Origin of the sequence: Pseudomonas sp. BIGb0164, assembly GCF_024810135.1 — a bacterium.
Classification (GTDB): domain Bacteria; phylum Pseudomonadota; class Gammaproteobacteria; order Pseudomonadales; family Pseudomonadaceae; genus Aquipseudomonas.
Genome location: NZ_JANUEA010000014.1, coordinates 54,981 through 112,651 on the forward strand (window position 1 = coordinate 54,981; position 57,671 = coordinate 112,651).

The window sequence follows — 57,671 nt, forward strand, 5'->3', positions numbered from 1 at the left end:
TCCTACCCGGCCGGGCGCAAGGTGTGGGGCGCGCTGTTCTTCAAGCGCAACGCCCAGGTGATCGCCCGGGTGGAGGAGGTGGCGCGGGAGATCTTCCTCGGCGACTTGCTGCAACAGCAGGCCGACCTGTTGTCCCATGGGCAAAAGCAGTGGCTGGAGATCGGCATGCTGCTGATGCAAGACCCCGAGCTGCTGATGCTCGACGAGCCCGTGGCGGGCATGAGTGTCAACGAACGTGCGCAGACCGCCGAGCTGCTCAACCGCATCAGCCAGGGCCGTTCGGTGCTGGTGATCGAGCACGACATGGAGTTCGTCAAAAGCATCGCCCACAAGGTCACGGTGCTGCACCAGGGCAAGGTGCTGGCCGAGGGCAGCATGGAGTCGGTGCAAAGCAACCCTAAAGTCATCGAAGTGTATTTGGGCCACTGAGGAAGCAGGCATGTTCAAGATCGACCAGTTGTCCTGCGGCTACGGGCAGAGCCAGATCCTCCACGACCTGGACCTGAACGTGGCCAAGCGCGAGATTGTCGCGGTAATGGGCCGCAACGGCATGGGCAAGACCACCTTGTTCAAGAGCCTGATGGGCATCCTGCCGCAATGGAAAGGCCAGGTGAGTGTGGACGGGCACGATGTGTCGGCGCTGGAAACCCACGAGCGGGTGGAGCGGGGCATCGCCTATGTGCCCCAGGGCCGCATGATTTTCCCGAGCATGACCGTGCTGGAAAACATCCAGACCGGCCTGCCGGCCTCGGCACGGGGCAAGGTGCCGGAGGATCTGTATGCGTTGTTTCCGGTGCTGCACGACATGCAGTCGCGCAAGGGCGGCAACCTGTCCGGTGGGCAGCAACAGCAGCTGGCAATCGCCCGCGCGCTGGCGACCAACCCCAAGGTGTTGTTGCTCGATGAACCGACGGAGGGCATCCAGCCGTCGATCATCAAGGACATCGCCCGCACCTTGAAGGAGATCCGCAACTTGCGGGACCTGACTATCGTGGTGTCCGAGCAGGTGCTGTCCTTCACCCTGGAAATTGCCGACCGCTTCCTCGTCATCGAGAAGGGCCGCTTCGTGATCGAAGAGACCCGAGACCGCGTGGACGAGGCGACCATCAGCCGCTACCTGTCCGTCTGACCCACCACCCACCTTTATTGCTGGTGGGTTGGACCTGTAGGAGCCGGCTTGCCGGCTCCTACAGGGGGGATAGAAATTAGCCGTCAGGGTCAGGTGAATTGTGCTGCAACGTTCGACCACAGGCTTACCCGACGCCCCCTGGCTTCAAAAAACGCGATCTCGCGCTTGATCCCCCCACTCAATTCCCACCCCGGCAGGTCCAGCACGATCAGCTCGTCGAGCAATTCCATGAACACCGCATCCACCGGCGCCCATAGCTTGCCGATGGCTGCGTTGTCCTTGCCCACGAACGCCTGGTTGATCGGGTGGGACATCGACACCTGGCTGAACACGGCATGACCCGCCTCGATAATCCCGGCCGCGACCGTGTTGCAGGCGATAAACCGTTCCTCGACCACGGCCGCGTCGGCGTGGCTGTAAGGGCAGGCGAGAAAAATCTTGCGCATAAATACCTCTGTTTTTTTTGATGAATAAATAAAAAACTGTGGTTTATCTGTTGAATTGGTGACCGAATCCACTTAATTTTGCCGTCACCTCAACACCGACACGGAGATCGCCATGCGCCCCAACGAGCGCCGCCAGCACATCCTTGAACTGCTTCGCCAGCGCGAGCGCATCTCCGTCGACGAACTGGCCCGTACCCTCAGCGCCTCCCAGGAAACCATCCGCCGCGACCTGGCGGACCTCGCCGATAGCGGCCAGGTCACCAAGTTCCATGGCGGGGCCTCGTTGCCGCCCCGGGGCGAACACGAGAACGCGTTCCAGACCCGCATGAACGAGTTCTCCCAGGAAAAACGCGCAGTGGCGCGCTATGCCGCCGGCCTGTATTCGCCGGGGGACAGCCTGCTGATCGATACCGGCACCACCACCTTGTTTTTCGCCCGCGAACTGGCGCGGCTCAACCGCATCACGGTAATCACCAATTCCCTGCAGATCGCCGACAGCATCGGTGCCAGTGGCAACCGGGTGTTCATGATCGGTGGCGAGTACCGCCCCGAATCCAACCAGAACAGCGGGCCCCTGGCGTTGGAGCAGATCGCCCGTTTCAACGCCGAGCACGCGGTGGTCACCATCGGTGCCCTGAGCGTGGACGGTGCGTTCGACTTCTCCATCGAAGAGGCCGAGATCGCCCGTGCGATGATTGCCCGGGCGCGCTACCTCACGGTGATCGCCGACTCGTCCAAGCTCGGCCGCAGTGCGTTGTTCCAGGTGTTTCCCCTGGAACGCATCGACCGCTTGATCATCGATCGCAAGCCGGTGGGCGAGCTGGGCAGTGCGTTGGCGCGGGCCAATGTGGACGTGCATGAGGCGCAGGTCACTCCGAAAACCGATTGGTAAACCCCCGGCTGCCCAGGGGCAGCCGAGGAATCGCGCGCAGCCGGATGCCGCAAGGCTGGGGTGCAGCCTCTGCCGTACCAGGTGGGCGAAAGGGGGTGTGGCTTACAGGTAATGCTGGATCGGCGGCATCTGTTCCAGTTGCTTGCGACGGGTGACCCACACGCAGGCAAACACCACGGCGCCGACCGCGATCAGGCCCAGCACGTACATCTGCGCCACGCGAAAGTCCGCCGGGATCATGAACACGCACAGCTCCACGAACAGCCACAGGCACGCGCCAGCCACCACCGGCCACTCCCATTTGCCCAGGGTGAAATCGTCGGCGTGGTGCAGCTGTTTGTGGCGGGTGCCGATGTACAGCAGCACGGTGGCGCTGTAGAGCAGGGCCGGCAGCAGGGTGGCCGCACCGAGGATTTGCGTGAGGGCATCGGGGTCGCTGTAGAAGCTCAGCACAATGATCATCGGGATCAGCGCTGCCACAATGGTCGCCCACAGCGGGCCGCCGGTGGGGCGTGGTACGTAGCTCAAGGCTTCGGCGAATGGCAGGCGTCCGTCGCGGGCCATGGCGTGCACCAGACGGCTGTTGCTGGTCATGATCACCAGGCCGCAGGCAAAGATCGCCACGCACACCACCAACAGGATGAGCTTGCTCAGGGTTTCACCCAGGGTGATGCGGATCACGTCTGCGACCGGTGCCGAGCTCTTGCTCAACTCGGCCACCTGATCGCCCAGGCCCATGCCGATCACCATCAGGAACAACGTACCCATCACACCACTGGCCAGTACCGCATGGACCATCGCCCGAGGAACCACCTGCTTGGGGTTAAGGGTCTCTTCGGCCAGGTTGGCCGCCGCTTCCCAACCCACCAGGGTGAACGCGCCGAGCAGGCCCGAGAGCATGAACGGGCCGAGCCAGCCGTAGTAATGCTCGGTGGGGGCAATGCCGGTGGACAGCAGGTTGGACGCCTGGCCCTTGCCGAAGAACGTCACGGCGATGCCGATGCCGACGATCAGGCCGATCATCGCGATCACTTCCGCCCCCACGGCCATGTTGTTGATCTTGGTCAGGATCGGCGTCGACCAGATGATCAGCAGCATCTGGATAAACAGCACCACCACGGTGGTGATGGCGCCCGCCGCCGGGGAGTACTCAAGCCCCAGCAAGGGGAACAGCGCCACCTGGGCCAGCCCGTAGTCCACCGCCAGCAGCACTACGGCGATGAATGCGAAGCTCATCCAGCCAAACCACCAGCCCAGCACCGGGTTGACCAGGCGACTGGCCCACTGGTAGCTGAAACCGGACAGCGGGATCTTGCTCGCCAGCAGCCCGAACACCAGCGCCACCAGCAGGGTACCAAGGGTTGCGATGGGCCAGGTCCACATGCCGATGGGGCCGCTGGAGACCAGCACCGAACCGTAGGTGGAAAACAGCCCGGTGGTGATCGAGATAAACGAAAACGCCACGGCAAAGGATTCGAACTTGCCCAGGGAGCGTTCGAACTGTTCCTTGTAGCCGGTGCCGCTGTCGGCACCTTTATCGGGTAAAACGGTTTGCGGACTCGAAAGAGTGTCAGACATGGGAATGTCTCCTTCAAAAATGCACAGGACAAGGCTCGGCGCACGGGTTGACAGGGCAACCTGAGACGCCTGGGGCCCGACGGGGTGACGCACTTCATATGCCAGCGTGTTTTTTGTTGTGGTTTTGCCTTTTTCGGCGTTGTGAGCCGGTCAACTCCCTGGCGGTGTAGCGGGTGACAACCTGCCTGTTGTCACCGGTTGCCTGCGGCTAGCGCCAGGTGCGACAGCGGCTGACCGCGTCGCTGAAGGTGTCCCTCCACGCGCGGGCGGTGGCCGCGCTGACCCTGGGGTGAAACTCGGTGCAGGTGTTGCGCGGTGCCACCAGGGTTTTGCCCAGTCCACGGGCGGCCAGTGCTGCACAACCAAAGGCGGTGAGTTCGTCGAAACGCTGGGTCACGATGCACCGTTGCAAGGCGTCGGCGAGGAACTGCGCGAAATAGGGGCTGCGCGCCAGGCCGCCATCGATGGACAGGCGGTCGGTGACGCTGAGGAACTGGTCCATGGCGCTGATCACCTCGACACTGCGCAAGGCCACGCCTTCCAGCACGGCCTGGCACATGTCCTGGCGCGTGGTGCCGCCGTGCATACCCACCCACAAGGCGGCCGCGCTGCGGTCCCAGTGCGGGCAGGCCAGGCCCGACAATGCCGGCACGAACGCCAGCTGGCGGGCAATCGCCGGGGGCTGGTCGAAGCCGGCCAGTTCGGAAAAGTCACTGAACAGGCCCAACCGGCCGGCCCATTCCACGGCGGCGCTGGCGTCGTACACGCCGCCGTCCATGGCGTACACCGGCTTGCCGTCGATCTGCCAGGCAATGGTGGCGAGCAGGCCTTTGTCCGGGGCGCGGATGATCTCGTCGCCGGTCAGGGTCAGGGCAAACGCCCCTGTGCCAAAGGTGATCTTGGCATCGCCGGCCTTACGGCAACCGTGGCCGTACAACGAGGCTTGCTGGTCGACCACGGCGGCGGTGACCGGCGTGGCGCCGATCTCACCGAAATGGCCGACGGTGTCGAGAATCGGCGGCAGGGTCTCGATGGGCACCCCGAACAGTTCACAGAGTTCGGCGTCCCATTGCCCGGTGGCCAGGTTCATCAGCGAAGTGCGCGACGCGGTGGTGACATCGGTGGCGAACACCCCGGTGAGGCGGTCGAGAAACCACGCATCGCTGGTGCCCAGGCGCAGGCGTCCGGCCTTGAGCGCCTGCTGGGCCGCGGGCAGGTGGTTGATGATCCAGCTCAGCTTGCTCGCCGAAAAGTACGGGTCCAGCGGCAGCCCGGCACGGGCCAGGGTCAGGCCTTCGCCACCTTCGGCGCGCAGCCGTTCGATGGCCGGGCCGGTGCGGTTATCTTGCCAGACGATCACCGGCGACAGCGGCTTGCCGGTGATCGCGTCCCATGCCAGGCAGCTTTCACCCTGGTTGGCCAGGCCGATGGCATCCACGCGCCCGGTGGACTCCAGGCAGCGTTGCAGGTTGGCCAGCAGCTCCAGCGGGTCATGCTCGACCCAGCCCGACTGCGGGTGGTGTTGCTGGTGGCGCAAGGCGAGCTGGATATCGGCCGAGCCGTCATCGCTGACCACCAGCACGCGGGTGCTGGTGGTGCCTTGGTCCAGGGCAGCAATTCTCATGGCGTTTCTCCTTTGTTCGGCGCGGGGTGTTCATGGCCGACAAAGTCGACATCCAGTTGCGTGATACGGGCGTTGAGTTTGAGTGCGGCGATGGGGATAAGGATGCGTCGTTCCGGCAGGCAGGCCAGGGCCTTGCTCCAGATCGGCACACCGTCGGCATACACCGTTAGTTCGCCTTCGCAGGCGGTGCTGACGCGCAATTGCAGGTGTTCAAGGCCGGCCACGCCGGTCGGGGCAAAGCGTTGCGGCACGCAGAGTTTCAGCGGCGGGCGGCAGCGGATGGCCAGGGTGCGGTGGGCCGCGGGGATTTCACCGCGCAGGTCCTTGGCCAGCAGGCGTGCCACGCGGGCCCCTTCGCGCCACGACCAGCCGGCGGTTTCCACCGGGCGCAGCAGGTTGCCGGCAGCGAAGTAGGCCGGGTCGGAGCAGCGGCCGTATTGGTCGATCACCGGGCCACGGCTGCCCGGGTCCAGCATCAAGTGGCTCTGGCGCACCAGGCTGGCTTCCGGCAGGAACTGCCCGGTGAGCAACACGCCGTCGCAGGCCAGGCGCTGCACTTGCCCGTTGGCCAGGCGCACGCTAGCGGCCTCCACACGACCGGTGCCGTGGATCTCCAATAGCTGCGCGCCGTAATGCACCGGCACGCCGCACAGCCATGGGAACAGCGAAAACGGCCAACGCGCGGTGGCACGGAAGTTCGACTCGATCATCGCCACCGGCTTGATCCCGGCACGGCGGCAACTGAACACCGAGGACAAACTCACCAGTTCGGTGCCGACAATCAGCGGCCGTTCGAACGGCTTGAGGTGTTGCAGGTACAGGTAGGCTTGCAGGGCACCGGTGTTGATCACCCCCAGAGGCCGGTCACCGCCGATCAGGCGCGCCGAGCGCGGGTTCTCGCGCACGCCGGTGGCCAGCAGCACACGCTTGGCTTGCAGGGTAAAGGCGCCGTCGTCGTTCACCAGCTGCAGGCAACCGCCGTGGCCCAGTTGGGTCACGGTGTGGCCCAGGCGCAGGTGCACACCCGCGGCCAGGGCTTCGGCGACGTTGCGGCGCGCATAGTCGGGCCCGGTATAGAGGCCGCCGTATTCGCGAACACCGAACGGCGGGTGGCCGCAATGGCGCGGCACGCCACCGGCCACGCTGTCGCGTTCGATCACCACCACGTTGTCCACGCCCTGGCGGCGCAGTTCAACGGCGGCCGACAACCCGGCCGGGCCGCTGCCGATGATCGCCACGTCTACGTACTCAGTCTTCATGGGCGGCTCCCGTGGCCAGTGGCAGTGCGAGGTGCCCGGCGCTCAGTTCGGCCACGCGGGCGCCGCAGTAAAAACCTTGGCAGCGGCCCATGCATGCACGGGTGCGACGCTTGAGGCCACCGAGGTCGCCGGGGGGCAGGGGGCTGGCGAAGGTGGCCTGGATTTCCCGCGAGGTGACCCACTCGCAATGGCAGACGATTTCGCCAAAGCCCGGCTGTTGATAGTCCCGTGGCAAGTGCTCGGCGAGGTTGGGCAAGTACGGCCAGCTCAGGTGCGTGACGGGCGCGTGCTGGACGCGCTGCCTGTACAGCTCGAACACATGCCGGGCAATGCCCAGCGCGGCCGTCAGTCCGGTGGAGCGGATACCGCCGACGGTGATCCACTGCTGCCCGGCCACTTCATGGATGCGGTATTCCTTCTTCTCGCTGGCGGGGCGCAGGGCGGCGTAGGTGGCGGTCACCGGCATGCCCTCCAGCGCCGGAATACGGGCCACAGCGGCGTCGATCAATTGGTTGAGGATGGCGGGGGTCAGGCCGGCGTGAACGCGGTCGTCCTGTTCTTCGGCGGTGGGCCCTACCAGCAAGTTGCCAAAGACGGTGCGGGTGATGACGATGCCTTTGGTGCGCTCGTTGGGCACCGGCAGGATGATGTTGCCGAGCAGGGCGGACGCGGCCTTGTCGAACACCACGAACTGGCCTTTGCGCGGGTGGATGCTGAAGGTGCTGTCGCCCAGCAGGCGTTGTTCCAAGTGGTCGCCGAACAGCCCGGCGCAGTTGATCACGGTGTTGGCGGTAAAACTGCCGCGCGAGGTGCAGAGCTGCCACGCCTGGCCGTCAAAGTGCCCGGCCTCGACCTCGGTGGCGGTGTGCACGCGGGCGCCGTGGGCCATGGCCTGTTGCAGGTAACCCAGGGGCGCGGACCACGGGTCGATCAGGTATTCCCCCGGCACCGCCACGGCCCCCAGGGCACCGTGGGCCAGGTGGGGTTCGGCGTGCTGAAGCTGCTTTGGGCCGATCAGGTGAGCATCGGCCACGCCATTTTCATGGGCCTGTTGCAGGATGCCATCGAGCTTGGCCAGGTCGTCGTCACTCCACGCCACCACCATGGCGCCGGTCTTGAGCAGCGGCAGGTTCATGTGCCCATGGATCTCCAGGTATTCCTGGTAACCCGCTTTCATGCACGCCAGCTCGAGGCTGCCCGTCGGCGCATCGAAACCGGTGTGCAAGATGGCGCTGTTGCCCTTGCTCGCACCCGAGAGAATGTCGGTGCCTTTTTCCAGCAACAGCACCCGTGCCCCTTCGAGGGTGAAGCGCCGCGCCATGGCGCAACCCACGACGCCGGCGCCGATGATAGCGACATCATAAATGTCGGTGGGATGGGCAAATGATGGGCTCATTGTGCGGCGTAGTCCTTGTGTCGATAACGTGACTTGAATGCCGGTAACGGAGCAGTGACTGTGCCAGTCGAGGTATTGAGTGTGGGGTTGTTGTTTTTAAGGCGTTCTATACGGTCATAAATGGATAAAGCACGCCTTAAACCTATAGAGCATTGGTTTTATTGGTTTTCTGCGAGGGTTATTGAACGTTTTAACACTGCTACTTTGCGACACAGTGGGGCGAAGTAACGTTACAAGTGCACTCAAGTGAGGCGTTCGCTTAGTTGTGCACCCACTATGACTAAGTTGCAGGGCAACTAAGGTGCGTGGTGATATTTTGGAGCAAAAGTGATTCGGTCAAATAACCGTTGATAAATGACCGAAAGGGCGGTTAAAAAAACCAGTACCCACGTTTAAAACCAACACTGGCGCACTCCCTGCGAAGGTCACGGTGTAGCGGCACATCGATAAAAACCAGCCGCCATGCCGTTGAACACACCAGAGAGGATGTTCCATGCGTAACTTCGCAATCATTGAAGCCCCGTCCGTGCTCGGGCATATCCCCACTCACCTGGGCGTGGCCCGCATGCCGGATGCGCTGCTCAAGGCCGGCCTGGCCGAGCGGCTGGGCGCGCGCCATGCCGGCCGCGTGGAGTCGCCACCGTGGCGCGAGGAGCGCGACCCGGAAACCCAGATCATGAACCCCCACGCCATCAACGAATACTCCATCACCCTGGCGAACACCGTCGGGGAGGTGCTGGACAAGGGCGAGTTCCCGGTGGTGATCGGCGGCGACTGCTCGATCCTGCTGGGCACCTTGTTGGCGCTGCGCCGACGTGGGCGCTTCGGGCTGTTTTACCTGGACGGCCATGCAGACTTCTATGAAGCCGAAAAGAACCCGATCTCCGGCGCTGCCTCGGCCAGTGACCTGGGCTACGCCACCGGCCGTGGCCCGGCAGTGGTGGCCGATATCGAAGGTCGCCGCCCGCTGTTGCGTGACGACGATGTGGTGCTGTTCGGCTACCGCGACGGTGCGATCCAGGCCCGCAACCGTTGCCAGCCGATCCCCGAAGACCTGCTGGCGTTCAACCGCAACGAAGTGCGCATACTCGGCACGCAAACTGCTGCTGAAGAAGCGGTGGCCCATCTGACCCGTGTCGACGGCCCGGAAGGTTTCTGGATTCACGTCGACGTCGACGTGCTGGACCAGGGCATCATGTGGGCCTGTGACCACCCGCAGCCGGACGGTTTCTCCTGGGACGACCTGGCCACCACGCTGCGCACCGCCATGCAGTCGCCACAGGCCATTGGCATTCAATTCACCATCTACAACCCCGACATGGACCCGGGCCACCTCAGTGGTCGCGGCCTGGCCGGCACCATCGCCAGGGCGCTCGCACCGTTCGGCAAAGCCTGATCGGTGGTGGCGGTGCTCGGTATTTGCTCAGAGGAGGGCTGCCCGATGACCACCGCCGATTCCGTGAGGTACTGGCGTTCGCCGATCCTGCCGGACGCCGACCTGCTGAGTGCCACCTACCATCGACAGCGTTTCGCGGCGCACTGGCACGACACCTACACCGTGTCGGTGATCGAAGCCGGTGCCCAGCGTTACGACTACCGTGGCAGCCGTCACGTGGCCGATGCGGGCTGCGTGCCGGTGCTCAACCCGGGTGAGGTGCACACCGGCTCGCCGGCTATGGACGGTGGCTGGCAATACCGGGTGTTCTACCTGCCGATCGACTTCGTGCAACAGGTGATGAATGACCTGTGCGACCGCCCGTGCGACCTGCCGTGGTTTCGCGACGACATCCTGCGTGACCCCGACCTGACCCGCAAAATGCTGCGGGCCCACCGCGCCCTGCAGCAGCCGGACGACGCCCTTGGCGCCGAGCACGCGTTGCTCGATGCGGTGTCCACCCTGTTGATCCGCCATGCCGGGCAGCGTCCTCCGGTGGCACAGGTGCTGCGCGATGCGGCGCGTGTCGAGACCCTCAAGGCGCGCTTGATGAGCGACCTGGCCGAGCCCCTGACCTTGAGTGAACTGGCGGGTGAGGTGGGCTTGTCGACCTTTCACGCGGCGCGCCTGTTCAGCCGCGAAACCGGCCTGGCACCCCATGCCTGGCGCAATCAATACCGTTTGAACCTGGCCCTGCACCTACTGCGCGACGGCGTGCCCGCCACGGATGTAGCCAGTGCCAGCGGCTTTGCCGACCTCAGCCATTTCACCCGGCATTTCAAGAAAAGCTTTGGCGTGACGCCGGGTCGCTGGCGCTGAGTTTATTTTCGTAAAGCGCAAGAACGTTCAATCGCCGCCGCTGTGCCACTCCCTATGATTTTTCCATCATCTGGAAGTGGAACCCCTGTCATGCCTCGCCATATCCAAACCACCTTGCTCGACCCCACACCCCGCGCCCCGGTCGGTTTTCGCTCACTGGCCACGGCCACCCATCGCGGCTCCACCACCCTGTTTGCCAGTGCCCGCGAGGTGCGCGACGACTGGTGCCCCGAGCGCGTGCCCTATGCCTACGGCCTGCACGGTACGCCCACCAGCCTGGAGCTGGCCGCGCGCGTTGCGCAACTGGAGGGCGCCGAGCACTGCTTTATCACCCCCGGCGGCCAGGCGGCGATTGCCCTGGTGTACTTCGCGTTCTGCGGCGCGGGCGACCATGTACTGGTGCCACAAAGTGCCTACGGCCCCAACAACGACCTGGCGCGCGACCTGCTGGCCAGGCTGGGCATCGCGGTGCAGACCTACGACCCGATGATCGGCGCCGAGATCGCCACGCTGATCCGTCCCAACACCACCCTGATCTGGTGCGAGAGCCCAGGCTCGGCCACCATGGAAATCCAGGACGTGCCCGCCATCGCTGAAGTGGCGCGGGCGGCCGGCGTGGTGCTGGCGCTGGACAACACCTACGCCAGCGGGGTGTTTTTCGACGCCTATGCCCACGGTGTGGACGTGTCGATCCAAGCCCTCACCAAGTACATCGGCGGCCACAGCGACCTGCTGCTGGGCTCGGTGTCCACCTGCAGCGATGTGCATTACCAGGCCCTCGGCCAGGCGCGTTCGCTGCTGGGCATGGCGGTCTCGCCCGACGATTGCAGCCTGGCCCTGCGCGGCCTGCAGACCCTGTGGGTGCGCCTGGCGCAGTTGCAGGCCAGCACCCTGCAGGTGGCGCACTGGCTCAAGGCTCGCCCCGAAGTGGAAAGGGTATTGCACCCCGCGCTGCCTGATTGCCCGGGGCACGGGGTGTGGCTGCGCGACTTCACCGGCTCGACCAGTGTGTTTTCGGTGGTGTTCCGCCCGACGCTGTCGGGCGAAGCGCTGCTGGACTTCATCGACCGCCTCAACCTGTTCCACCTCGGCTACAGCTGGGGCGGCGTGACCAGCCTGGTGGCGCCGCATTTCAACCTCGACCGCGATGTGCGCCAGTACGGCGATCGGCTGGTGCGTTTCAACATCGGCCTGGAGCACGTCGACGACCTGATCGCCGACCTTGAACACGCATTTTTCCAAGCAGATAACCACGGAGATGGGCAATGAAAACCTTCACGCGTTTGATGATCGCGGGCGCCGTCCTGGGCGCCAGTGGCCTGGCACAGGCTGGCGCCACCCTGGATGCGATTCACAAGAAAGGCTTTATCCAATGCGGGGTGTCCGACGGCATCCCGGGGTTCTCGGTGCCGGACAAGAATGGCAAGCAACAGGGCATCGACGTGGACGTCTGCCACGCGGTGGCCGCTGCGGTGTTCGGCGATGCGGGCAAAGTGCGGTTTACCCCCACCAACGGCAAGGAACGCCTGGCCGCGTTGCAGTCCGGCGAGATCGATATCCTGTCGCGCAGCACCACCTGGACCAGCTCCCGCGACGCCGGCATGGGCCTGGTTTTCACCGGCGTCACCTACTACGACGGTGCCGGTTTCATGGTCAACAAGAAGCTGGGCGTGAGCAGTGCCACTGAACTGGATGGCGCGTCAATCTGCATCCAGGCCGGTACCACCACCGAACTGAACACCTCGGACTTCTTCCGCAGCCGTGGGCTCAAGTTCACGCCAATCACCTTCGATACCTCTGAAGAAACCGCCAAGGCCTTGCAGGCCGGGCGCTGTGACGTGATCACGGCGGACAAGTCGCAACTCAATGCCCAGCGCAGCCAGATGACCACGCCGTCCGACTTTGTGATCCTGCCGGAGACGATTTCCAAGGAGCCCATGGGGCCGTCGGTGCGTCGCGGCGATGATGAATGGTTCAGTATTGTGCGCTGGACCCTGTTTGCGATGCTCAACGCCGAAGAGGCCGGGGTGACCTCGGCCAATGTCGAGGCCCAAGCCAAGACCACCAGCAACCCGGACGTGGCGCGCTTGCTCGGCGCCGATGGCGAGTACGGCAAAGACCTGAAACTGCCCCGGGACTGGGTGGTGCAGGTGGTCAAGCAGGTGGGCAACTATGGCGAGGTGTTCAACCGCGCGTTCGGGCCCGGGACGCCGCTGGCCATCGACCGGGGCTTGAACAACCTGTGGAACAATGGCGGTATCCAGTACGCGCCACCGGTGCGGTAATGGGCTGCCGAGTGCCTATTCTTCCTGGCAGGAGGCAGGCACTCGGTCACCTCCACAGCTCACTCCCACACTGGCGTGGGACCTGCCTGATCTACCGGGCAGTCCCACCCCTACGGAGAACGCCCGATGTTTTTGAATACCCTGCACCGTTTCTGGGCCAGCCTGGCCCTGCTCACCGCCCTGGCGCTGGTCGCTCCGGCCGCCAACGCCGACGCCGGTACGGTCGATGACACCGCCTCGATCAAGAGCAGCATCCTCGGCCAGAACGTCAAATACACCCTTTACCTGCCGCCCGACTACGGCCGTTCCACGCGTGCCTATCCGGTGCTGTACATGATGCACGGCGGCGACGATGGCCGTTACAACGACTGGTTCGTGCAAGACAACCTCGGCGCCTTGCTCGACCGGCTGATCAACGCCGGCGAGATCCCGGCCATGATCGTCATCACCCCCGATGGCCTGCGCAACCCCGAGAACAAGTACGCCACCTATTTCATGAACGATGCCGACGGCAAGTTCCAGTGGGAGACCATGTTTATCCAGGAGTTCATCCCGGCCATGCAGAAGCGTTATCGCATCCTCGATGACAAGCGCTTTCGTGCCATGGGCGGCCTGTCCATGGGCGGGTTCGCCTCGCTGATGTACGCGTTCAAATACCCAGAGCTGTTCAGTGCAGCGGCGGTGATGAGCGCGGCGGTGCGCACCGATGAGCAGATCACCCAGATGGACCCCGCCGGCTACGAACGCCGCTACGGGCATGCGTGGGGCGAGGGCCTGACCGGCGAGCAGCGCCTGAACCTGCAATACCACGAGAAAAACGTGCTGGACCTGGTCAAGCACACGCCGGTGGCCGAATTGCGCAAGACCCGTTATTACCTGGATGTGGGCACCAACGACCCGTTCTTCCTCGGCAATGTGCTGCTGCACCTGGCGTTCAACAAACTGGGAGTCGCCCATCAGTTCCAGGCCCGGCCGGGGGCGCACAATTATGATTTCTGGGTGCCGGGCTCCGAACCCTTGCTGCGCTTTGTCGGCCTGACCTTCCAGGAGCGCAACGTGCAGTAACCCAGGGAATAACCGGGCGGGCTCGGGTGTTCACCCTATACCCTGACAACCACCGAGCCCGCCCGGATGACCGAACCTAATACCTGCCGCCTGCTTCGTCCCCGTGCTGCCGTGATCGGCAAGCAAGGCCTGCATAATGCCGTGGGCATCTCCACCGAAACGGTCGGAGCCACCGGCATCAACTTGCAGATCGTCACCATCCCCCCGGGTGGCCGTGCCAAAACTCACATGCATGAAGGCCATGAAACCGCGATCTATGCCCTGAGTGGCATCTCTCGCGTGTGGTACGGACAGCAACTGGAAAGTCACGAGACCCTCCATCCCGGCGACTTTTTCTACATTCCGGCGGGCATGCCCCATCAGCCCTACAACGACACCGATGAACCGGTGTCGGTGCTGGTGGCGCGCTCAGACCCCAATGAGCAGGAGAGCGTGGTGTTGATGCCCCATCTGGATGCGCTGCACCCCGCCGGTAGCAAGCCATGACCACCGACATCACCTACCGCAGCGCCACCGAGCTGCTCGCCGACATCGCGGCCGGCCGTCAAAGCAGCCGCGCCTTGCTCGACAGCTACCTGGCGCGCCTGGACAGCCTCAACCCGGCGCTCAACAGTGTGGTCACCCTGGACCTGGCACAAGCGCGCCTCAAGGCCGACCTGGCCGACACGGCGGTACGCAATGGCTTGCCGCTGGGGCCTCTGCACGGTTTGCCGATCACTATCAAGGACACCTTCGAAGTGCTCGGCATGCCGTGCACCGCAGGTGCCGCCGCGTTGCGCGAGCATCGGCCGGCGCAGTCGGCGGTGGCGGTCAAGCGCCTGGAAGATGCCGGTGCAATTGTGTTCGGCAAGACCAACGTGCCGACCATGGCCGGGGATATCCAGACTTACAACAGCCTGTTCGGCACCACCCACAACCCCTGGAACCTGGCGCTGACACCGGGCGGCTCTTCAGGGGGCGCGGCCGTTGCGTTGGCGGCGGGCTTCACCTCGCTGGAGCTGGGCAGCGACATTGGCGGCTCGATCCGCATCCCGTCGCACTTTACCGGGGTGTATGGGCACAAACCCACCCACGGCATCGTGTCCCAGCGCGGGCATATTCCCGGGGCGCCGGGCAACCTGGCGGAAGGGGCGTTGAACGTGGTCGGGCCCTTGGCGCGCAGTGCCGCCGACCTGCAGTTGATGCTGGACGTGATCGCCGCCGCACCACCGGCCGGGCAGCCCGGTTGGCAGTTGCAGCTGCCGGCGCCGCGCCCTGTGTCTCTGAAGACCTTTCGTGTGTTGCTGTGGACCGACGATGTTGATTGCCCGCTCGACCAGGGCATGACCGAGGCCTATCGCCAATTGCGCCTGAGCCTGGAAGCGGCGGGTGTGGAGGTGGTACAGGGCGCGCCCCGGGGCGCGTCGCTGGAGCGCTTGTTTGCCGCCTACCTGTTGCAACTGGGTGCCGAGCTGGGCGTGTCGTTGCCGGCGTCCAAGCGGTGTTTCATGGGGCTGATGGCTCCGGTGTTGCGGGCGCTGGGCCGGGTGATGGACACGCCGCAGCATGCCGACAAGTTCTACCAGGGCAGCGCCATGGGCCATGCCGATTGGTTGAAGGCCCATGAGGCGGGCTTGCGCCTGCGTGAAGCTTTTCTCAAGACCTTCGATGACGTCGACGTGATCCTGGCGCCGCCCACCTTCACCACGGCGTTTGCCCATGACCAATCCCGGGTCATCAGCCTGCGCACCCTGCAGGTCGACGGCCAGAAGCGTCATTACGCCGACCTGTACAAGTGGATTGCGCCGGCCACCCTGATGGGCTTGCCGGCCACCAGCGCGCCCATTGGCCTGACACGCCAGGGGTTGCCGGTGGGGGTGCAGATCATCGGTGCGCCGTTTGCCGATCGCACCACGATCAAGTTTGCCGAATACCTGGCGGAGGTGGTGGGTGGGTTCCAGGTGCCGGGGGCTATGGGGTAGGACGGATCATGGCGGCCGGCTGCACGCGTTGCGCGTATTCCTCGGCGGTCATGAAGCCCAGTTGCACCGCCGCTTCCTTGGGCGACAAGCCTTCGTCTGCGGCCTTGCGGGTGATCTGCGCCACCCGGTCATAACCCAGCACCGGGTTGAGCACGGTGGCCATCAACAGCGAGTGCTCCACATTGCGCGCCAGTTGCGGGCGGTTCACCTCCAGGCCGTTGAGCAGCTTGTGGGTGAACAGGCTGACGCAGTCGGTGAGCACCTCAATCGAGTGCAGCAGGTTGTGGATCAGCACCGGCTTGGCCACGTTCAATTCGAAGGTGCTGGACGCGCCCGCCAGGGTGATGGTGGTGTGGTTGCCCATCACCTGCATGGCCGCCTGCACCAGCACTTCGGCGATGGTCGGGTTGCGCTTGCCGGGCATGATCGAGGAGGTGAGGCCGTCGTCCGGCACGATCAATTCGCCCAGGCCGCAGCGCGGGCCTGAGCCCAGCAGGCGGATGTCGTTGGCGATCTTGGTCAGCGACACCGCCAGTACATTCAACGCGCCGGAGACCTCCACCAGTGCATCGTGAGTGCCCATGCCTTCGAATTTGCACGGGTTGGTCTGGAAGGTTTCACCGGTGAGTTGACTGATCTCCTCGCAGAACGCCACATCAAAACCCACGGGAGTATTAAGCCCCGTGCCCACCGCCGTGCCGCCCTGGGGCAGCAGGCGCAGGCGCGGCATGCAGGCCTCGATGCGCGCGATGCCGTGGTGGATCTGCTGGGCAAAACTGCCGAACGCCTGGCCCTGGCTCATTGGCACCGCGTCCATCAGGTGGGTGCGGCCGATTTTCAGCACGTCCTGCCAGGCGTCGGCCTTGGCGTTCAGCTCGTTGCGCAAGTGGCCGAGCGCAGGCAGCAGCCGCCCGCGCAATTCGAGCACGGTGGTCAGGTGCATCACCGTGGGAAAGCTGTCGTTGGACGACTGCGAACGGTTGACGTGGTCATTGGGGTGCACCGGCGACTTGCTCCCCAGCTCGCCGCCGAGCCGCAGGTTGGCGCTGTTGGCGATCACCTCGTTGGCGTTCATGTTGGTCTGGGTGCCGGAGCCGGTCTGCCAGATCGACAGCGGAAAGTGCGCGTCAAAGTGACCGTTGGCCAGGTCCTGGGCGGCCAGCTCAATGGCCTCGGCCAGGGCGGGCGCGAGTGCGCCAAGCCGTGCATTGGCGCGGGCGCAGGCGCGTTTTTGCTGGCCAAAGGCGCGGATCAGGCTGGGCGGGAACGGCTGCTTGGCGCCGAACACCTCCAGTGCGCGCTGGGTCTGTGCACCCCAGTAGCGCTCGGCCGGGATGGACACCGGGCCAAACGCATCGTGTTCGATTCGCAGAGTGGGCATCGTGCTGCTCCGTCAAAGTGCCGCGCCGGCCGCACGGCCGAGCACGCGTTGATATTCATTCTGGGCGGTCTGCTGGGAGAACTCGCCGGACCACTTGGACACCACCACGGTGGCCACGCTGTTGCCGATGGTGTTGCAGGTGGCAATCGCCATCGACATGAAGCGGTACACGCCAAACAGCAGGGCCAGGCCTTCGGCCGGCAGTACGCCGATGGCGGTGACGGTGGCGGCAAACACCACGAAACTGCCACCTGACACCGCCGCCGCGCCTTTGGACGTCACCAGCATGATCGCGATGATGCCCAGTTGTTGCTCCCAGCTCAGGGGCACGCCATAAGCGTTGGCAATGAACAGCACGCACAGCGACATGTAGATCGAGGTGCCGTCGAGGTTGAACGCGTAGCCGGTGGGCAGCACCAGGCCGACGCTCTGCTTGGAACAGCCGAACTTCTCGAGCTTTTGCAGCAGTCGGGGCAGGGCGCTTTCCGACGAGGCGGTGCCGAGCACGATGAAGATTTCATCCTTGATGTAGGTGAGGAAGCGCCACAGGCTGAAGCCACTCAAGCGGCATACCGCACCCAGCACCACGAAGATGAAGAACGCGATGCCCACATAGAACATCAGCACCAGGTTGGCCAGGGACATCAGCACGGCGGTGCCGTTGCTACCCACGGCGTAAGCCACCGAACCGAAGGCGCCCAGGGGCGCGAACTTCATGATCAGGTTGATGAATTCGAAGAAGCATTCGGAGATGCGGTTCAAGCCGTCTTCGATGACTTCACGGCGCTCGGGTTTCAGGGCCAGCAGGGCAAAGCCGAACAGCACCGAGATCACCAGCACTTGCAGGAGTTGGCCACCGGCAAAGGCACCGACGAAGTTGTCGGGGAAGATGCCGTAGATGAAGTCCATGGTCGACGCCGGCGCATGGCCCTTGGCAACGGCGGCACTCGCCGCGGCAGCGGCAGCGCTGCTCGGGTGGGCGTCGTGCATGCCGGAGCCGATCTGCAGCAGGTTGCCCCACAGCAGGCCGATGGCCAGGGCGATGGTCGACACCACTTCGAAGTAGATCAGTGCGCGCAGGCCGACTTTGCCGACGCGCTTGATATCACCGGCCGAGGCGATGCCGTGGACCACGGTGAAAAACACCAGCGGCGCGACGGCGGTCTTGATCAGCTTGAGGAAGATATCGCCGAGGATCTTGAAACTGGCAGCCAGCTCGGGGGCGAGAAAGCCGAAGGCAATGCCGAGGAACATGGCGGCGACGACCTGGAAGGTCAGGTCCTTGTAGAGCGGTTTTTTGGCGGGGGTGGATGACATGTCTGTGATCTCATTGTTGTTATGGTTCTGAAGACGCTGGAGATCCCCTGTGGGAGCGAGCAAGTCGAATCGTCGCACTGCCGCTCCCACATTTGGATTTCCATTGGGTTCCGGATCAGCGAGCGACTGCACCCTGGCGCGCCAGCGCGATATCCACCATCTGCGGCGCCAGCCCCAGGTAGTTGGCCGGGTCGGTCAGGCGTTGCAGGTCGGCCACGTCCAGTTGCGCGGTGGCTTCGCCCTGGGCGAGCAGGGCGTCGAGCAGGCTGGTGCCCTGGTCGTTGGCCATGCGGCAGGCGGCGTAGACCACGTCGTGGGCCACCTGACGGCCGAGGGCCGGGGCGAGGCCCATCATCACGGCTTCGGCAACGATCAGGCCCTGGGTCATGTCGAGGTTCTTGCGCATGCGCTCGGGGCGCACTTCGAGGCCGGCGAGCATGAAGGTCGCCTGGCCCAAGGACGCGGCGCTGAGGGCGAAGGCTTCGGGGATGGCAATCCATTCCGCCTGCCACGGGCCGGTGGAGCGTTCGAAGTCCTGGATCATCGCGTCGAGCATCAGCCCGGCGTGTTGGCGCACGCCCTTGGCGGCGGCGTACATCAGCTCGCAGGAAATCGGGTTGCGCTTCTGCGGCATGGTGCTGCTGGCGCCACGGCCCTTGACGAAGGGCTCGTACACTTCGCCCAGTTCGCTGGTCATCATCATCATGATGTCCAGGGCGATCTTGCCCAAAGAGCCCGTGACCAGGCCGAGGAAGTTCAGGGTTTCGGCCAGGCCGTCGCGGGCCACGTGCCAGGTGGCCTGCGGCACGCCCAGGCCCAATTCGGCCATCAGCGCTTCCTGAACTTCCAAGCCTTTGTCGCCCAGGGAGGCGAGGGTGCCGGCAGCCCCGGCGAACTGGCCGATTTCCACCCGTGGGCGCAATTCCACCAGGCGTTCGGCGTGGCGGTCGAACATGCTCAGCCACACCGCGCATTTGTAGCCGAAGGTGATCGGCAGCGCGTGTTGAAGGTGGGTACGGCCCGCCATGGGCGTGTCGCGATAACGCTCGGCCAGGCCGGCGAGCAGGCCGCGTACTGCCTGGATATCACGCTCGACAATCGCCAGGGCTGCGCGCACCTGCAGGACCACGGCGGTGTCCATGATGTCCTGGGTGGTGGCGCCCCAATGCACATAGCGGCCGGCTTCGCCGCAGATCTTCGACAGTTGTTCCACCAGCGGCAGGATCGGGTAACCGACGATCTCGGTCTCGTGCTGCATCAGCGCCAGGTCCAGGGCTTCGTAGCGTGACAGCGCGGCGATCTGCTCGGCGGCCTCGCTTGGGATCACGCCGCAACGGGCTTCGGCGCGGGCCAGGGCCACTTCCACTTCGATGTAGCGCTCGATCAGCGCTTTGTCAGAGAACACGCCACGCATTTCGGCGGTGCCGAACATGTCGCGGAACAGGGCGGAATCAAAAACGGTACTCGACATGGCGAAGTCCTATTTGTTATTTTTAAACCATACATATTTAATATGTCCGTACATTATGATTACGCCTGTGCTGATACACTGTCAACTCGACAACGAGGGTAAAAATGGAAAGCGTGAGCCAGAGGCGTTATGCGGCGGTGGCCAAGGACTTGATTGACAGGATTGGCAGCGGCCATTACCCGGTGGGGTCGTTGTTGCCGACGGAGTTCGAACTGTGTTCGCTGTATGCGGTGAGCCGGCACACGGTGCGCGCGGCCATCGACCAGTTGCAGGGGCAGGGCATGGTCTCGCGGCGCAAGCGCGTGGGCACGCGGGTCGAGGCGTCGTCACCCAAGGGCGGTTATTCCCAGGCGATGGCGTCGGTGGCCGACCTGGTGCAAGTGGCCGAAACCCACATTCGTGATATCCAGGGCGTGCGTGAATTCGTCGCCGACATCGCCCTGGCTCGCCGCCTGGGGCTGGAGCCGGGTGGGCACTACTTCTGCGTGTCGAGCATCAAGGTGGATGCCGGCGACGGCAATGCGCCGTTGTGCTGGACCGACGTGTACGCCGAACAGACCTTCGCCGAGGTGATCCCCGAGGCGCGCAAACACCCTGATGAATTGATCGCGGCGTTGATCGGCAAGGCGTTTGCGCGGCACATCGATGTGGTCGACCAGCAGGTGCGGCCGGTGCAGCTGAGTACCGAACTGGCCGCCAGCCTGAAAGCCCAGAGCGGTGCACTGGGGCTGAACATCATCCGCCAGTACCGGGATGAAGCCGGTGAGGTGATTGCCGTGTCGGAAACGGTCTACCCGGCAGACCGTTTCACCCTGACTATGCAGATGAAGCGCGACAAGCTCTAGGCCACGTTGAAGAACGCCACCTTGGTGCTCAAGCGGTCCGCCAGCTCGGCCAGTTCCTGATTGGAGTTTTCCACCACTTCGGAGCCGGCCGCCGATTGCACGGTGGAGCTGTGGATGCGCGTGACGTTCTGCGCCACCTCTTCGGCTGCGGCGCTCTGCTGCACCGAGGCACTGGCGATCTGCGCGTTCATTGCGTTGATCGCGCCCACTTCCTGGCTGATCTTGCTCAATGCCACCTGAGAGTCGCGGGTCTGCGCCACGGTGACCTGGGCCAGGTCGCGACTGCGCTGCATGATGTCGGCGGCGTCCTGGGTGCCGCTTTGCAGCTTGCCGATCATGTCGCGGATTTCCTGGGTGGATTCCTGGGTGCGCGTGGCCAGGGAGCGCACTTCATCGGCCACCACCGCAAAGCCACGCCCATGCTCACCGGCCCGCGCCGCTTCGATGGCCGCGTTGAGGGCCAGCAGGTTGGTCTGGGCGGCGATGGCGTTGATCACCTCGATCACGGTTTCAATGTTTTCGCTGTCGCTGGACACCTGGTTGACCCGGGTGGTGGCGTGCTCAAGGATCGTCGCCAACTCTTCGATGGCCACCGTCACTTCGCCCACCAGGCGGTGGCCGCTGTCCACTTCTGCGTCGGCCAGGATAGTGGCCTTCGACGCCGCCGAGGCGTAGCCCGAGACCTCGCTGACCGAGGCCGCCATTTGCGTGATGGCGGCGGCCACATGCTGGGCTTCGCTGGTTTGCAGGGTGATTTGCTGGCGGTTATCGCTGGCCACCGACAACAGGGTGACCGAGGAGTGGCGCAGGGCCTGGGCGGCGGCGCGCACTTCGGTGATGGTGTCGCCCAGGCGCGCCAGGGCGTTTTTCAGGATGCCCATCACGCTGTCGGGGTAGCGGGTTTCGATGGGCTGGTTCAACTCGCCCTGGGCCAGGCGGCGGATCGCTTCGGCCACTTCCTCCGGCTCGGCGCCAAGGGTGGCCTTGATGTTGCGGATGATCAGCAGCGACACCAGCACGCTCAGGATGATTGCCACCGCGCTGGCCAGCACCATCAGCACCGCAAAGTTGCTGGCGGCCGATTGCACCGTGTCCAGGCGTTGTTTGATCTGGGCTTCTTCGAAGTCGATCAGGGCATTCACACGCTTGAGCCACTCGGTGTAATGGGCCGATGCCTGGGCCAGCAGCAGGTCCTGGGCGCCGGCGATGTCATTGCCGCGACGCAGGGCAATCACCCGTTCGCTGGAGGCCAGGGCCTGGGTTTCGATGGCCTTGATATCGGCCAGCAGGCGGGCTTCCTCGGCACTGGGGGCGGCGCTGGCGAACAGGCGGTCGAGCATCACGGCGGAATCCTGATAGTCGCGCTTGAGCTGGTCGATCTCGGCCAGGTGCTGGTTGAGCGCCGGTTCATCCTTGACCAGCACCGCGTCGCGAATGGCGATGGCGCGGTTGTGCACGCTGCCCCGGAAGTTGATCGCGTAGCGCTGGACCACGGCGGCTTTTTCACCGACCTCCTTGAGGGTGCCGTCGATAAACCCCACTCGCTGGATACCGACGGCAGTGATCAGCACCAGCAACGACAGGGTGGACGCAAAGCCCAGTCCGATACGCATTGCCAACGAGACAGGTTTTTTCATGGAAAGCTCGATATTCAGGGGGCTAAGGAATGATGGCTAAAAGCTATCTGTCTCGCGGAATCTAATCAGCCCTCGACGTTGCGTCCAATCACTAATTGCTGATCCTGACATTGAGCGAATTGATGGAATAAAACCGCACGTCCGGGTTTTATACGTCATCCAACGTATTCCCCGTTTTCCCTGGCCCCCTGAGACTGGATCGCACGCACCCGTCATCCGTCCAGGAGCCTGTCCATGACCGAAACGCTGATCAAAGTCGACCTCAACCAGCCTGTCACCGAAAACGAGCAGATCCACAACCGCTGGCACCCGGACATTCCGATGGCCTGCTGGGTCAAGCCGGGCGATGACTTCATCCTCGAAACCTACGACTGGACCGCCGGCGCCATCAAGAACAACGACGACGCCAGCGATGTGCGCGACGTGGACTTGTCCACCGTGCATTACCTGTCGGGCCCTGTAGGCGTGCACGGCGCCGAGCCGGGTGATTTGCTCGTGGTGGACCTGCTCGACATCGGCGCCAAGGCCGATTCCCAATGGGGGTTCAACGGTTTCTTCTCGCGCCAGAACGGCGGCGGCTTTCTCACCGATCACTTCCCCAGCGCACAAAAAGCCATCTGGGATTTCAAGGGCATGTTCACCAGCTCCCGGCACATTCCGGGGGTCAACTTCGCTGGCCTCATCCACCCCGGCTTGATCGGCTGCCTGCCCGACCCGGTCATGCTCGCCGACTGGAACCGTCGCGAACAGGAACTGATCGACACCAACCCCACCCGCGTCCCGCCGCTGGCCAACGCACCCCTGGCCGCCACCGCGCACATGGGCAAGCTCAAGGGCCAGGCCCGCGACGATGCGGCTGCCACTGGCGCGCGTACCGTACCGCCACGTGAGCACGGTGGTAACTGCGACATCAAGGATTTGTCCCGGGGTTCGAAGATCTTCTTCCCGGTCTACGTCAAGGGCGCAGGGCTGTCGGTGGGCGACTTGCACTTCAGCCAGGGCGACGGCGAAATCACCTTTTGCGGTGCTATCGAAATGGCCGGCTGGGTGCACATGAAAGTCGAGCTGATCAAGGGCGGCATGGCCAAGTACGGGATCAAGAACCCGGTGTTCAAGCCGAGCCCGATCACGCCGAACTACAAGAACTACCTGATCTTCGAAGGCATCTCGGTGGACGAACAGGGCCAGCAGCACTACCTGGACGTCAATATCGCCTACCGCCAGGCGTGCCTGAATGCGATCAACTACCTGACCAAGTTCGGCTACTCGCCGGCCCAGGGCTATGCGCTGCTCGGCTCGGCGCCGGTACAAGGGCATATCAGCGGCGTGGTGGACATCCCCAATGCCTGCGCGACCTTGTGGTTGCCCACGGAAATCTTCGAGTTCGACATCAACCCCAACGCCAACGGCCCCACCCAATTCCTCGATGGCAGCATCGACCTGCCCATCGCCCCGGACCTGTAGCCATGCCGACCTACGAATACGCCTGTGCGGCGTGCGGCACCTTCACGATGTTGCGGCCTATCTCCCAGCGCAACGAACCGAGCAGGTGCCCCTATTGCGACGGGCCGGGCGGGCAGTTGCTGATTTGCGCGCCGGCGTTGCAAACGCTGTCGGGCAACCAGCGCAAGGCCATCGAAGGCAACGAGCGCAGCCGCCACGCGCCGCAAACCGTCGGCGAGTACCAGGAAAGCCGCAAGCACCCGGCCGGTTGCAGTTGCTGTGGGACGAGCAAAAAGGTGCTGCCGAGCAAGGCCAACCCCTTGGGGCTCAAGACCAAGACCGGCCCTCGGCCGTGGATGATCAGCCACTAGAACAGGAGCGTTGTTATGCGTCATGGCGACATTTCTAGCAGCCCGGACACCGTGGGTGTCGCGGTGGTGAACTACAAGATGCCGCGCCTGCACAGCAAGGCCGAGGTCATCGATAACGCGAAGAAGATTGCCGAGATCATTGTCGGCATGAAGCAGGGCCTGCCCGGCATGGACCTGGTGGTGTTCCCCGAGTACAGCACCATGGGCATCATGTACGACCACGATGAAATGATGGCCACCGCCGCAAGTATTCCCGGCGAGGAGACCGCGATTTTCTCGGCGGCCTGTCGCCAGGCGAACACCTGGGGCGTGTTTTCCCTGACCGGCGAGCGCCACGAAGAGCACCCGCACAAGGCGCCGTACAACACGCTGGTGCTGATCAACCACCTCGGCGAAATCGTACAGCGCTACCGCAAGTGCATTCCCTGGTGCCCCATCGAAGGCTGGTACCCGGGCGATCGCACCTATGTGTGCGAGGGGCCCAAAGGCATGAAGATCAGCCTGATCATTTGCGACGACGGCAATTACCCGGAGATCTGGCGCGATTGCGCAATGAAGGGCGCCGAACTGATCGTGCGTTGCCAGGGCTATATGTACCCGGCCAAGGAGCAGCAGGTGCAGATGTCCAAGAGCATGGCCTGGGCCAATAACTGCTATGTGGCGGTGGCGAACGCGGCGGGTTTCGATGGGGTGTATTCGTACTTCGGCCACTCGGCGATTATCGGTTTTGACGGACGCACCTTGGGCGAATGCGGCGAGGAGGAGATGGGCATCCAGTACGCGCAATTGTCGGTGTCGCAGATCCGCGATGCGCGGGCCAATGACCAGTCGCAGAACCACCTGTTCAAGTTGCTGCACCGGGGCTACACCGGCATGCACGCCTCGGGCGATGGCGACAAGGGGGTGGCGGACTGCCCGTTCGAGTTCTACCGCACCTGGGTGCTGGATGCGCAGAAGGCCCAGGAGAATGTCGAGAACATCACCCGCAGCACCGTCGGTGTTGCCGAGTGCCCGGTGGGCCAACTGCCCCATGGCGGTAAAGCGCGGACGGCGGAGTAGGGCATGCGCTTTACGTTTGAGCCGGCCCGGGTGATGACGCTGCTGCGCAGCCGTATTGTCGGCCAGGACGCCGCGCTGGCGCAGGTTGAGGGCCTGCTCAAGGTGGTCAAGGCCGATATCGGTGAGCGTGACCGGCCCTTGAGCGTCAACCTGTTCATGGGGCCGACCGGCGTGGGCAAGACCGAAATCGTGCGCCTGCTGGCCCAGGCGTTGCATGGCCGGGCCGATGGTTTTTGCCGCATCGACATGCACACCCTCGCGCAGGAGCATTACGCCGCCGCACTCACCGGCGCACCGCCGGGGTATGTGGGGAGCAAGGAAGGCATCAGCCTGTTCAACAGCGAATTGATCCAGGGCACCTACAGTTGCCCGGGCATCGTGTTGTTCGACGAGTTGGAGAAGGCCAGCCACGAGGTGGTGCGCAGCCTGCTGGGCATCCTGGAAAACGGCCAGCTGACCCTGGCCGGTGGCACGCGCACCCTGGACTTTCGCAATTGCCTGATCTTCATGACCAGCAACATCGGCGCACAACAGGCGCGCCGTCATCGCCAACGCTTCGCTTACGGCTGGCGCCGCGTGCTGCGGGTGTTTGTCCGGGACGAGGCGGCGGTGCTGGAAGACGCGTTGCACGGTCACTTCGAGCCGGAGTTTCTCAACCGTATCGACCGCATCCTGATGTTCGAACCCATCGACGGCCAGTGGCTGGAGGCGCTGCTGGAAGTGGAGCTGGGCAAGCTCAACGGGCGCCTGGCGGCACACCAGCGCTGGCTGGAGGTGGATGAGCCCGCGCGGGCATGGTTGTGCCGCCAGCACGATGCACGTTTTGGCGCCAGGGCCTTGGGCAGGCGACTGCGGGTCGAGCTGCAGCCGGCCATCGCCGAATGCGTGTTGCACGATCCCGGCGTGCAAGGCATGCGGGCGACCCTGCGGGATGAGCAGTTGCACGTTTCACGTCAATAGGCTTGCGCGTTGCACAATTTTGGCTAATATAGCCCGGGTAAAACAAATAACACCCGGGTAATAAATCATGCCTACGCACAACCTTTCGCTCTGCACCGCCTTTGTCCATCATCAGCGCGTGGCGGCGGGCACCTATGCCGACGTTGCTCACAACCTTGCCCAATCCGCCTTGGCGCCTGGCAGCTTTCTGGTGTTTGATGACGCCACCGGCAGCCAGGTGGATTACCCCTGGCCAGCGGGGTATGCCCCTGCGCAACCGGCATCGGCCGAGGCGGATGACGAGCCTCCGGCAGCGCCATCGGTGGGTCGCCCGAAACTGGGGGTGGTGGCGCGGGAAGTCACCCTGCTGCCGCGCCATTGGGAATGGCTGGGCCAGCAACGTGGTGGCGCGTCGGCGGCGTTGCGTCGCTTGGTAGATGACGCTCGCACCGCCAGTGCTTCCCGTGATCAGATACGCCAGGCCAAGGAAGCCAGCTATCGTTTCATGAGTGCCATCGGCGGTGACTTGCCAGGCTTCGAGGAGGCTTCCCGCGCACTGTTTGCCCACGACGCCGCAGACTTTTCCCACAAGATCGCGCAGTGGCCGGCGGACGTGCAGACGTACCTGGCGTGGCTGTCGCGCAATGCTTTTCCCGTCTAACAATAATTCACGGACCTGAATCTTCATGGAAGTCACCCAGAAACGGCCGTTGTGGCAGATCTACCTGATCTTTCTGGCACCGATGGTGCTGTCCAACTTCCTGCAAAGTTTTTCCGGCACGCTCAACGGCATTTACGTCGGGCAAATGCTCGGCACCCAGGCACTGGCGGCGGTGTCGGGGATGTTTCCCATCGTGTTTTTCTTTATCGCCCTGGTGATTGGCCTGGGGGCGGGCGCGTCGGTGCTGATCGGCCAGGCGTGGGGCGCCCAGGAGACCGCGATGGTCAAGGTCATCACCGGCGCCACCCTGACCCTGGGCGCGCTGGTGGGGCTGATCGCGGCGGTGCTCGGCAGCCTGTTTGCGCGCCCGGCCTTGCAGGCCCTGGGGACGCCGATGGATGTGCTGGACGATGCGGTCGGCTATGCGCAGATGATGATGTTGATCATGCCGCTGCTGCTGGTGTTCATCCTCTACACCCAGCTGTTGCGCGGCGTGAGCGACACGATTTCGCCGTTGCTGGCGCTGATGGTGTCCACGCTGGCTGGCCTGCTGCTGACCCCGGCACTGATTCGCGGCTGGATCGGCCTGCCACCCATGGGCATCCAGAGTGCGGTGTACGCGGGGCTGGTGGGGAACGCCTTGGCAATGCTGTTTTTGATCCTGCGCCTGCGCCATAAGAACCACGTGATGGCGCCGGACCGCGAATTGCTCGCCGCCTTGCGCCTGGACCGAGTGATCCTCGGCAAGGTCCTGCGTATCGGCTTGCCCACCGGCTTGCAGATGGTGGTGCTGTCGCTGTCGGAACTGGTCATCCTCGCCCTGGTCAACGGGCACGGTTCTCAAGCCACGGCGGCCTATGGCGCAGTGACGCAGATCGTCAACTACGTGCAGTTCCCGGCGCTGTCGATTGCCATCACCGCCTCGATTCTCGGCGCCCAGGCCATCGGTGCCGGGCGCCTGGAACGCATCGGGCCGATCCTGCGCACAGGGCTGATGATCAACACTTGCCTGACCGGTGGCCTGATCGTGCTCGGTTACCTGCTGTCGCACTGGTTGCTGGGCCTGTTCATCACCGACGACACCGCACGCAGCAATGCCGAGCACCTGTTGCACATCATGTTGTGGAGCATCCTGGTGTTCGGTTTCCAGGCGGTGGTCGGCGGGATCATGCGCGCCAGCGGCGTGGTGCTGATGCCGGTGGCCATCTCGATCTTTTGCGTGCTGTGCGTCGAGTTGCCGATGGCGTACCTGTTCAACGCGCACTTCGGCCTGGAAGGGGTGTGGATGGCGTTTCCGGTGACCTACCTGGCGATGCTGGTGTTGCAGACCGCGTATTACCGGTTGGTGTGGCGGCACAAGCAGATCAAGCGGTTGGTGTGATTATTTGAAATGGGTATCGGCGACCGGCAGGATGCTTGCGACATGCCAGCCGTCCTTGCCTTTCAATAACGTCTGGCTGATCAGGAAAGTGTCCACCTGCGCGGGCTCGCCTGGGTGGCCTCGGGTAAAGGCGACCGGCACCATCAGTTGGGCAACCTCGTCGTTCACCATCACCACACTGAAGTGGCTCATGTTCGGCTGTAGTTGCCAGGTGCCCTTGTAGTATTCCTTGAGTTTGCTGACGACGGCATCCGGCCCCCAGCTGGCTTCACCACGGGCAAACCAGAGCATTTTTGGTGAATCCCACAGCATGGCCTTGATCTGCTTGAGGTCATGGGCATTCTGAGCCTCGACAAATCGAGTAAAGAACGCGCGGGTTTCGTCCTCTTGCGGGGTCGCGAATGCGGAGGTGAGGGTGAAGAGTGAAAACAGGGTGCCGAAGGCCAGTGCACAGCGTTTCATAAGGATTCCTCAGGGATGGTCGCTGAGGTCAAGCTTAGGCCAGCTCACATGCCGACAAAGGCCATTTAACCCTCGTTTCGGGACATTGCGCTTGCCTCGGCGGGGTTTCTAGCCGTGTGCCGAATCACCCGCGGTGGCTCGCCGAATTGGCGAACGAACGCCCGACGCATGCGTTCGCTGTCACCAAACCCGGTTTGGCGGGCGATGTTGTCGAGGGGGTGACGCCCATCCTGGATCAACACCACGGCCGCTTCGATCCGCAGCTTTTCCACAGCCTTGGCCGGTGAAAGCCCGGTTTGTGCATGAAACGCCCGGCTGAACTGGCGCAGGCTCAGGTGTGCGGCATCTGCCAGCTCGCTCAACGGCAGCGCGCGATGCAGGTTATTGCGCATATACGTCATGGCGGCCTGAATACGATCGGTCTTCTGCTCCATGTCCAGCAGCACCGAGCGTTGCGGCTGGCCTGCGACGCGGCGGCTCTGAAGAACGAAGGTTTTCGACACGGCGCGGGCGACTTCCGGCCCCAGGTCGGTTTCAACCATGGCCAATGCCTGATCAATGCCTGCGGTCATGCCCGCACTGGTCCAGATGGATCCGTCGATCACAAACAATCGCTCTTCTTCCAGTTGGACCTCTGGATAACGCGCGCGAAATTCGCCGGCAAAAAACCAGTGGGTGGTCGCCCGCATACCGTCGAGCAACCCCGCCTGCGCCAGAAAGAAAGTACCGGAGCAGGTGGCCGCGAGGCGGCGACTGTGCACGGCGGCGTGTCGCAGATAAGCCAGCAGTGGCGCGGTAAATTCGCGATCACTGCCGCCGCCGATGATCACCGTGTCGAACGCGGTGTCATCGAAGCCTTCGGTGTGCACCACTACACCCAGGGAGCTGCGTACCGGCCCGCCATTTTCGGAGAGCAGCCTGACATCGTAATGAGCCTTGCCCACGGCGCTGTTGGCACTCTCAAAGACAGACAACGCGGCGAAGCTCATGACGCCGAAACCGGGAAAGGTAATGAAACCGATGCGCTGCATGATGAGCTCCGGGAAAAGGGCAGGCGGGCAGTCTAAGTGTGCACGCGTTGCATGGATGTGCTTCCGGTTATTGTTTCAGGCCTCGCAAGAGCAGCTCCAGCCCTTGCAGGCCTTCTTCCAGTCGCAGGTTGGGGTGTTCGTCTGCGGCAATCCACAAGGCGGTGCTCACCAGGCTGCCATTGATCAGGCGCGCCAACGCCTGGCTGGCGGCCGGTACGATAATGTGCGCGCTCATCAGGCTCTCCAGTAAGGCGGCCAGGGACTCCACGCAGTGTTGCGAGTGGCTTGATTCGGTGACGCCCAGAACCGCAGGCGCATCCTGGAAAACAATCCGTTGTATTTCGGTATCTTGTGCCATACGCAGGTAAGTACGGCAACGTTCGCGGAACCCGTCCCATGGGTCGCTTGCCTGATCGGTGATGCATTGCAAGTGCGCATCCATCTCACCGTCGAGTTGGGCCACCACCGCCGCCAGCAAGCCCTTCTTGTCACCAAAGTGATGGTACAACGCACCCCGTGTCAGCCCGGCGCGCGCGGTAAAGTCGTCCATCGATGTATTGGCATAGCCCTGGCTGGCAAAGGCTTGGCGGGCGCTGGCGATCAGCCGGGCGCGGGTGTCCTCGATCATTTCGGCTCGGGCTCGGCTCATGGTTAAGTCTCGCTGAGGGTCAGTAATAGATTGACATACGTTACGTATGTTAATCATGATTTGTCACATACGCACCGTATGTATTTTGCCTTGGGCGCTTCAGATAGCAAGCTGCAAGGCACTGAGAATGAGGTTCAGCAGGATGGCAAACCCCTACGCCGAGTTATTCCAGGTGCCCGGCGCGCGTGCATTTGTGTTGGCCGGCATGCTGGCGCGCATGCCGGTGTCCATGACCGGTATCGGCCTGATCACCATGCTGTCGCAGGTGCATGGCGGCTATGGCCTGGCGGGCTCGGTGGCGGCCGTATTTGCCCTGGCCACGGCGTTTTGTGCGCCGCAGGTGTCGCGGCTGGTGGATCGCTACAGCCAGGGCCGGGTGCTACCGATCGCGGCACTGATCGGCGGCGGAGCGTTGTTGATGTTACTGCTGTGCACCCGATTGCAGGCGCCCAACTGGACCCTGTTCGTGTTCGCCGCCCTGGCCGGTTGCATGCCCAATATGTCCGCCATGGTGCGGGCACGCTGGACCGAGTTGTATCGCGGCCAACCCAAATTGCAGACCGCCTTTGCCCTGGAATCGGTGCTCGATGAGGTGTGCTTCATCATCGGCCCGCCGATCTCGGTGGGCCTGAGTGTGGTGCTGTTCCCTGAAGCCGGGCCGCTGGTGGCGGCGCTGTTATTGGCGGCCGGGGTCACCACCTTTGTGCTGCAACGCGAAACCGAGCCTGCGGTGCACGAACACCATGAGCACCACGGCGGTTGGCTGATTGCTTCGCCCTCGGTGCTGATCCTGATGATCCTGCTGCTGGCCATGGGCGTGATTGTCGGCGTGGTGGATGTGGTCAGCGTGGCGTTTGCCCAACATCAGGGCCAGCCTGCGGCGGCCAGCATCGTGTTGTCGGTGTACGCCATCGGTTCCTGCCTGGCCGGGCTGGCCTTTGGCATGCTCAAGCTCAAGGCACCGTTGCCACGTCAGTTCCTGTTGTGCGGCGTGGCCACGGCGTTGACCACCTTGCCCTTGCTGCTGGTGACCAATATTCCCGGGCTGGCCGTGGCGGTGTTTATCTCCGGGCTGTTCTTTGCCCCGACCCTGATCGTGTCCATGGCGTTGGTGGAGCGGGTGGTGCCGCCGAGCCGCCTCACCGAAGGCATGACCTGGCTGATCACCGGCCTGAGCATCGGCGTGGCCATCGGCGCTGCCAGCTCCGGGTGGATGATCGACCACTTCGGCGCCCCCAGCGGGTTCTGGGTGGCGCTGGGGGCGGGGGCGGTGGTGTTGGGGTCAGCGTTGCTGGGCTATCGGCGGTTGGGATAATCAGCCAATCGCCGGGGAAGCATCCGTGCGGTGGTGTTGTAGAAATTCGCTCAGCGCCTGGCGCGTCAAATCGTTCAGCGTCACTTTCTTGCGGGTGGCCTCCAGGGCTGCCGCCAGATGCAGGTCGTGGCCGACGCGCACGTTGAATGAGCCCTTGCAGGGTTTCTCCGGCGCTTGCCTGAGGGTCTGGCAGGTGGCGAGATAGTCGTCCACCGCTTCGCGAAAGGCCGCGTCCAGCTCGGCGACGGTCTTGCCCTCGTAGCTGACCAGCGCCTTGATGAACAGCACTTTGCCGAACAGGCAGTTGTCTTCGAGGCTGGCTTCGATGGAGCCGATGTAGCCTTGGTGTTTCAGTTGGTTGTTCACTGAATCAGTTCTCCTGATTTCAATTGTTCGATGATCTGGCGCCGAATGTAGTGTTTCACTTCGTTGCCGGGGTGGGGCCTGTGCAGCGTAATCATTGCACTGGGGCGCCGTTGTCGAATTTGACGCGGCTTCCAGCCCCTTCAACCTGTGTGTAGCCCAGCCGGCACAGCAGCGTGACCAGCTCCGGCCAGGTAAATCCCGTCTGCGGATTGAGCAGTTTGGCGAGCAATTTTTCATTTTTGGACACGGCGTTCCCTGCGTGTAACTAAATGTAGTTGCAAAAAGTGGTTTACGTCAATGCTAGCCCCGGCTCATCTGTCGTGCCGAAATTGGTGTAACCCTTGATGACACGCCGCTGCGCGCCTCCCATCCCCGCTAATTTTTCGCTGTCCGGTTCGTTTTATAGGGACGACGTGCCTTTGTGCTTCCTGCCTATTGCTCCGGACTCCAAGAAATGAATGCTGAAGACTCCTTGAAACTTGCTCGCCGGTTTATCGGGTTGCCCCTGGAAAAACGCCAACTGTTCCTGCAGGCCTTGCAGAAAGAGGGCGTGGATTTTTCCCGGTTCCCGATCCCGGCAGGGGTGGAGGCACAGGATCGCCAGGCGCTGTCCTACGCGCAGCAGCGCATGTGGTTTCTGTGGCAATTGGACCCGGCCAGCGGTGCCTACAACCTGCCGGGCGCGGTACGGCTCAAGGGCGCGCTGAACCTGGGCGCCATGGCGCAGGCGTTCGACAGCCTGGTGGCACGCCATGAAACCCTGCGCACGGTGTTCCAGCGCCAGGCCGATGAGCGCCTGTTGCAGGTGGCGATCGAGCCGAACGTGGCGATCGAGCAACTGGATGTGAGCACGCTGGCGCCCGCCGAGCGTGAGCAGGCTGTCGTTGAGGCCGCGACCCGTCAATCGCTGCTGCCCTTCGATCTGGAGCACGGCCCTCTACTGCGCGTGCAGTTGCTCAAGCTCGACGAGCAAGAACATGTGCTGCTGCTGACCCTGCACCACATCGTCTCCGACGGTTGGTCGATGAACGTGCTGATCGACGAGTTCATCCGCTGCTACGACGCCCACGAGTGCAACGAACAGCCACAATTGCCGGCGCTGCCGATCCAGTACAGCGACTACGCCCTGTGGCAGCGGCGCTGGCTGGAAGCGGGGGAGCAGGCGCGTCAACTGGACTACTGGCAGGCGCGCCTGGGGGATGAGCACCCGGTCCTGGAGCTACCCACAGACCGTTCGCGCCCGGCCATGCCGAGCTACCAGGGCACCCGCCATAACTTCGCCATCGACCCGGGCCTGACGGCGCAGCTGCGCAGTTGTGCGCAAAAACACAACGTCACCTTGTTCATGCTGCTGCTCGGCGCGTTCAACGTGCTGCTGCATCGCTATACCGGGCAAGGCGATATCCGTGTCGGCGTGCCGATTGCCAACCGCAACCGCAGTGAAGTCGAAGGGCTGATCGGCTTTTTCGTCAACACCCAGGTGCTGCGCACCGAGTTGACCGGGCAGACCCGCGTCAGCGAATTGCTGCAAGGCATCAAGGAGCATGCACTGGGCGCCCAGGCCCACCAGGAGTTGCCGTTCGAACGTTTGGTGGAAGCGCTGAAGATTGAGCGCAGCCTCAGCCATACGCCGCTGTTCCAGGTGATGTACAACCATCAGCCGGTAGTGGCCGACATCAGCTCGGTGAGCACCGCGTCCGGCCTGGAATTGGCCCCTGTGGAATGGCAAAGCCGAACCACCCAGTTCGACCTGACCCTGGACACCTTTGAGAAGTCCGGCACGCTGCACGCCGCGCTGACCTACGCCAATGACCTGTTCGACGCGCCCACCATCGCACGCATGGCCGAGCACTGGACCCGCCTGTTGCACGCCATGGTCGCCGACGGTGAGCAACGCATCGGCGAATTGCCGATGGTGGCTGCCGACGAACAGCAGGTGCTGATCCACGACTGGAACCAGACCGCCGAGGCCTACCCGACCGAGCAGGGTATCCATCAACTGATCGAGGCCCAGGCGCAACGCACGCCGCACGCCCCGGCGCTGGTATTTGGCGCCACCACTTTGAGCTATGCCCAGCTCGACGCCCGCGCCAATCGACTGGCCCACGCCTTGCGCGAGCGGGGCGTTGGCCCGGATGGGCTGGTGGGTATCTGCATCGAGCGTTCCGTGGAAATGGTCGTGGGCCTGCTGGCGATTCTCAAGGCCGGTGGTGCCTATGTGCCGCTGGACCCGGAGTACCCCCAGGAGCGCCTGGCCTACATGATCGAAGACAGCGGCATCCAGCTGCTGCTCAGCCAGCAAAGCCTGCTGGCGCTGCTGCCGACCGCAGGGATTGACGTGATTGTGCTGGATCAGTCCGCGTCGTGGCTCGACGGTTACAGCAATGCATCACCCGCCGTCGCCCTCCATGCGCTGAACCTTGCCTACGTGATCTACACCTCCGGTTCCACTGGTAAGCCGAAGGGCGCCGGCAACAGCCATCGTGCGCTGGTCAACCGCCTGTGCTGGATGCAACAGGCGTATGGCCTGGATGCCAGTGACGCGGTGCTGCAAAAAACGCCGTTCAGTTTTGACGTGTCGGTGTGGGAGTTCTTCTGGCCGCTGATGACCGGCGCACGCCTGGTGGTCGCCGCTCCCGGTGAGCACCGTGAGCCGGCGCGGCTGATCGAGACCATTGGTCGCCACGGCATCACCACCTTGCACTTTGTGCCGTCGATGCTCCAGGCGTTTATTCATGAGCCGGGTGTGCAAGCCTGCACGAGCCTCAAGCGCATCGTGTGCAGCGGCGAAGCCCTGGCGCTGGATGCGCAACTGCAGGTGTTCGCCAAACTGCCGCAAGCGGGCCTGTACAACCTTTATGGTCCGACCGAAGCCGCCATCGACGTGACCCATTGGACCTGCGTCGACGAAGGTGCCGACAGCGTGCCCATCGGCCGCCCGATCGCCAACCTGGCCACCTACGTGCTCGACGCTCAGCTCAACCCGGTGCCGGCTGGTGTGTCCGGCGAGCTGTACTTGGGCGGCGTCGGCCTTGCCCGTAGCTACCATCGTCGCCCGGGGCTGACCGCCGAGCGTTTTGTGCCCAGCCCCTTTGCCGACGGTGCGCGCCTGTACCGCACCGGCGACCGCGTGCGTCAGCGCGCCGACGGGGTGATCGAATACCTGGGCCGCCTCGATCATCAGGTCAAGCTGCGCGGCTTGCGGATTGAACTCGGCGAAATCGAGACGCGCCTGATGCAGCACCCGCATGTGCGCGAAGCCGTGGTGCTGGTGCAGGGTGGCAAGCAGTTGGTCGCGTACCTGGTACTCGAACACGAAGAACCTGCCGACCTCAAGGCGTGGCTGCTCGACAGCCTGCCGGAATACATGGTGCCGACCCACCTGGTGTACCTGGCCAAGCTGCCGGTTACCGCCAATGGCAAGCTCGATCGCAAGGCCCTGCCGGTGCCGGATGCTGCGCCGCAACAGGCTTATGAGGCGCCGCAAGAACCCTTGCAAATCGCCTTGGCGGCGATTTGGCAGGACGTGCTTGGCCTTGGGCAAGTCGGCCTGGACGACAACTTTTTCGAGCTGGGCGGCGACTCGATCATCTCGATCCAGGTGGTCAGCCGCGCCCGTCAGGCGGGCATTCGCCTCAGCCCGCGTGACCTGTTCCAGTACCAGAGCGTGCGCAGCCTGGCGCGGGTGGCGAGTGTCGAACAGGCCATCGTGATCGACCAGGGCCCGGTCTGCGGTGAGGTGATCCTCACGCCGGTGCAACAGGCGTTTTTCAGTGAGGCGATCCCGGCGCGGCATCACTGGAACCAGTCGTTGCTGCTGACCCCGCGCGAGGCACTCGACCCTGCACGCCTGGAAGCGGCCCTGATCCAATTGATCAACCATCACGACGCCCTACGCTTGCGCTTTGTGGAGCAGTCTGACGGCTGGCAGCAAACCCACGGGGCTCCGGTCACCGCGTCCGGGTTGTGGCAGTCGCATGCGCACAACGATGTAGAGCTGGCCGCCTTGTGCGATGAAGCCCAGCGCAGCCTGGATCTGGCGCAAGGCCCGCTGATGCGTGCCGCCTTGGTCACCCAAGCCGATGGCGGTCAGCGCCTGTTGCTGGTGGTCCATCACCTGGCGGTCGACGGTGTGTCGTGGCGCATCCTCCTGGAGGACCTGCAACAGGCGTATCGCAACGTGGCACTGCCGGCCAAGACCAGCGCGTACCAGCACTGGGCGCAGCGGTTGCAGGCCCATGCGCAGACCCTCGACGCCCAGCTGCCTTACTGGCAGGCGCAGTCCATCGACGCCGATCTGCCATGCGACAACCCTCAAGGCGGCTTGCAGAATCGCCTGGGCACCAAGCTCGAAATCCGCCTCAACGCCGAAGACACCCGCCAACTGCTGCAAGATGCGCCGGCCGCCTATCGCACCCAGGTCAACGACCTGTTGTTGACGGCGCTGGCACGTGTCATCAGCCGTTGGAGTGGCCAAGAGGCAGCGCTTATCCAGCTGGAAGGCCATGGCCGTGAAGACCTGTTCGACGACGTCGACCTGACCCGTACCGTCGGCTGGTTCACCAGCCTGTTCCCGGTGCGTTTGCAGGCCGAGGGCGAGTTGTCGAGCGCGATCAAATCGATCAAGGAGCAACTGCGCGCGGTCCCCGACAAGGGGCTGGGCTATGGCCTGCTGCGCTACCTGGGCAACGCCGATGCCCGTGAGGCCCTGGCGGGCCTGACGGCTCCGCGTATCACCTTCAACTACCTGGGGCAGTTCGACCGTCAGTTCGATGACTCGGCGCTGTTCGTGCCGGCCGCTCAAGGCAGCGGCCAGGCCCAGGACGCCGAGGCGCCGTTGGCCAATTGGCTGACCGTAGAAGGGCAGGTGTACGGCGGTGAATTGGCACTGCAATGGGGCTTCAGCCTCGACATGTTCCACACCACGACCATCCAGCGCCTGGCCGATGATTACCGGGCAGAACTCAAGGCGCTGATTGAACATTGCTGCGCCACCCCGGCAGGGCAGGTGACGCCGTCGGACTTCCCGTTGGCACGCATCACCCAACCGCAATTGGACGCGCTGCCGGTGGCCGGGCCGGCCATTGCCGATCTCTACCCGTTGTCGCCGATGCAGCAGGGCATGCTGTTCCACACCCTGTACCAGCCTGAAGCCCAGGCCTATATCAACCAGCTGCGCCTCGATATCGAGGGCCTCGACCTGCTGACCTTCGGTCGCGCCTGGCAGGCTGTGCTGGACCGCCACGACATCCTGCGCAGCAGTTTCCACTGGCTGGGCCTGGACAGCGCCCATCAGGTGATCCATCGCCAGGCCGACGTGCAGTTGCAGGTGATTGAAGACGCGGGCGCCGATCTCGACGCCCTGGCGCAGGCCGAGCGCGAGCGTGGCTTCGAACTGAGCAACGCGCCGCTGTTCCGCCTGATGCTGGTACGGGGTGCGGGTTCGGCCTGGCACCTGATCTTCACCAGCCACCACATCCTGATGGATGGCTGGAGCAACGCCCAACTGCTCGGTGAAGTGATTGCCCTGTATGCAGGCCAAGCGTTGCCTGCGCCGGTTGGTCAATTCCGCGATTACCTGGGCTGGTTGCAGCAGCAGGGTTCGGGTGAGGCGTTCTGGAAGACCGCCTTGGCACCGCTGCAAGCGCCCACGTTGCTGGCCGATGCCTTACGTGCGCCCGCTAAAGGGGCGGGCGTGGCGGACTATGTCGTGTCGCTCGGTGATGGGCTCACCCAGGCCCTCGGTGAATTCGCCCGTCAACACAAGGTGACGCTCAACACTGTGCTGCAAGGCGCGTGGAGCCTCTTGCTGCAACGCTACACCGGCCAGGATTGCGTGGCCTTCGGTGCCACCGTGGCGGGGCGCTCGGCGCCGCTGCCGGGTATCGAAGAGCAACTGGGCCTGTTCATCAACACCTTGCCGATCATCAGCGCCGCTTCGCCCGCATTGCCGGCCGCTACCTGGTTGGGCGAACTGCAAGCGCTGAACCTCAGCCTGCGTGACCATGAGCATGTGCCGCTCTACAACATCCAGGCCTGGGCCGGCCAGCAGGGCGGCGTGCTGTTCGACACCTTGCTGGTGTTTGAAAACTTCCCGGTCGCCGAAGCGCTGAAACAAGGCGCGCCGGCTGGCCTGACCTTCGGCCAGATGCACAACCATGAGCGCACCAACTACCCGCTGACCCTGGGCGTTGAGTTGGGTACCAGCCTGCGTCTGGAATTCAGCTACGACTGCACGCGCTTCAGCGCGCAGCAGGTCGCGCGCTTGAGTGCCAACCTGCAACACCTGTTGGCGCAACTGGTCGCCGATGCCTCGATTCCGCTCGGACGTCTGCAACTGCTGGACGATCATGCGCAAGGCGCAGTCCTTGCCCTCAGCCAGGCGCCTGGTGCGGCTCAGCGCCCCGAGCGCGTGCACCAGCGTATTGCGGCCCAGGCCCAGGCCACGCCCGACGCGCTGGCCGTGCAGTGCGGCGAGTCGCGTTTGAGCTATGCCCAACTGAACGCACGGGCCAACCGCCTGGCCCATCGTCTGCAAGCGCTCGGTGTTGGGCCCGGGCAGCGCGTGGGCCTGGCGTCGCGACGTGGCCCGCAGTTGATCGTCAGCCTGTTGGCCGTGCTCAAAAGCGGTGCGGCCTATGTGCCGCTGGACCCTAAATACCCCAACGAACGCCTGGCCTACATGCTGGCGGACAGCCGATTGGACCTGCTGCTCAGCGAAAGCGGGCTGCTCGCCGACCTGGTGTTGCCGCAAGGGCTCGAACGCGTGGAATTCACGGCGCTCGGTGACGAGTTGGCCGGCTTCCCGGCCACAGACCCGTCCAGCCACGCAAGCGCCGCCGATCTTGCCTACGTGATCTATACCTCAGGTTCCACCGGCCAGCCCAAAGGCGTGGCCATCGACCACGCCGCCCTCGGTCAATTCTGTGACAGCGCCGAAGCCTACAGCCGCTTGAGTGCCGAAGACCGCGTGCTGCAATTTGCGACCTTCAGCTTCGACGGCTTCGTCGAGCAATGCTACCCGCCACTGTGCGTGGGGGCCGCGCTGATCATGCGCGGCGATGAGCTTTGGGACGCCGGCCAGTTGGCCCGGGTCATCGTCGAGCAGGGCGTGACCCTGGCCGACCTGCCCGCCGCGTACTGGTACCTGTTGGCACAAGAGTGCCTGGCCGAGCCACGTTCCCTGGGCAATCTGCGCCAAGTGCATGTGGGCGGCGAAGCGATGTCGGTAGAAGGCCTGCGCAACTGGCACACGGCGGGCCTGGGCGCGGTTCGCCTGGTCAATACCTACGGCCCGACCGAGGCCACCGTGGTGTCCAGCGTGCACGATTGCCAACTGGCTGATGCCAGCGATGCCTTCGGTGTGCCGATTGGCCGCGCGATCGCCGGGCGTTCGCTGTATGTGCTCGACAGCGGCTTCGAACTGCTGGCCACCGACGGCGTCGGTGAGCTGTGCATTGGCGCCGAAGCGGGCCTGGCCCAGAGTTATTTCGACCGCCCGGCGTTGACCGCCGAACGCTTCCTGCCGGACCCGTTTTCCAGCGTACCCGGTGCGCGGCTCTACCGCAGCGGCGACCTGGCCCGTTACAACGAGGCGGGGGCGTTGGAGTACGTCGGGCGTATCGATCATCAGGTGAAGATCCGCGGTCTGCGCATCGAAATGGGCGAAATCGAAGCCGCCCTGCAAGCCTTGTCCCAAGTGCGTGAAGCAGCGGTCATCGCGCAACCGAGTGCCACTGGCGCACAACTGGTGGCGTACGTGGTGCCCACCTCAGGCTGCGCGGTGGAAGCTCAAGTCCTGGCGGCGGCCTTGCGCCAGTCCCTGCCGGATTACATGGTGCCGGCCCATTGGATGGTGCTCGACGCATTGCCGCTGAACAACAACGGCAAGCTCGACCGTCGTGCGCTGCCAGCGCCGGACATGAACGTCGGCCCGCAGGCGTACGTGGCGCCGCAGAGCCCGCTGCAAGTGCAATTGGCGGCCATCTGGCAAGCGGTGTTGCAGGTCGAGCGGGTCGGGCTTGAAGATCACTTCTTCGAGCGCGGCGGCCATTCGTTGTTGGCCACCCAAGTGGTTTCCCGGGTGCGCCACACGCTCAAGCTGGAAGTGCCGCTGCGTGCGCTGTTCGAACAGCCGACGTTGCAGGCGTTCGCCGCGGCCTGCGCAGGGTTGCAAGCCGACACGGCACCGCCGTTGGTGGTCGTGGAGCGTGATCAGCCGCTGGCACTGTCCTTCGCCCAGGAGCGCCAATGGTTCCTGTGGCAACTGGACCCGGCCAGCGCGGCCTACCATGTGCCCACCGCCTTGCACGTGCGTGGCCCACTGGACACCGCCGCCTTGGCGCATTCGCTTGAGGCCCTGATCCAGCGCCACGAACCCCTGCGTACCACGTTTGTGGAGCAGGGCGAGCAGACGCTGCAGGTGATTCACCCGAGCCTGCCGGTGCTGATCGAGCACCAACAGGTCGAGGCTTCGGCCATCGAACACGCCGTGTCAGAAGAAATCCTGCGCCCATTCGACCTGCGCAGCGGCCCGCTGATGCGCGTCAAGCTGTTGGAGGTCGAATCGGATCACCATGTGCTGGTCATCACCCAGCACCACATCATCTCTGATGGCTGGTCGCTGCAGGTGATGGTCGATGAGTGGATGACGCTCTATCAGGGCCGCGCTCAACTGCCCGCGCTGCCGATCCAATACGCCGACTATGCACAATGGCAACGCGACTGGATGGCGGCCGGAGAGAAGCAACGCCAGCTCGATTACTGGCGCGCGCGCCTGGGCAGCGAACATGCCGTGCTCGAACTGCCGCTGGACCACCCGCGCCCGGCCGTGCAAAGCCAGCGTGGCGCCCGCCGCAAAATCCACCTGGACGCCACGCTGGTGGCCAGCCTCAAGGCCCTGGCCCAGCGCCAGGACGTGACCTTGTTCGTGCTGCTGCTGGCATCGTTCCAGACCGTGCTGCACCGCTACAGTGGCCAGTCCGAGATCCGTGTGGGGGTGCCGATTGCCAACCGCAACCGTCTGGAAATCGAACGCCTGATCGGCTTCTTCGTCAACACCCAGGTGCTGCAAGCCGATGTGCACGGGCAAATGACCTTCGAGCAGTTGCTTGGCCAGATCAAGCAGCGAGCCCTGGAAGCCCAGGCCCATCAGGACCTGCCCTTTGAACAATTGGTAGAGGCCCTGCAACCGGAACGCAGCCTGAGCCACAACCCGTTGTTCCAGGTGATGTTCAACCACCAGGACAACCTGCGCACAGCCCCGCTGGCGTTGCCCGGCCTGCACCTGCAACCGGTGGATTGGGCCGGTCACACCACCCAGTTCGACCTGAACCTGGAAACCGAAGAGTCGGCCGATGGTCTCTGGGCTTCGCTGACGTACGCCACCGACCTGTTCGAGACGGCGACCGCGCAGCGTCTGGCCGAGCATTGGCAAAACCTGTTGCGCGCCGTGGTTCAGGATGCCGCCCAGGCCCTGGACGAATTGCCGATGCTCAGTGCAGGGCAATGGCAACAAGTGGTACACGACTGGAACGACAGCCCTGTGGAGTTCCCGAGCGAACGCTGTGTCCATGAACTGTTCGAAGCGCGAGCGCTTGCCCACCCGGATGCGATCGCGCTGCATTTTGAGGGTGAACACCTCAGCTACGCCGAGCTCAACAGGCGCGCCAACCGCCTGGCCCATCGCTTGATCGCGGCGGGCGTGGGGCCGGATGTGCTGGTGGCCGTGCACGTCGAGCGTTCGTTGGAGATGGTGGTGGGGTTGCTGGCGACCCTCAAGGCCGGTGGCGCCTATGTGCCGCTGGACCCGCAGTTCCCGGCGGAGCGACTGGCCTTCATGCTCGACGACAGCCGCGCCCGCGTGCTGTTGACCCAGCCGCACCTGATCGGTCGGCTGGCCCAGCCCGACGGCTTGCAGGTGCTGCTGGTCAACGATGCCGAAGGTGACGCGCACAACCCGCAGGTTGCGGTCACGCCGCAACACCTGGCCTACGTCATTTACACCTCCGGCTCCACCGGCCAGCCCAAGGGCGTGATGGTGCGGCACGAGGCACTGTGCAGCTTTACCCACGGCATGGCGCAGACCCTGCACATCGGCGCCGAGGCGCGGGTGTTGTCACTGACCACCTTCTCGTTCGACATCTTTGCCCTGGAGCTTTACGTACCGCTGAGCGTTGGCGCCACCGTGCTGTTGAGCGGCCAGGCGATGGCGCTGGACCCGGATGCCATTCTTGATCGGGTCCAGGCTCAATCCGCCAGTGTGCTGCAAGCCACCCCGTCCACTTGGCGCATGCTGCTCGACAGCCCACGGGCGTCGTTGCTGCGCGGTATCCAATGCCTGTGTGGCGGCGAGGCACTGCCGGCCGACCTGGCCCAGCGCCTGCTCGACCTGCAAGGCCCGGTGTGGAACCTCTATGGGCCGACCGAAACCACCATCTGGTCGGCGGCGCACCGTTTGCTGGAGGCCCAGCCTTTTGTCGGGCGGCCGATCGCCAACACGTCGTTGTTTATCCTCAATGCCGGCCTCACGCCCTGCCCGCAGGGCGCGGCGGGGGAGCTGTTGATCGGCGGTGTCGGCCTGGCCCGTGGTTACCACGCACGGCCGGCGCTCACCGCCGAACGTTTTGTGCCCAACCCATTCGGTGCGCCGGGCGAACGCTTGTACCGCACCGGCGATCTGGCCCGTTACCGCGCCGACGGCGTGGTGGAGTACATCGGTCGGGTCGACCATCAGGTTAAGGTGCGCGGTTTCCGCATCGAACTGGGTGAAATCGAAGCCTGCCTGCGTGAACAGCCGGGCGTGCGCGAGGCTGTGGTACTGGCCGATAACGATCATCTGATCGCCTATCTGGTTACCGCCACCCCCGAGGAGCCGCACGCGTACAAGGCCGCCTTGCGCGAGCGCCTGCCGGACTACATGGTGCCGGCGCACTGGGTCTTTCTCGACAGCTTGCCCCTGACCCCCAACGGCAAGCTCGACCGCAAGGCCTTGCCCAAGGCGGATGCAACCGTGTTGCTCAAAGGCTATGTGGCGCCTGTGACCCTGCGTGAGCAGCAGGTCGCAGCGATCTGGGCCGAGGTGCTGGACGTACCGCAAGTGGGGCTCGATGACCACTTCTTCGAACTGGGCGGTCACTCATTGCTGGCCACCCGGGTGATCTCGCGGGTACGCCAGGCGCTTGCGCTGGACGTTGCCCTCAAGGCCCTGTTCGAACACCCGGCGCTCGGCGATTTCGTGGCGGCCCTGGGCGAGGAGGGCGCACAGGTGCCGGCGATATGCCAGGCCGACCGTCTGCAACCGTTGCCCCTGTCCTATGCCCAGGAGCGTCAATGGTTCCTCTGGCAACTGGACCCCGACAGCGCGGCGTACCACATCCCCAGCGCGCTACGCTTGCAAGGCACGCTTGACCTGGCGGCGCTGCAACGCAGTTTCGACACCTTGCTGGCGCGCCATGAAAGCCTGCGCACCCACCTGCGCCAGACCGCTGCGGGTACCGTGCAGGTCATTGAAGAGTCGGGCCTGATTGAAGTCGACCGTGCCGACTGTGAGTTCGCCGACCTCAAGGCGCGGGTGGCCGACGAGGTGGCCCGCCCGTTCGACCTGCTGCGCGGGCCGCTGCTGCGGGCCAAGTTGCTGCGCCTGGCCGAAGACGAGCATGTGCTGGTGCTGGTGCAGCACCACATCGTCTCGGACGGCTGGTCGATGCAACTGATGGTCGAAGAGCTGGTGCAGCTGTATGCCGCCTTCAGCACAGGCGAAACGCCCGACCTGCCGGCGTTGCCGATCCAGTACGCCGACTATGCCGTGTGGCAGCGCAACTGGATGGAAGCCGGTGAGAAAGCCCGTCAACTGGCCTACTGGCGTGAGCAGCTAGGGGGGCAGCAACCGGTACTGGAGTTGCCGTTCGACCATCTGCGCCCAGCGTTGCCGAGCCATCGCGGCGCACGCCATGGCATCGAGTTGGCACCTGAACTGCTGGCCGGTTTGCGCAACCTGGCGCAGGCCGCTGGCGTGACGTTGCCGATGGTCTTGCTGGCGTCCTACCAGGCATTGCTGCACCGCTACAGTGGCCAGGAAGACGTGCGTGTTGGCGTACCGATCGCCAACCGCAACCGCCTTGAGACTGAAGGGCTGATTGGTTTCTTCGTCAATACCCAGGTGCTCAAGGCTGATATCCATGGGCAGATGAGTGTGCAGCAGTTGCTCGACCAGGTGCGCCAGCGTTCCCTGGATGCCCAGGCCCATCAGGACCTGCCGTTCGAGCAACTGGTGGAAGCCCTGCAACCGGAGCGCAGCTTGAGCCTGAGCCCGCTGTTCCAAGTGCTGTTCAACCACCGCATGACGTCTGCCGACAGCCATCTGCAACGCCTCACCGACCTGCATGTGGAAGTCTTGAGCTGGGATGAAGGTGTCGCCCAGTTCGACCTGGCGCTGGATGTGGAGGAAAGCCGCACGGCGTTGCGCGCTTCCTTGAGTTACGCCACCGACCTGTTTGCCCCCGCCACCATCGAGCGCATGGCCGGGCATTGGCAGAACCTGCTGCAGGCGATGGTTACCGATCAGCAGCAGAGCATTAGCCACTTGAACCTGCTGGACCAGGACGAGCAGCAGCACATCCTGCAATTGTGGAACTGCACTGATGCAGGCTTCTCGGCACAGCGTCTGGTGCACGAGTTGGTCGCCGACCGCGCCCGGGAAAACCCGCAGGCGGTGGCAGTGAAGTTCGATGCACAAACACTGAGCTACGCTGAACTCGACCGCCAGGCCAACCGTTTGGCCCATGCCCTGATCGCCCGGGGCGTCGGTCCGGAAGTGCGGGTGGCCATCGCCATGCCGCGCAGCGCCGAAATCATGGTGGCGTTTCTCGCGGTCATGAAGGCGGGCGGTGTGTACGTGCCGCTGGACATCGAGTACCCGCGTGATCGCCTGCTGTACATGATGCAAGACAGTCGCGCCCAGTTGCTGTTGAGCCACACCCGCGCCTTGCAGCAACTGCCGATTCCCGAAGGCCTGGAGACCCTGGCGATTGATCGCACCGAAGATTGGGCGGGTTACAGCGATGCGGCGCCGGAGGTTGCACTGGACGGCGACAACCTCGCCTACGTGATCTACACCTCCGGTTCCACCGGCATGCCTAAAGGCGTGGCGGTGTCCCACGGCCCGTTGGTGGCGCACATCATCGCCACTGGCGAACGTTATGAAACGTCGCCGGCCGACTGTGAACTGCACTTCATGTCGTTCGCCTTCGACGGCTCCCACGAAGGCTGGATGCACCCGTTGATCAACGGTGCCAGCGTGCTGATCCGTGACGACAGCCTGTGGCTGCCCGAGTACACCTACCAGCAGATGCACCGGCACAACGTCACCATGGCGGTGTTCCCGCCGGTGTACCTGCAGCAATTGGCCGAACACGCCGAGCGCGACGGCAACCCTCCGGCGGTGCGCGTGTATTGCTTCGGCGGCGATGCGGTGGCCCAGGCCAGCTACGACCTGGCCTGGCGCGCACTGCGCCCGACCTACCTGTTCAACGGCTACGGCCCGACGGAAACCGTGGTCACGCCATTGCTGTGGAAGGCGCGCAGAGGCGACCCATGCGGCGCGGTGTATGCGCCGATCGGCACCTTGCTCGGCAATCGCAGTGGCTACGTGCTGGACAGCCAACTGAACCTGCAACCGATCGGCGTGGCCGGCGAGTTGTACCTGGGCGGTGAAGGCGTCGCGCGGGGTTACCTGGAGCGTCCGGCGTTGACCGCCGAGCGTTTTGTCCCAGACCCGTTCGGCAAACCCGGCAGCCGCGTGTACCGCAGCGGCGACCTGACCCGTGGCCGTCCCGATGGGGTGGTGGATTATCTGGGGCGTGTCGACCACCAGGTGAAAATCCGTGGTTTCCGCATCGAGCTGGGCGAAATCGAAGCGCGCCTGCGCGAGCAGGACAGCGTCGGCGAAACCGTGGTGGTGGCCCAGGAAGGCCCGACCGGCAAGCAACTGGTGGCGTATGTGGTGCCGGCAGAGGCCAACCTGGCCAACGAAGGCGAGTTCCGCGATGCACTGCGCCGCGCCCTGAAAGCCAGCCTGCCGGACTACATGGTGCCCGCGCACTTCATGTTCCTGGCCCAGATGCCATTGACGCCCAACGGCAAGCTGGACCGCAAAGGCCTTCCCGAGCCGGACGCGAGCCTGATGCAGCAACAGTACGTGGCCCCGGAAACCGAGCTGGAGCAACAGATCGCTGCGATCTGGGCGGATGTGCTGCGCCTGCCGCAAGTGGGCCTGAACGACAACTTCTTCGAAATCGGCGGCCATTCCCTGTTGGCGATCCAGATCACGTCGCGGGTCCAGGCCGAACTGGGCCTGGAGGTGCCGCTGATGGAACTGTTCCAGACCGAATCGCTGCGCGCCTATGTACAGGCCGCAGCCACCTTCCGCGCCGGCAGCGCGGAAGATTTTGATGATCTTCGTGACTTTTTGAGCGAACTAGAGGCGATTTGAACCATGCTTTCCAACCCTAATATCGACCTGGTGTCGCGCTTTCTTCGCTTGCCTCTGGAGCAGCGCCAGCAGTTCTACCAGCGCCTGCAAGGCCGTGGCATGAGTTTCGCTCAATTACCGATTGCCCCTACACGCCACGATACCGAGGCACTGCCGCTGTCCTACGCCCAGGAGCGCCAATGGTTCCTCTGGCAACTGGACCCGGGCAGCGCCACCTACCACATCCCCGGCGCCTTGCGCCTGCACGGGCAGCTGGACTTGGCCGCGTTGCAGCGCAGTTTCGACAGCCTGTTGGCCCGCCACGAGAGCCTGCGTACCCAATTGGTCGAGGACGGTGAACGCCTGCTGCAGGTGGTGCTGCCTGAGGCGCGAGTCGACATTCATCAAGCGCGCATTGAAGCGTCGCAGTTGATGGCGCGGGTGGAAGCGGAAGTCGCGCGGCCGTTCGATTTGCACCAGGCACCGCTGTTGCGTGTGACCTTGCTGCAAGTGGCTGAAGACGAGCACGTGCTGGTGATGGTGCAGCACCACATTGTCTCCGATGGTTGGTCGATGCAGGTGATGGTCGAGGAGCTGGTGCAGCTCTATGCCGCCTTCAGCGCGGGGCGCGAGCTGCAATTGCCCGAGTTGCCGATTCAATACGCCGACTACACCTTGTGGCAACGCGGCTGGATGGAAGCGGGGGAGAGGGCGCGCCAGCTGGATTACTGGCAGGCCTTGCTTGGCGGTGAGCAGCCGGTACTGGAATTGCCGCTGGACCGCCCCCGCCCGGCGCAGCAAAGTCATCGCGGCGCCAGCTTGCAGGTGCACCTGCAACCGGCATTGGTGGCCGGGCTCAAGCGCCTGGCGCAGCAAGAGGGCGTGACCCCGTTCATGCTGTTGCTGGCCTCGTTCCAGACCCTGTTGTACCGCTACAGCGGGCAGTCGGATATCCGCATCGGCGTGCCGACTGCCAACCGTAACCGGGTCGAGACCGAGCGGTTGATTGGCTTCTTCGTCAACACCCAGGTGCTCAAGGCCGACCTCGACGGGCAGATGAGCTTTGCCCAGTTGCTGCAACAGACCAAGCGCCGCTCGCTGGAAGCCCAGGCCCACCAGGACCTGCCCTTTGAACAGTTGGTGGTGGCGTTGCAACCCGAGCGCAGCCTCAGTCACAACCCGCTGTTCCAGGTGATGTTCAACCACCAGACCGACGCCAAGGGCAGTCGCGATGGCCAGCAATTGCCGGGCCTGCGCGTGGTGGAGCTGGACTGGGACAACCAGACCACCCACTTCGACCTGAGCCTGGACACCCATGAATCCGCCGAAGGCTTGTGGGCGGCGTTGACCTACGCCACCGACCTGTTCGACAGCAGTACCATGGAACGACTGGCGCAGCACTGGCAGCACCTGTTGCAGGGCATCGTCAGCGCGCCTCACAGCCGCCTGGCAGACCTCGCCATGTTGAGCGCACCGCAGGCCCACGCACTGTTGCAGGCGTGGAACAGCCCGGCCACGGTCGGCACCCTGCACGCGGTGCATCAGTTGTTCGAGGCCCAGGCGCTGCGCCAACCCGAGCATCCGGCGTTGGTGCTGGACGACCAGGTGATGAGCTACGGCGAGCTGAACAGCCAGGCCAATCGCCTTGCGCATTACTTGATGGCCCAGGGTGTCGGCCTGGAAGCGCGGGTGGGGATTGCCGTCGAGCGCTCCTTTGCCATGGTGGTGAGCTTGCTCGCGGTGCTCAAGGCCGGCGGTGCCTACGTGCCGCTGGACCCGCAGTACCCCCGCGAACGCCTGGCGCACATGCTCGAAGACAGTGGCGTGCAATGGGTGCTGACCCAATCGCACCTGCGCGATCGGCTGCCATTGCCATCGGGGCTTGCGACCCTGGAGATCGATCAGGTTGACGCGCCGTGGGCGCAGTGCAGCGAAGACAACCCGCAACGGGCGTTCGAGCCCCAGAGCCTGGCGTATGTCATCTACACCTCCGGTTCCACCGGCAAGCCCAAAGGCGTTGCCATCAGCCATGCAGCCTTGAGCGAGTTCGCCGGGATTGCGGCGCAGTATTCGGGCCTGGTCCCGCAGGACCGCGTGCTGCAGTTTGCCACCCTAAACTTCGACGGGTTCGTCGAGCAGTTGTACCCGGCCCTGACCCTGGGCGCCAGCGTGGTTTTGCGTGGGCCGCAGTTGTGGGACGGCGCCGAGCTGTACCAACAGATCGTCGCCCAAGGCATTACCCTGGCCGACTTGCCCACCGCTTACTGGAAGCTGTTCCTGCAGGATTGCCTGGCCGCCGGCCCGCGCCCTTATGGTGCCTTGCGACAGATCCATATCGGCGGTGAAGCCATGCCGCTGGATGGCCCGCTGTTGTGGCAACGCGCCGGGCTTGGGCATGTGCGCTTGCTCAACACCTATGGGCCGACCGAGGCCACCGTGGTGTCGAGTGTGCTCGATTGTACGGACGTCAGTGCCGTCGCCGGTGTCGGCGCCAGCCCTATCGGCCGTGCACTGCCCGGGCGTGGCTTGTATGTGCTGGACCGCGATTTGAACCTGCTGCCCGCAGGGGCCGTGGGTGAGCTGTACATCGCCAGCGCCAGTGGCTTGGCCCGTGCCTATTTGCAGCGCCCTGGCCTGACCGCCGAGCGCTTTGTCGCCGACCCGTTCAGCACCACCGGGGAGCGTCTGTATCGCAGTGGCGACCTGGCACGTTACCGCGCTGACGGCGTGGTGGAGTACGTGGGGCGCGTCGATCATCAGGTCAAGATCCGTGGCTTCCGTATCGAGCTGGGTGAAATCGAAGCCTTGCTGCTCGCCCAGGACAGCGTGCGCGAAGCGCTGTTGCTGGCTGCCGACAACCAACTGCTGGCGTACCTGGTGCCGGCGCAGCCGCTCGACGACAGCCAGCATGCTGCGGCCAGTGCACAGTTGATGGCGACGTTGCGCGAGCATTTGCCGGATTACATGGTGCCGGCGCAGTTGATTTTCCTTGCGCGCATGCCGCTGAACCCCAACGGCAAGCTGGACCGCCAGGCGCTGCCCAAACCGGGTGTCAGCGCGGTGCAGCAGGATTGGTTGGCACCGGTCACGCCGCTGCAACAACAAGTTGCGGCGATCTGGGCGGACATTCTCGGGGTGGAGCAGGTCGGCCTGAACCAGCATTTCTTTGAGCTGGGCGGGCATTCGTTGTTGGCGATGCAAGTGGTGTCGCGGATTCGCCAGACGCTGAGCCTGGAGGTGCCGCTCAAGGCGCTGTTCGAATGCCCGCGCCTGGAAGGTTTTGTCGCGCTGTTGCAAGCCCCGCAGACTTTGACGCCCCAGGCGCCGGCCCTGTTGCCCGTAGGGCGCGAGCAATCGCTGCCGCTGTCCTATGCCCAGGAACGCCAATGGTTTCTCTGGCAGTTGGAGCCACACAGCGCCGCCTACCACATCCCCAGCGCCCTGCGTTTGAAAGGCACATTGGACCTGCCGGCGTTGCAACGCAGTTTCGACACCTTGCTGGCGCGCCATGAAAGCCTGCGCACCCGTATCCGCCAGGAACATGCCGGCGCGGTGCAGGTGATTGAGCCGCAGATGTCGCTGCCGATGACGGTGGTCGATGCCGGTGAGCATCCCGTGCAGGCGCAGGTGGAAGCGCTGATTGCCCAGCCGTTCGATCTGCTGCAGGGCCCGCTGTTGCGCGTCACCTTGATGCGCGTGGCTGAAGAGGAGCATGTGCTGGTTCTGGTGCAGCACCACATCGTTTCCGATGGTTGGTCGATGCAATTGATGGTCGAGGAACTGGTGCAGCTGTATGCCGGTTACAGCCAGGGCCAGGACGTGCAACTGCCGGCGCTGCCGATCCAGTACGCCGATTACGCGGTATGGCAACGCCACTGGATGGACGCCGGCGAGAAACAACGCCAGCTGGCCTATTGGCGCGACGTGCTGAGTGGTGAGCAAAGCGTGCTGGAATTGCCGTTCGATCATCAGCGCCCGGCGGTGCAAAGCCATCGCGGTGCGCGCCTGGCCATGGAGCTGGCACCCACCTTGACCCTTGAACTCAAGGCCCTGGCGCAGCAGCAAGGCGTCACCTTGTTCATGCTGCTGCTGGCGTCGTTCCAGACCCTGTTGCACCGCTACAGCGGCCAGGAAGAAATCCGTGTCGGCGTGCCGATTGCCAACCGCAACCGCAGCGAGACCGAGCGCCTGATCGGTTTCTTCGTCAATACCCAGGTGCTCAAGGCCGACCTGCACGGCCAGATGAGCGTCGAGCAGTTGCTGCAACACACCCGTCAACGCGCCCTGGATGCCCAGGCCCACCAGGACCTGCCGTTCGAGCAACTGGTGGAAGCCCTGCAACCGGAGCGCAGCCTGAGCCACAACCCGCTGTTCCAGGTGATGTTCAACCACCAGACCGACGTCGGCCAGGCGCAGGTCCAGCACCAACTGCCGCACTTGCGGGTCGAAGGCCTGGAGTGGGAGAGCAAGACCGCGCACTTCGACCTGGACCTGGATATCCAGGAATCCACCGAAGGCATCTGGGCCACCTTGGGGTATGCCCAGGACTTGTTCGAAGCCGCCACCGTGCAGCGCATGGCCCGTCATTGGCAGAACCTGTTGCAGGGCATGGTCGCCAACCCGCAACAACCGCTCAGCCAGTTGCCGTTGCTGGACGCTGCCGAGCAGCAGCAGATTCTTCAATTGTGGGACTGCACCGATTCCGGCTTCTCGGCCCAGCGCCTGGTACACCAGCGGGTGGCCGACCGCGCCCGGGAAACCCCGGAGGCGGTGGCGGTCAAGTTCGGCGATGAGCAACTGACCTATGGCCAGTTGGACAGCCGCGCCAACCGCCTGGCCCATGCGCTGATCGCCCGGGGTGTCGGCCCGGAAGTGCGGGTGGCCATCGCCATGCCGCGCAGTGCCGAGATCATGGTGGCGTTCCTTGCCGTCATGAAGGCAGGCGGCGTGTACGTACCGCTGGACATCGAGTACCCGCGCGACCGCCTGCTGTACATGATGCAGGACAGCCGCTCGCAATTATTGCTGACGCATTCGGCGGTGCAGCAGCGGCTGCCGATTCCGGAAGGCCTGCAAGCGCTGGCGGTCGATGATGCAGCGGCGTGGTCCGATTACAGCGAGGCAGCGCCGCAGGTTGCGCTGGATGGCGACAACCTCGCCTACGTGATCTACACCTCCGGTTCCACCGGCATGCCTAAAGGCGTGGCGGTGTCCCACGGCCCGTTGGTGGCGCACATCATCGCCACTGGCGAACGTTATGAAACCTCGCCGGCCGACTGTGAACTGCACTTCATGTCGTTCGCCTTCGACGGCTCCCACGAGGGCTGGATGCATCCGTTGATCAACGGCGCCAGCGTGTTGATCCGTGACGACAGCCTGTGGCTGCCCGAGTACACCTACCAGCAGATGCATCGGCACAACGTCACCATGGCGGTGTTCCCGCCCGTGTACCTGCAGCAACTGGCCGAACACGCCGAACGCGACGGCAACCCTCCGGCGGTGCGCGTGTATTGCTTCGGCGGCGATGCGGTGGCCCAGGCCAGCTACGACCTGGCCTGGCGCGCACTGCGCCCGACCTACCTGTTCAACGGCTACGGCCCGACGGAAACCGTGGTCACGCCATTGCTGTGGAAGGCGCGCAGAGGCGACCCATGCGGCGCGGTGTATGCGCCCATCGGCACCTTGCTCGGCAATCGCAGTGGCTACGTGCTGGACAGCCAACTGAACCTGCAACCGATCGGTGTGGCCGGCGAGTTGTACCTGGGCGGTGAGGGCGTAGCGCGCGGCTACCTGGAGCGTCCGGCGTTGACCGCCGAGCGTTTTGTGCCGGACCCGTTCGGCAAGCCCGGCAGCCGCGTGTACCGCAGCGGCGACCTGACCCGTGGCCGTCCCGATGGGGTGGTGGATTACTTGGGGCGTGTTGACCATCAGGTGAAAATCCGTGGTTTCCGTATCGAGCTGGGCGAAATCGAAGCGCGCCTGCGTGAGCAGGAGAGTGTGGGCGAAACCGTGGTGGTGGCCCAGGAAGGCCCGACCGGCAAGCAACTGGTGGCCTATATTGTGCCGCTGGACCCGACCTTGCTGGACGATGCCGTGGCCCAGTCCAACGGCCGAGAGGCCTTGCGCCGTGCCTTGAAAACCCGTTTGCCGGACTACATGGTACCGACGCACTTGATGTTCCTGGCCCAGATGCCGTTGACCCCCAACGGCAAGCTCGACCGCAAGGGCTTGCCGTTGCCTGACGTGAGCCAGATGCAGCAAGTCTACGTGGCGCCCCAGAGCGAGCTGGAACAGAAGATCGCCGCGATCTGGTCCGACGTGCTGCGCCTGCCACAGGTCGGCCTGCATGACAACTTCTTCGAACTGGGCGGCGACTCGATCATTTCGATCCAGGTGGTCAGCCGCGCCCGCCAGGCCGGTGTGCGCTTCACGCCCAAGGATTTGTTCCAGCACCAGACCGTGCAGAGCCTGGCGGCCGTGGCGCGCGAAGGCGAGGGCGCGGTGGTGCTGGACCAGTCGGCACAGACCGGCGCGTTGTTGCTGCTGCCGATCCAGCAGGCATTTTTTGCCGATGACATTCCCCAACGTCACCACTGGAACCAGTCCGTGGTGCTGCAACCGCACCAGCCTTTGCAGGTGGCCGCCCTGGTGGCGGCGTTGCAGGCACTGATGGCGCATCACGACGCCTTGCGCACCGGGTTTGTCGAAGGCCTGGCCGGTTGGCACGCGGCGTATCGGGCGCCGCAACAGGCTGACGCCGCGCAGGTGCTGTGGCAGACCAACCTGGAGACCGTCGAGGAACTGGATGCGTTGGGCGAAGAGGCCCAGCGCAGCCTGGACCTGGGCGCCGGACCTTTGTTGCGTGCGGTGTTGGCGCAATTGGCCGATGGCTCCCAGCGTTTGCTGTTGGTGATCCACCACTTGGTGGTGGACGGCGTGTCCTGGCGCATCCTGCTGGAAGACCTGCAAAGCGCCTATCAGCAACTCGTTCAAGGCGCTGCCGTGGTGCTGCCTGCCAAGACCAGCGCCACGCGCGCCTGGGCCGAACGGCTGCAAACCTACGCCCGCAGCGCGGCGCTGGAACACGAACTGGCCTGGTGGCAGACGCAATTGCAAGGCAGCCCGACCGGCTTGCCTGTCGCCAACCCGCACGCCAGCCTCAGCAACCACCTAGCGCTGAGCGTGAGCACCCACCTGGACGGCGGCTACACCCGTCGCTTGTTGCAAGACGCGCCGAGTGCCTACCGCACCCAGATCAACGACCTGTTGCTGACGGCGCTGGCCCGGGTCATCGTGCGCTGGACCGGTGATGAAGCGCTGCTGATTCGCCTGGAAGGCCACGGCCGTGAAGACCTGTTCGACGACATCGACCTGACCCGCACCGTGGGGTGGTTCACCAGCCTGTATCCGCTGAAACTGGTGCCGAAGGACTCCCTGGCCGATTCCCTCAAGCAGATCAAGGAACAACTGCGTGCAGTGCCCGACAAGGGCATCGGCTTCGGTGCGCTGCGCTACCTGGGCACTGCCGAGGCGCAACAGGCGCTGGCCGCGTTGCCTCGGCCACGCATCACCTTCAACTACCTGGGGCAGTTCGATGCCAGCTTCGACAGCGCCGAGCAGGAGGGGCTGTTCGTGCCTTCCGGCGACGCCAGCGGCGCCGAGCAAAGCCCGGACGCGCCGCTGGGGAACTGGCTGGAGCTCAATGGCCAGGTCTACGGTGGTGAACTCAAACTGAACTGGAGTTTCAGCCGCGAGATGTTCGCTGAAGCGACGGTGCAACGCCTGGCCGATGACTACGCCACGGAACTCAAGGCCTTGATCGACCACTGCTGCGAGTCGGCCCACCAGGGTGTGACACCCTCTGACTTCCCCCTGGCACGACTCTCCCAAGACCAACTGGATGGCTTGGCGCTGAACGTCGCCGAGGTCGAGGACCTTTACCCGTTATCGCCCATGCAGCAGGGCATGTTGTTCCAGTCGTTGTATGGCGAAGGCTCCGGTGATTACATCAACCAGATGCGCATCGATGTGCAAGGCCTGGATGTCGCGCGCTTCAATCAGGCCTGGCAGGCGGCGGTTGATCGCCATGAAATCCTGCGCAGTGGTTTCCTGTGGCAGGCCGAGCTGGAGCAACCTCTGCAGGTGGTCCACAAACAGGTGCGCATGCCGTTTGAGACGCTGGATTGGCAACAGCGCGCGGACCTGGACGAGGCCCTTGAGGCCCTGGCCGCGTCGGCCCGGACCCAGGGCTTTGTACTGGAACAGGCGCCGTTGCTGAGCCTGTCGGTGGTGCGCACCGGCGCGTCCAGTCACCACATTATCTACACCAACCACCACATCCTGATGGACGGCTGGAGTGGCTCCCAACTGTTCGGCGAAGTGCTGCAGCAGTATGCAGGGGAATCCTTGCCGGCACCGGCCGGGCGTTACCGCGACTACATCGCGTGGTTGCAGGCACAGGACAAATCGGTCAGCGAAGCGTTCTGGAAAGATCAGCTCAAGCACTTGCAGCAGCCGACCCGCCTGGCCCATGGCGCACAAGGCGATGGCGCCGAAGCCAACGGCGAGCATCGGTTGAGCCTGGATGCCGCGCAGACCGAACACCTGAAGGTGTTTGCCCAGCGCAACAAAGTGACCCTCAATACCCTGGTGCAAGGCGCGTGGCTCTTGCTGCTGGCGCACCACACCGGCCAGGCGACCGTGGCCTTCGGTGCCACCGTGGCCGGGCGCCCGACGGAACTGCGCGGGATCGAACAGCAGGTGGGCCTGTTTATCAACACCCTTCCGGTGGTGGCAACCCCGGATGCGCAACTGCCGGTCAGCCAGTGGCTGCAACAGGTGCAGGCGCAGAACGTGCGCTTGCGCGAGCAGGAGCATACGCCGCTGTTCGAGATCCAGCGCTGGGCCGCGTTGGGCGGTGAGGCGTTGTTCGACAGTATCCTGGTGTTCGAAAACTACCCGGTGTCCGAGGCGCTGGAGCAGAGCGCGCCGTCGGGGCTGCGTTTCGGTGCGGTGCAAAGCCTGGAGCAGACCCACTATCCGTTGACCGTGCTGTTGGCGATTGGCGACACACTGGGCCTGGAATTCAATTACGACCGCCACAGCTTCAGTGCCGCGCATATTCAACGCCTGGCCGAGCATTTCGTGCAGTTGCTGCACGCGATGGCCAGCGATGAGTCCCAACGGCTGGCGGCGTTGCCGTCCCTGCCAAGCGCTGAGCGCGAGGTGGTGGTGAAGGCCTGGAACGCCACGGCCCAAACGTACCCGCTGGACCAGGGCGTGCACCAATTGATCGAAGCCCAAGTGGTGCGCACGCCGAACGCGCCTGCGTTGGCGTTTGCCGGGCAGGCCTTGAGTTACGCCCAGTTGAATGCGCGTGCCAACCGCCTGGCCCATCGTTTGATCGCGGCGGGTGTTGGCCCGGATGTGCTGGTGGGGCTGGCGGTGGAGCGCTCGATGGAAATGGTGGTCGGCCTGTTGGCGGTGCTCAAGGCCGGTGGTGCCTATGTGCCGCTGGACCCGGAATACCCGCGTGACCGCCTCGCCTACATGCTGCAAGACAGTGGCGTGCAACTGCTGTTGACCCAGGCGCACCTGTTGGCGCAATTGCCGCTGCCCGCTGGCGTGCAAAGCCTGGTGCTGGAGGAGGGCGATGCCTGGTTGCATGCCTACAGCGAGCACAACCCGGACGTGCCGGTCGACCGCGAAAACCTGGCCTACGTGATCTACACCTCGGGCTCCACCGGCCAACCCAAGGGCGCCGGCAACCGCCATGCCGCGCTGACCAACCGGTTGTGCTGGATGCAGCAGGCGTATGGCCTGGAGGCGAGCGACAGCGTCCTGCAGAAAACCCCGTTCAGCTTTGACGTGTCGGTGTGGGAGTTCTTCTGGCCGTTGATGACCGGCGCACGCCTGGTGGTGGCCGCGCCTGGCGATCATCGTGACCCGGCCAAGCTGGTCAGCCTGATCAACGGGCAACGGATCACCACGCTGCATTTTGTGCCGTCGATGTTGCAGGCCTTCCTGCAGGACGCCACGGTTGCTTCGTGCCTGAGCCTGCAACGCATTGTGTGCAGCGGTGAGGCCTTGCCTGCCGACGCCCAGCAGCAAGTCTTCGCCAAGTTGCCCCAGGCCGGGTTGTACAACCTGTACGGGCCGACCGAAGCCGCTATCGATGTGACCCACTGGACCTGTGTGGAAGAAGGCCGTGACGCTGTGCCGATTGGCCGGCCGATCGCCAACCTGGGCTGTTACGTGCTGGACGACAACCTGGCGCCGGCGCCGGTCGGCGTGTTGGGTGAGTTGTACCTGGGCGGGATGGGCTTGGCGCGCGGCTATCACCGTCGTGCCGCGCTGACCGCCGAACGCTTCGTGACCGACCCGTTCGGCAGCGGCGAGCGCCTGTACCGCACCGGGGACCTGGCGCGCTATCGCGACGACGGCGTGATCGAATACGCCGGGCGCATTGACCATCAGGTCAAACTGCGCGGGTTGCGCATCGAGCTGGGTGAAATCGAAGCGCGCCTGCTGGAGCATGCCAGTGTGCGTGAAGCCGCTGTGCTGGCGGTGGAGGGCACGCACCTGGTGGGTTACCTGGTGCTGCAACAGCCTTGTGAGGACTGGAAAGAGCCGCTGGTCGCGCACCTGGCCGCGCAGTTGCCGGACTACATGGTGCCGGCGCAATGGGTGCTGCTGGCGCAGATGCCGTTGAGCCCCAACGGCAAGCTGGACCGCAAGGCGCTGCCCAAGCCGCAAGCCCAGGGCGCCGAGCAGTACGAGGCGCCCCGGAGCGAGATCGAGCGGCAAGTCGCGGCCCTGTGGTGCGAGGTGCTGGGGGTGGAGCGTGTCGGGATGAACGACAACTTCTTCGAACTCGGTGGCCATTCCCTGTTGGTGCTGATGCTCAAGGAGCGCATCCGCAAGGTCAGTGGCGTCGGTTTGTCCGTCAGCCAGTTGATGCTCAACCCGACGGTGCGCGGGCAAG

General features: G+C 64.2%; 33 protein-coding genes and 1 pseudogene (2 of these 34 cut by a window edge). 20 read left to right on the top strand and 14 right to left on the bottom strand.

What is annotated here, in order from left to right; genetic code table 11:
* Positions 1-429, top strand: partial view of an urea ABC transporter ATP-binding protein UrtD gene (gene urtD / locus M2394_RS29610; protein WP_025855702.1) — the 3' portion only. 330 nt of this gene lie to the left of the window's left edge; 429 of the gene's 759 nt are visible here — the last part of the coding sequence; its start codon lies beyond the left edge, outside the window; the stop codon is at positions 427-429.
* A gap of 10 nt (positions 430-439) precedes the next feature.
* The gene (gene urtE / locus M2394_RS29615; protein WP_138815132.1) at positions 440-1,129 is read left to right on the top strand and encodes an urea ABC transporter ATP-binding subunit UrtE; all 690 of its coding nucleotides are present in this window, start codon (positions 440-442) and stop codon (positions 1,127-1,129) included.
* Positions 1,130-1,218: 89 nt separating this feature from the next.
* On the opposite strand, the gene M2394_RS29620 is transcribed toward urtE, so the two are convergent.
* Complete coding sequence (locus tag M2394_RS29620) at positions 1,219-1,575, bottom strand: DUF1937 family protein (protein ID WP_178919750.1); 357 nt, start codon at positions 1,573-1,575, stop codon at positions 1,219-1,221.
* 112 nt (positions 1,576-1,687) lie between these two features.
* On the opposite strand from M2394_RS29620, the gene M2394_RS29625 reads away from it, so the two are divergent.
* Positions 1,688-2,467 (top strand): DeoR/GlpR family DNA-binding transcription regulator, encoded by a 780-nt coding sequence (locus tag M2394_RS29625; protein WP_176996535.1) that lies wholly within the window; start codon positions 1,688-1,690, stop codon positions 2,465-2,467.
* A 102-nt stretch (positions 2,468-2,569) separates the two neighbouring features.
* Here M2394_RS29625 and M2394_RS29630 read toward each other — a convergent pair whose 3' ends face one another.
* The 4 genes from M2394_RS29630 to M2394_RS29645 form a co-directional block, all read right to left on the bottom strand.
* Positions 2,570-4,045 (bottom strand): amino acid permease, encoded by a 1,476-nt coding sequence (locus tag M2394_RS29630; RefSeq protein WP_259175696.1) that lies wholly within the window; start codon positions 4,043-4,045, stop codon positions 2,570-2,572.
* Positions 4,046-4,253: 208 nt separating this feature from the next.
* Positions 4,254-5,669 carry a glycerol kinase gene (locus tag M2394_RS29635; RefSeq protein ID WP_259175697.1) on the bottom strand — a complete coding sequence of 472 codons (1,416 nt, stop codon included), beginning with the start codon at positions 5,667-5,669 and terminating at the stop codon, positions 4,254-4,256.
* Positions 5,666-6,928 (bottom strand): NAD(P)/FAD-dependent oxidoreductase, encoded by a 1,263-nt coding sequence (locus tag M2394_RS29640; protein ID WP_259175698.1) that lies wholly within the window; start codon positions 6,926-6,928, stop codon positions 5,666-5,668. The genes M2394_RS29635 and M2394_RS29640 overlap by 4 nt, the downstream gene beginning before the upstream one ends.
* The gene (locus M2394_RS29645) at positions 6,918-8,324 is read right to left on the bottom strand and encodes an NAD(P)/FAD-dependent oxidoreductase (RefSeq protein WP_259175700.1); all 1,407 of its coding nucleotides are present in this window, start codon (positions 8,322-8,324) and stop codon (positions 6,918-6,920) included. Before M2394_RS29645 ends, M2394_RS29640 begins: the two co-directional genes overlap by 11 nt.
* A 493-nt stretch (positions 8,325-8,817) precedes the next feature.
* Between M2394_RS29645 and M2394_RS29650 the strand changes: the two genes are divergently transcribed.
* From M2394_RS29650 to M2394_RS29680, 7 genes are all read left to right on the top strand, one after another.
* Positions 8,818-9,720: an arginase family protein gene (locus M2394_RS29650; RefSeq protein ID WP_178919754.1), complete on the top strand. Its 903-nt coding sequence runs from the start codon at positions 8,818-8,820 to the stop codon at positions 9,718-9,720.
* A gap of 45 nt (positions 9,721-9,765) precedes the next feature.
* Positions 9,766-10,578: an AraC family transcriptional regulator gene (locus M2394_RS29655; RefSeq protein WP_178919755.1), complete on the top strand. Its 813-nt coding sequence runs from the start codon at positions 9,766-9,768 to the stop codon at positions 10,576-10,578.
* Positions 10,579-10,668: 90 nt separating this feature from the next.
* Positions 10,669-11,847, top strand: coding sequence for a cystathionine beta-lyase (locus tag M2394_RS29660; protein WP_259175701.1), 1,179 nt, complete (start codon positions 10,669-10,671; stop codon positions 11,845-11,847).
* The gene (locus tag M2394_RS29665) at positions 11,844-12,863 is read left to right on the top strand and encodes an amino acid ABC transporter substrate-binding protein (protein ID WP_259175702.1); all 1,020 of its coding nucleotides are present in this window, start codon (positions 11,844-11,846) and stop codon (positions 12,861-12,863) included. The genes M2394_RS29660 and M2394_RS29665 overlap by 4 nt, the downstream gene beginning before the upstream one ends.
* A 126-nt stretch (positions 12,864-12,989) precedes the next feature.
* Positions 12,990-13,928, top strand: a complete 939-nt coding sequence (locus M2394_RS29670) for an esterase family protein (RefSeq protein WP_178919758.1) — start codon at positions 12,990-12,992, stop codon at positions 13,926-13,928.
* 66 nt (positions 13,929-13,994) lie between these two features.
* A complete protein-coding gene (locus M2394_RS29675) occupies positions 13,995-14,414 on the top strand; it encodes a cupin domain-containing protein (RefSeq protein WP_178919759.1) in 420 nt (139 codons plus the stop codon).
* The gene (locus M2394_RS29680; RefSeq protein ID WP_259175707.1) at positions 14,411-15,889 is read left to right on the top strand and encodes an amidase; all 1,479 of its coding nucleotides are present in this window, start codon (positions 14,411-14,413) and stop codon (positions 15,887-15,889) included. The genes M2394_RS29675 and M2394_RS29680 overlap by 4 nt, the downstream gene beginning before the upstream one ends.
* Here the strand turns inward: M2394_RS29680 and M2394_RS29685 are convergent.
* From M2394_RS29685 to M2394_RS29695, 3 genes are all read right to left on the bottom strand, one after another.
* Positions 15,879-17,270: a lyase family protein gene (locus M2394_RS29685; RefSeq protein ID WP_178919761.1), complete on the bottom strand. Its 1,392-nt coding sequence runs from the start codon at positions 17,268-17,270 to the stop codon at positions 15,879-15,881. The genes M2394_RS29680 and M2394_RS29685 overlap by 11 nt on opposite strands.
* 12 nt (positions 17,271-17,282) lie before the next feature.
* On the bottom strand, positions 17,283-18,587 hold the full coding sequence (locus M2394_RS29690) for a cation:dicarboxylate symporter family transporter (protein ID WP_178919762.1): 1,305 nt from the start codon (positions 18,585-18,587) through the stop codon (positions 17,283-17,285).
* Positions 18,588-18,702: 115 nt separating this feature from the next.
* The gene (locus M2394_RS29695; protein WP_259175711.1) at positions 18,703-20,058 is read right to left on the bottom strand and encodes an adenylosuccinate lyase family protein; all 1,356 of its coding nucleotides are present in this window, start codon (positions 20,056-20,058) and stop codon (positions 18,703-18,705) included.
* A 113-nt stretch (positions 20,059-20,171) separates the two neighbouring features.
* On the opposite strand from M2394_RS29695, the gene M2394_RS29700 reads away from it, so the two are divergent.
* Positions 20,172-20,903 (top strand): GntR family transcriptional regulator, encoded by a 732-nt coding sequence (locus M2394_RS29700; RefSeq protein ID WP_178919789.1) that lies wholly within the window; start codon positions 20,172-20,174, stop codon positions 20,901-20,903.
* On the opposite strand, the gene M2394_RS29705 is transcribed toward M2394_RS29700, so the two are convergent.
* Positions 20,900-22,540, bottom strand: a complete 1,641-nt coding sequence (locus M2394_RS29705; protein WP_259175712.1) for a methyl-accepting chemotaxis protein — start codon at positions 22,538-22,540, stop codon at positions 20,900-20,902. The genes M2394_RS29700 and M2394_RS29705 overlap by 4 nt on opposite strands.
* Before the next feature lie 234 nt (positions 22,541-22,774).
* Between M2394_RS29705 and fmdA the strand changes: the two genes are divergently transcribed.
* The 6 genes from fmdA to M2394_RS29735 all read left to right on the top strand — a co-directional run bounded on the left by fmdA (position 22,775) and on the right by M2394_RS29735 (position 28,394).
* Entirely contained in the window at positions 22,775-24,004 is a 1,230-nt protein-coding gene (gene fmdA, locus M2394_RS29710) for a formamidase (RefSeq protein ID WP_178919769.1), read from the top strand.
* 2 nt (positions 24,005-24,006) lie between these two features.
* Positions 24,007-24,354 carry an FmdB family zinc ribbon protein gene (locus M2394_RS29715; protein ID WP_178919770.1) on the top strand — a complete coding sequence of 116 codons (348 nt, stop codon included), beginning with the start codon at positions 24,007-24,009 and terminating at the stop codon, positions 24,352-24,354.
* A gap of 15 nt (positions 24,355-24,369) precedes the next feature.
* Positions 24,370-25,413 carry an aliphatic amidase gene (locus M2394_RS29720; protein ID WP_178919771.1) on the top strand — a complete coding sequence of 348 codons (1,044 nt, stop codon included), beginning with the start codon at positions 24,370-24,372 and terminating at the stop codon, positions 25,411-25,413.
* Positions 25,414-25,416: 3 nt separating this feature from the next.
* Positions 25,417-26,373 carry an AAA family ATPase gene (locus tag M2394_RS29725; protein WP_259175713.1) on the top strand — a complete coding sequence of 319 codons (957 nt, stop codon included), beginning with the start codon at positions 25,417-25,419 and terminating at the stop codon, positions 26,371-26,373.
* 67 nt (positions 26,374-26,440) lie between these two features.
* Positions 26,441-27,013 (top strand): DUF2239 family protein, encoded by a 573-nt coding sequence (locus M2394_RS29730; protein ID WP_259175714.1) that lies wholly within the window; start codon positions 26,441-26,443, stop codon positions 27,011-27,013.
* 25 nt (positions 27,014-27,038) lie between these two features.
* Positions 27,039-28,394: an MATE family efflux transporter gene (locus M2394_RS29735; RefSeq protein WP_259175715.1), complete on the top strand. Its 1,356-nt coding sequence runs from the start codon at positions 27,039-27,041 to the stop codon at positions 28,392-28,394.
* On the opposite strand, the gene M2394_RS29740 is transcribed toward M2394_RS29735, so the two are convergent.
* The 3 genes from M2394_RS29740 to M2394_RS29750 all read right to left on the bottom strand — a co-directional run bounded on the left by M2394_RS29740 (position 28,395) and on the right by M2394_RS29750 (position 30,536).
* Entirely contained in the window at positions 28,395-28,856 is a 462-nt protein-coding gene (locus M2394_RS29740) for a DUF3225 domain-containing protein (protein WP_178919775.1), read from the bottom strand.
* Between the two features lie 65 nt (positions 28,857-28,921).
* Positions 28,922-29,887, bottom strand: coding sequence for a GlxA family transcriptional regulator (locus M2394_RS29745; RefSeq protein WP_259175716.1), 966 nt, complete (start codon positions 29,885-29,887; stop codon positions 28,922-28,924).
* Positions 29,888-29,954: 67 nt separating this feature from the next.
* A complete protein-coding gene (locus M2394_RS29750) occupies positions 29,955-30,536 on the bottom strand; it encodes a TetR/AcrR family transcriptional regulator (protein ID WP_178919777.1) in 582 nt (193 codons plus the stop codon).
* A gap of 142 nt (positions 30,537-30,678) precedes the next feature.
* Here M2394_RS29750 and M2394_RS29755 point away from each other — a divergent pair, with 142 nt between their 5' ends.
* A complete protein-coding gene (locus M2394_RS29755) occupies positions 30,679-31,851 on the top strand; it encodes an MFS transporter (protein WP_259175718.1) in 1,173 nt (390 codons plus the stop codon).
* Here M2394_RS29755 and M2394_RS29760 read toward each other — a convergent pair whose 3' ends face one another.
* Both M2394_RS29760 and M2394_RS29765 read right to left on the bottom strand, forming a co-directional pair.
* Positions 31,852-32,217 carry a type II toxin-antitoxin system HicB family antitoxin gene (locus M2394_RS29760; RefSeq protein ID WP_178919779.1) on the bottom strand — a complete coding sequence of 122 codons (366 nt, stop codon included), beginning with the start codon at positions 32,215-32,217 and terminating at the stop codon, positions 31,852-31,854.
* A pseudogene (locus M2394_RS29765) lies at positions 32,214-32,464 on the bottom strand (type II toxin-antitoxin system HicA family toxin). The gene M2394_RS29760 and the pseudogene M2394_RS29765 overlap by 4 nt, the downstream one beginning before the upstream one ends.
* A 207-nt stretch (positions 32,465-32,671) precedes the next feature.
* Here M2394_RS29765 and M2394_RS29770 point away from each other — a divergent pair.
* Entirely contained in the window at positions 32,672-46,708 is a 14,037-nt protein-coding gene (locus tag M2394_RS29770; RefSeq protein WP_259175720.1) for a non-ribosomal peptide synthase/polyketide synthase, read from the top strand.
* A gap of 3 nt (positions 46,709-46,711) precedes the next feature.
* Positions 46,712-57,671, top strand: partial view of a non-ribosomal peptide synthase/polyketide synthase gene (locus M2394_RS29775; protein ID WP_259175721.1) — the 5' portion only. It continues 887 nt past the right edge of the window; 10,960 of the gene's 11,847 nt are visible here — the first part of the coding sequence; its start codon is at positions 46,712-46,714; the stop codon falls past the right edge of the window.

What these genes read in the sequence shown, in the direction of transcription:
- M2394_RS29770 (WP_259175720.1), top strand. Translation starts at nt 32,672, where the DNA reads ATGAATGCTGAAGACTCCTTGAAACTTGCTCGCCGGTTTATCGGGTTG.
- urtE (WP_138815132.1), top strand. Translation starts at nt 440, where the DNA reads ATGTTCAAGATCGACCAGTTGTCCTGCGGCTACGGGCAGAGCCAGATC.
- M2394_RS29655 (WP_178919755.1), top strand. Translation starts at nt 9,766, where the DNA reads ATGACCACCGCCGATTCCGTGAGGTACTGGCGTTCGCCGATCCTGCCG.
- M2394_RS29675 (WP_178919759.1), top strand. Translation starts at nt 13,995, where the DNA reads ATGACCGAACCTAATACCTGCCGCCTGCTTCGTCCCCGTGCTGCCGTG.
- M2394_RS29740 (WP_178919775.1), bottom strand. Translation starts at nt 28,856, where the DNA reads ATGAAACGCTGTGCACTGGCCTTCGGCACCCTGTTTTCACTCTTCACC.
- M2394_RS29720 (WP_178919771.1), top strand. Translation starts at nt 24,370, where the DNA reads ATGCGTCATGGCGACATTTCTAGCAGCCCGGACACCGTGGGTGTCGCG.
- M2394_RS29665 (WP_259175702.1), top strand. Translation starts at nt 11,844, where the DNA reads ATGAAAACCTTCACGCGTTTGATGATCGCGGGCGCCGTCCTGGGCGCC.
- M2394_RS29635 (WP_259175697.1), bottom strand. Translation starts at nt 5,669, where the DNA reads ATGAGAATTGCTGCCCTGGACCAAGGCACCACCAGCACCCGCGTGCTG.
- M2394_RS29680 (WP_259175707.1), top strand. Translation starts at nt 14,411, where the DNA reads ATGACCACCGACATCACCTACCGCAGCGCCACCGAGCTGCTCGCCGAC.
- M2394_RS29695 (WP_259175711.1), bottom strand. Translation starts at nt 20,058, where the DNA reads ATGTCGAGTACCGTTTTTGATTCCGCCCTGTTCCGCGACATGTTCGGC.
- M2394_RS29735 (WP_259175715.1), top strand. Translation starts at nt 27,039, where the DNA reads ATGGAAGTCACCCAGAAACGGCCGTTGTGGCAGATCTACCTGATCTTT.
- M2394_RS29660 (WP_259175701.1), top strand. Translation starts at nt 10,669, where the DNA reads ATGCCTCGCCATATCCAAACCACCTTGCTCGACCCCACACCCCGCGCC.
- M2394_RS29620 (WP_178919750.1), bottom strand. Translation starts at nt 1,575, where the DNA reads ATGCGCAAGATTTTTCTCGCCTGCCCTTACAGCCACGCCGACGCGGCC.
- M2394_RS29690 (WP_178919762.1), bottom strand. Translation starts at nt 18,587, where the DNA reads ATGTCATCCACCCCCGCCAAAAAACCGCTCTACAAGGACCTGACCTTC.
- M2394_RS29750 (WP_178919777.1), bottom strand. Translation starts at nt 30,536, where the DNA reads ATGAGCCGAGCCCGAGCCGAAATGATCGAGGACACCCGCGCCCGGCTG.
- M2394_RS29650 (WP_178919754.1), top strand. Translation starts at nt 8,818, where the DNA reads ATGCGTAACTTCGCAATCATTGAAGCCCCGTCCGTGCTCGGGCATATC.
- M2394_RS29755 (WP_259175718.1), top strand. Translation starts at nt 30,679, where the DNA reads ATGGCAAACCCCTACGCCGAGTTATTCCAGGTGCCCGGCGCGCGTGCA.
- M2394_RS29705 (WP_259175712.1), bottom strand. Translation starts at nt 22,540, where the DNA reads ATGAAAAAACCTGTCTCGTTGGCAATGCGTATCGGACTGGGCTTTGCG.
- M2394_RS29715 (WP_178919770.1), top strand. Translation starts at nt 24,007, where the DNA reads ATGCCGACCTACGAATACGCCTGTGCGGCGTGCGGCACCTTCACGATG.
- M2394_RS29630 (WP_259175696.1), bottom strand. Translation starts at nt 4,045, where the DNA reads ATGTCTGACACTCTTTCGAGTCCGCAAACCGTTTTACCCGATAAAGGT.
- M2394_RS29645 (WP_259175700.1), bottom strand. Translation starts at nt 8,324, where the DNA reads ATGAGCCCATCATTTGCCCATCCCACCGACATTTATGATGTCGCTATC.
- M2394_RS29725 (WP_259175713.1), top strand. Translation starts at nt 25,417, where the DNA reads ATGCGCTTTACGTTTGAGCCGGCCCGGGTGATGACGCTGCTGCGCAGC.
- M2394_RS29745 (WP_259175716.1), bottom strand. Translation starts at nt 29,887, where the DNA reads ATGCAGCGCATCGGTTTCATTACCTTTCCCGGTTTCGGCGTCATGAGC.
- M2394_RS29640 (WP_259175698.1), bottom strand. Translation starts at nt 6,928, where the DNA reads ATGAAGACTGAGTACGTAGACGTGGCGATCATCGGCAGCGGCCCGGCC.
- M2394_RS29625 (WP_176996535.1), top strand. Translation starts at nt 1,688, where the DNA reads ATGCGCCCCAACGAGCGCCGCCAGCACATCCTTGAACTGCTTCGCCAG.
- M2394_RS29670 (WP_178919758.1), top strand. Translation starts at nt 12,990, where the DNA reads ATGTTTTTGAATACCCTGCACCGTTTCTGGGCCAGCCTGGCCCTGCTC.
- M2394_RS29730 (WP_259175714.1), top strand. Translation starts at nt 26,441, where the DNA reads ATGCCTACGCACAACCTTTCGCTCTGCACCGCCTTTGTCCATCATCAG.
- M2394_RS29685 (WP_178919761.1), bottom strand. Translation starts at nt 17,270, where the DNA reads ATGCCCACTCTGCGAATCGAACACGATGCGTTTGGCCCGGTGTCCATC.
- fmdA (WP_178919769.1), top strand. Translation starts at nt 22,775, where the DNA reads ATGACCGAAACGCTGATCAAAGTCGACCTCAACCAGCCTGTCACCGAA.